Annotated in this window: 43 protein-coding genes and 1 riboswitch (1 of these 44 cut by a window edge); of the genes, 40 read left to right on the top strand and 3 right to left on the bottom strand. The window is 48.8% G+C overall.

Translation table 11 applies throughout. From position 1 onward, the window contains the following. From MKX40_RS01080 to MKX40_RS01210, 27 genes are all read left to right on the top strand, one after another. Window positions 1-466 carry the 3' portion of a PspA/IM30 family protein gene (locus MKX40_RS01080; RefSeq protein WP_339239054.1) on the top strand. It extends 239 nt beyond the left edge of the window, so only the last 466 of its 705 coding nucleotides appear in the window; the start codon falls outside the window, past its left edge; it ends in the stop codon at window positions 464-466. A 36-nt stretch (window positions 467-502) separates the two neighbouring features. Further along, a complete protein-coding gene (locus MKX40_RS01085; protein ID WP_339239055.1) occupies window positions 503-1534 on the top strand; it encodes a TFIIB-type zinc ribbon-containing protein in 1032 nt (343 codons plus the stop codon). Beyond that, complete coding sequence (locus MKX40_RS01090; RefSeq protein WP_339239056.1) at window positions 1531-2334, top strand: TPM domain-containing protein; 804 nt, start codon at window positions 1531-1533, stop codon at window positions 2332-2334. The genes MKX40_RS01085 and MKX40_RS01090 overlap by 4 nt, the downstream gene beginning before the upstream one ends. Before the next feature lie 47 nt (window positions 2335-2381). Continuing rightward, window positions 2382-3416: an SPFH domain-containing protein gene (locus MKX40_RS01095; RefSeq protein WP_339239057.1), complete on the top strand. Its 1035-nt coding sequence runs from the start codon at window positions 2382-2384 to the stop codon at window positions 3414-3416. A 252-nt stretch (window positions 3417-3668) separates the two neighbouring features. Continuing rightward, the gene (locus MKX40_RS01100) at window positions 3669-3896 is read left to right on the top strand and encodes a DUF896 domain-containing protein (protein WP_339242865.1); all 228 of its coding nucleotides are present in this window, start codon (window positions 3669-3671) and stop codon (window positions 3894-3896) included. Between the two features lie 148 nt (window positions 3897-4044). Next, window positions 4045-5001, top strand: coding sequence for a ring-cleaving dioxygenase (locus tag MKX40_RS01105; RefSeq protein ID WP_339239059.1), 957 nt, complete (start codon window positions 4045-4047; stop codon window positions 4999-5001). A gap of 40 nt (window positions 5002-5041) precedes the next feature. Then, entirely contained in the window at window positions 5042-6130 is a 1089-nt protein-coding gene (locus MKX40_RS01110; RefSeq protein ID WP_339239061.1) for a low temperature requirement protein A, read from the top strand. A gap of 227 nt (window positions 6131-6357) precedes the next feature. Next, window positions 6358-9141, top strand: a complete 2784-nt coding sequence (locus tag MKX40_RS01115) for a glycoside hydrolase family 3 C-terminal domain-containing protein (protein WP_339239063.1) — start codon at window positions 6358-6360, stop codon at window positions 9139-9141. A gap of 188 nt (window positions 9142-9329) precedes the next feature. Further along, window positions 9330-9521: a hypothetical protein gene (locus tag MKX40_RS01120; RefSeq protein ID WP_339239064.1), complete on the top strand. Its 192-nt coding sequence runs from the start codon at window positions 9330-9332 to the stop codon at window positions 9519-9521. Between the two features lie 225 nt (window positions 9522-9746). Next, a complete protein-coding gene (locus tag MKX40_RS01125; protein ID WP_339239066.1) occupies window positions 9747-10787 on the top strand; it encodes a sialidase family protein in 1041 nt (346 codons plus the stop codon). A gap of 173 nt (window positions 10788-10960) precedes the next feature. Further along, window positions 10961-11695, top strand: a complete 735-nt coding sequence (locus tag MKX40_RS01130; protein WP_339239068.1) for a copper homeostasis protein CutC — start codon at window positions 10961-10963, stop codon at window positions 11693-11695. Window positions 11696-11757: 62 nt separating this feature from the next. Beyond that, window positions 11758-13239: an alpha-L-fucosidase gene (locus MKX40_RS01135; RefSeq protein ID WP_339239069.1), complete on the top strand. Its 1482-nt coding sequence runs from the start codon at window positions 11758-11760 to the stop codon at window positions 13237-13239. Continuing rightward, entirely contained in the window at window positions 13220-15001 is a 1782-nt protein-coding gene (locus tag MKX40_RS01140; RefSeq protein ID WP_339239070.1) for a glycoside hydrolase family 35 protein, read from the top strand. The genes MKX40_RS01135 and MKX40_RS01140 overlap by 20 nt, the downstream gene beginning before the upstream one ends. Window positions 15002-15106: 105 nt before the next feature. Then, window positions 15107-15973 carry a sugar phosphate isomerase/epimerase gene (locus MKX40_RS01145; protein WP_339239071.1) on the top strand — a complete coding sequence of 289 codons (867 nt, stop codon included), beginning with the start codon at window positions 15107-15109 and terminating at the stop codon, window positions 15971-15973. Window positions 15974-16226: 253 nt separating this feature from the next. Then, window positions 16227-17285, top strand: a complete 1059-nt coding sequence (locus MKX40_RS01150; protein ID WP_339239072.1) for a Gfo/Idh/MocA family oxidoreductase — start codon at window positions 16227-16229, stop codon at window positions 17283-17285. 840 nt (window positions 17286-18125) lie between these two features. Then, a complete protein-coding gene (locus MKX40_RS01155) occupies window positions 18126-19538 on the top strand; it encodes an alpha-L-fucosidase (RefSeq protein ID WP_339239073.1) in 1413 nt (470 codons plus the stop codon). Between the two features lie 379 nt (window positions 19539-19917). Beyond that, window positions 19918-20895: an ABC transporter permease subunit gene (locus tag MKX40_RS01160; protein ID WP_339239074.1), complete on the top strand. Its 978-nt coding sequence runs from the start codon at window positions 19918-19920 to the stop codon at window positions 20893-20895. 15 nt (window positions 20896-20910) lie between these two features. Further along, window positions 20911-21819 carry a carbohydrate ABC transporter permease gene (locus MKX40_RS01165; protein WP_339239075.1) on the top strand — a complete coding sequence of 303 codons (909 nt, stop codon included), beginning with the start codon at window positions 20911-20913 and terminating at the stop codon, window positions 21817-21819. A 128-nt stretch (window positions 21820-21947) separates the two neighbouring features. Further along, window positions 21948-23585, top strand: a complete 1638-nt coding sequence (locus MKX40_RS01170) for an ABC transporter substrate-binding protein (protein WP_339239076.1) — start codon at window positions 21948-21950, stop codon at window positions 23583-23585. 178 nt (window positions 23586-23763) lie between these two features. Then, complete coding sequence (locus tag MKX40_RS01175) at window positions 23764-25983, top strand: helix-turn-helix domain-containing protein (RefSeq protein WP_339239077.1); 2220 nt, start codon at window positions 23764-23766, stop codon at window positions 25981-25983. 50 nt (window positions 25984-26033) lie between these two features. Beyond that, complete coding sequence (locus MKX40_RS01180) at window positions 26034-28346, top strand: glycoside hydrolase family 3 N-terminal domain-containing protein (RefSeq protein ID WP_339239078.1); 2313 nt, start codon at window positions 26034-26036, stop codon at window positions 28344-28346. Next, window positions 28343-31450: an alpha-mannosidase gene (locus tag MKX40_RS01185; protein WP_339239079.1), complete on the top strand. Its 3108-nt coding sequence runs from the start codon at window positions 28343-28345 to the stop codon at window positions 31448-31450. The genes MKX40_RS01180 and MKX40_RS01185 overlap by 4 nt, the downstream gene beginning before the upstream one ends. A gap of 17 nt (window positions 31451-31467) precedes the next feature. Continuing rightward, window positions 31468-32343 carry a sugar phosphate isomerase/epimerase family protein gene (locus MKX40_RS01190; protein ID WP_339239080.1) on the top strand — a complete coding sequence of 292 codons (876 nt, stop codon included), beginning with the start codon at window positions 31468-31470 and terminating at the stop codon, window positions 32341-32343. A 12-nt stretch (window positions 32344-32355) separates the two neighbouring features. After that, window positions 32356-33228: a sugar phosphate isomerase/epimerase gene (locus tag MKX40_RS01195; RefSeq protein ID WP_339239081.1), complete on the top strand. Its 873-nt coding sequence runs from the start codon at window positions 32356-32358 to the stop codon at window positions 33226-33228. Window positions 33229-33415: 187 nt separating this feature from the next. After that, on the top strand, window positions 33416-33643 hold the full coding sequence (locus MKX40_RS01200; RefSeq protein WP_062837704.1) for a hypothetical protein: 228 nt from the start codon (window positions 33416-33418) through the stop codon (window positions 33641-33643). Between the two features lie 79 nt (window positions 33644-33722). Next, window positions 33723-34283 carry a hypothetical protein gene (locus MKX40_RS01205; protein ID WP_339239083.1) on the top strand — a complete coding sequence of 187 codons (561 nt, stop codon included), beginning with the start codon at window positions 33723-33725 and terminating at the stop codon, window positions 34281-34283. Window positions 34284-34450: 167 nt separating this feature from the next. After that, entirely contained in the window at window positions 34451-34879 is a 429-nt protein-coding gene (locus tag MKX40_RS01210; protein WP_339239084.1) for a VOC family protein, read from the top strand. Window positions 34880-34979: 100 nt separating this feature from the next. Here the strand turns inward: MKX40_RS01210 and MKX40_RS01215 are convergent, their stop codons facing one another. Continuing rightward, window positions 34980-35837, bottom strand: a complete 858-nt coding sequence (locus tag MKX40_RS01215; RefSeq protein ID WP_339239085.1) for a hypothetical protein — start codon at window positions 35835-35837, stop codon at window positions 34980-34982. Window positions 35838-36060: 223 nt separating this feature from the next. Here MKX40_RS01215 and ytxJ point away from each other — a divergent pair, with 223 nt between their 5' ends. The 7 genes from ytxJ to MKX40_RS01250 all read left to right on the top strand — a co-directional run bounded on the left by ytxJ (window position 36061) and on the right by MKX40_RS01250 (window position 46306). After that, window positions 36061-36600 (top strand): bacillithiol system redox-active protein YtxJ, encoded by a 540-nt coding sequence (gene ytxJ / locus MKX40_RS01220; RefSeq protein ID WP_339239087.1) that lies wholly within the window; start codon window positions 36061-36063, stop codon window positions 36598-36600. Between the two features lie 418 nt (window positions 36601-37018). Beyond that, entirely contained in the window at window positions 37019-38698 is a 1680-nt protein-coding gene (gene kdpA, locus MKX40_RS01225; protein WP_339239088.1) for a potassium-transporting ATPase subunit KdpA, read from the top strand. Between the two features lie 208 nt (window positions 38699-38906). Beyond that, entirely contained in the window at window positions 38907-40907 is a 2001-nt protein-coding gene (gene kdpB, locus MKX40_RS01230) for a potassium-transporting ATPase subunit KdpB (protein ID WP_339242867.1), read from the top strand. 103 nt (window positions 40908-41010) lie between these two features. Further along, window positions 41011-41571: a potassium-transporting ATPase subunit KdpC gene (kdpC, locus tag MKX40_RS01235; protein ID WP_339239089.1), complete on the top strand. Its 561-nt coding sequence runs from the start codon at window positions 41011-41013 to the stop codon at window positions 41569-41571. Window positions 41572-41663: 92 nt separating this feature from the next. Next, window positions 41664-44003 carry a histidine kinase gene (locus MKX40_RS01240; protein WP_339239090.1) on the top strand — a complete coding sequence of 780 codons (2340 nt, stop codon included), beginning with the start codon at window positions 41664-41666 and terminating at the stop codon, window positions 44001-44003. 4 nt (window positions 44004-44007) lie between these two features. After that, window positions 44008-45603, top strand: a complete 1596-nt coding sequence (locus MKX40_RS01245) for an ATP-binding protein (protein WP_339239091.1) — start codon at window positions 44008-44010, stop codon at window positions 45601-45603. Window position 45604: 1 nt separating this feature from the next. Then, window positions 45605-46306 (top strand): response regulator, encoded by a 702-nt coding sequence (locus tag MKX40_RS01250; protein ID WP_339239092.1) that lies wholly within the window; start codon window positions 45605-45607, stop codon window positions 46304-46306. 115 nt (window positions 46307-46421) lie between these two features. Here the strand turns inward: MKX40_RS01250 and MKX40_RS01255 are convergent, their stop codons facing one another. Further along, window positions 46422-47723 (bottom strand): alpha-glucosidase/alpha-galactosidase, encoded by a 1302-nt coding sequence (locus tag MKX40_RS01255; RefSeq protein ID WP_339239093.1) that lies wholly within the window; start codon window positions 47721-47723, stop codon window positions 46422-46424. A 204-nt stretch (window positions 47724-47927) separates the two neighbouring features. Between MKX40_RS01255 and MKX40_RS01260 the strand changes: the two genes are divergently transcribed. The 6 genes from MKX40_RS01260 (at window position 47928) to MKX40_RS01285 (ending at window position 54234) form a co-directional block, all read left to right on the top strand. After that, the gene (locus MKX40_RS01260; RefSeq protein ID WP_339239094.1) at window positions 47928-48755 is read left to right on the top strand and encodes an AraC family ligand binding domain-containing protein; all 828 of its coding nucleotides are present in this window, start codon (window positions 47928-47930) and stop codon (window positions 48753-48755) included. Window positions 48756-48832: 77 nt separating this feature from the next. After that, a riboswitch (cobalamin riboswitch) is annotated at window positions 48833-49026 on the top strand. A gap of 166 nt (window positions 49027-49192) precedes the next feature. Then, window positions 49193-50131: a nickel ABC transporter permease gene (gene nikB, locus MKX40_RS01265; RefSeq protein WP_339239095.1), complete on the top strand. Its 939-nt coding sequence runs from the start codon at window positions 49193-49195 to the stop codon at window positions 50129-50131. After that, window positions 50132-50965 carry a nickel transporter permease gene (gene nikC / locus MKX40_RS01270; protein WP_339239096.1) on the top strand — a complete coding sequence of 278 codons (834 nt, stop codon included), beginning with the start codon at window positions 50132-50134 and terminating at the stop codon, window positions 50963-50965. It begins immediately after the preceding gene. A 14-nt stretch (window positions 50966-50979) separates the two neighbouring features. Further along, entirely contained in the window at window positions 50980-52572 is a 1593-nt protein-coding gene (locus tag MKX40_RS01275) for an ABC transporter substrate-binding protein (protein WP_339239098.1), read from the top strand. Further along, the gene (locus MKX40_RS01280) at window positions 52572-53369 is read left to right on the top strand and encodes an ABC transporter ATP-binding protein (RefSeq protein WP_339239099.1); all 798 of its coding nucleotides are present in this window, start codon (window positions 52572-52574) and stop codon (window positions 53367-53369) included. Before MKX40_RS01275 ends, MKX40_RS01280 begins: the two co-directional genes overlap by 1 nt. After that, window positions 53359-54234, top strand: a complete 876-nt coding sequence (locus tag MKX40_RS01285; protein WP_339239100.1) for a dipeptide/oligopeptide/nickel ABC transporter ATP-binding protein — start codon at window positions 53359-53361, stop codon at window positions 54232-54234. Before MKX40_RS01280 ends, MKX40_RS01285 begins: the two co-directional genes overlap by 11 nt. A gap of 168 nt (window positions 54235-54402) precedes the next feature. On the opposite strand, the gene MKX40_RS01290 is transcribed toward MKX40_RS01285, so the two are convergent. Further along, window positions 54403-57348, bottom strand: coding sequence for a DUF5704 domain-containing protein (locus tag MKX40_RS01290; RefSeq protein ID WP_339239101.1), 2946 nt, complete (start codon window positions 57346-57348; stop codon window positions 54403-54405). Window positions 57349-57671 lie beyond the last annotated feature (323 nt).

Consider the following 57671-nt stretch of genomic DNA (forward strand, 5'->3'; position numbering starts at 1 on the left):
GTCCGGAGACGAAGACAAGGCACGTAATTTTCTGGAGAAGAAAGTGAAGCTGGCTGACAAATTAAACGAATTACAGGCTGCCTATGAACGTGCTTCCGCCAAAGCCAAGATGATGAAGCATATGAACGATAAGCTGGTTGCCGATCTGGGGCAACTGGAAGCGCGGCATGCCGAACTGAAAGGACGCATGACAGATGCGAAGGCGCAGCAACAGACCAATGAACGGAATGCATCTGCGGGCAAGGCTGATGCCGCATTGAAGGCCATGGAAGACAAGGCCAACCAGGCATTGAACGAAGCAGAAGCGTTGGCAGAACTGCGTGCTGGAGCACAGGAAGATGATCTGGACGAATTAATCGCCCAGCTTGAGAGGGACATGAACGCAGATGCGGGTAATAATGAACATGCTTCGCCAAGTGCGGATGAAGAACTCGCAGCGATTCAGGAGAAGCTGAAGAATAAATAATACGTTACACCATTTCGTTAACATTGAGGTGAGCAGATGCCGGTTATTGAATATAAATGTCCCAACTGCGGCAGTGGTATGATCTTTGACAGTGTGTCAGGTGCACTATCCTGTCCCAGCTGCGGCCGCCAGGACAACATAGAGCAGATCCCCGATCCATTGAAGAGACAGGTATTCACCGAAGATGAGGTCAAGGAATACCACTGTAACAGCTGCGGAGCTGACATTGTGACAGAGCCGGAGACGAGTGCGACGACATGCAGTTTCTGCGGTGCAGCGGTTGTACTCAGTGATCGGCTGACGGGCAATCTTGCCCCTGCGATGGTGATTCCCTTTTCGATCAACAAGGATCAAGCCAAACAGGCTTTCAAAAAGTGGTGCAAAAACGGCTTGTTAACGCCAACTGGCTTCATGTCCGCCGATCGAATTCAGAGCATTACCGGCATGTACGTACCGTTCTGGTTGTATGAGTTACATAACAAGATCGAAGTGCATGGCCGTGGCACCAAGGTCAGATCCTACACCCAGGGCGACTACCATTACACGGAAACACAGCATTTCGATATATATCGCAGAATTCGGCTGAATTACGTGAATCTGCCCATCGATGCATCGGAGAAAATGAAGGATGAACTGATGGATAAGCTGGAGCCTTTTCCATATAATCAGCTGAAATCGTTCAAGACCCCGTATCTAGCGGGGTATATTGCGGAAAAGTATAGCTATACGGACGAGGAACTTTTTCCACGGGCCAAGGATAAGACGAGATCTTACATTGATTCTTATATTGCCTCAACCGTATCTGGTTATAGCAGCGTGAGCTATACAGATAAACAGATTGATACCACGCTCAAACATGCGGACTATGTGCTGCTCCCGGTGTGGATGGTCAACTATGACTACAATCGGGCACAGTATACCTTTGCCATGAATGGACAGACAGGTAAAGTGGTCGGTAAACCGCCGATCAGCAAAGCCAAAGTGGCCGGATGGTTCGCAGGAGTATCTGCCGTCTCGTTGCTGTCACTGAAGCTGGTTTCCTGGATGATGGGAGGTGGATTCTTATGAGAAAAAGAACCCCTCTGGTTGTCGTGATGGCTACACTCATTTTACTAATGGTAACGCTTGTTGCTCCGTTGATTCCCATGTCATCGGCATCCGCAGCGGAGAGCAAAAATCTCATCTACGATGAGGCCAACCTGCTAAGTGAACAGGATAAGGTTGAGCTGAATGCACTTGCGAATCAGTATGGCGCGGAACGGCAGACGGACTTTGTTATTTTGACAACAAATAATATAGAGAATCAGGATGTTGTGCTTTTAACAGAAGATTTTTATGATAAGCAGGGGCTAGGGTACGATAAGAAATTTGGTAATGCTGTCATATTGACGATGGATATGAATAATCGCGAAGTGTACCTGGCTGGATTTTATAAGGCAAAAGAATATCTGAGTGATCAGCGGCTGGATTCTATCCGTAACCGGATTACCTCTGAATTGTCCAGTGGGGATTATAAACTTGCATTTGAGAAATATATTGAGCTCTCATACAAATATATGGGGTATGAACCTGGTGTGAATCCGAACAATATTTTGTTTAACGGATGGTTTCAGTTAGGAGTCTCGGTCGTTCTTGGGGGGATTGTTGTTGGTATTATGACCTATCGTTCCGGCGGACGTGTCACAGTCAATCGTGCGACTTATGAGGATTCAAGCAATTCCAGTGTAATAGATCGTCAGGATCGTTATATCCGTACAACCGTAACCAAGCGCAAAATCGAGAAGAACAATAACAACGGTGGCGGAGGCGGCGGAGGAGGTACATCGCGAGGTGGCCACTCACATAGTGGAAGTAGAGGATCATTTTAATAACTACTTAGTATACGGATTTTCTAATAGAAGGGATGGGGACAAGTATGGGATTTTTCAGAAATCAGTTTTCGAATGTGGTGGAATGGGAAGAGTTTAGAGATGACATGATATTTTGGAAGTGGAGCAACCGGGAGATCAAGAAGGGGAGTAAACTTATCATCCGTTCTGGTCAGGACGCCATTTTCCTGAATAACGGTAAAGTGGAAGGGATTTTTGAGGACGAAGGATCATTTAATATCGATTCCGAGATCATTCCGTTTCTTTCTACCTTAAAAGGGTTCAAGTTCGGATTCAACAGCGGTATGCGGGTGGAGGTATTGTTTGTAAATACCAAAGAGTTTACCGTGCGCTGGGGCACGCAAAGTCCGGTATTAATTCCGACACCACAACTCCCGGGTGGAATGCCGATTCGGGCCAACGGTACGTTTAACTTCAAAGTGAGTGACTACGTGACCCTGATCGATAAGATTGCAGGCATCAAGCAGAGTTATCTGGTGGAGGATGTCAAAATCCGAATCACTTCCGTGCTGGATCAGCTTCTAATGAAGTGGATTAGCCGTGAAGGAAAGGATATGTTCAACCTGCAGGCCAATGCATCGGATATTGCCAAAGGGATTCAGGAAGATCTGGATATGCAGATGATGGACATCGGCATTGGGATTACCGGTTTCCAGGTAATGAGCTTCAATTATCCAAAAGAGATTCAGGATATGATTACGAAGACCGCTTCGCATGAGATGATTGGTAATCTGCAAAAGTATCAGCAGGTCAGCATGACAGACGGTATCTCATCCGGTAAAGTACAGGGCGGCGGCGCGGCCTCGGATATGGCAGGCATGATGATGGGCATGAACATGGCCAATGAAATGATGAAGAACATGAACCAGAACCAGAACAACAATAATGCCAATTCGTCTCAGAATCAGAACGCGGACCAGAAGCCAGCGGGCAATAGCAACGGTGATGCAGGTAACTCTCCATCTACAGAGGGCAACAAGAAGCCTAACTTCTGTCCGAACTGTGGAGCTAAAAATGAAGGAGCCAACTTCTGTCCAAACTGTGGTCAGAAGCTGGGCTAATAAAATAAACACAGGTAGGGGTTAGGTTCGCAGGAAGTGAAATTACTGCGGAGCTAGCCCTTTTTTTTGTTGGGATGCATAGTTATTACAACAGGGTGATGAGCGGCAAGCCAATTCATTTATTGTAGTTTAGATAAAACAGTTGACAACTAATAACAAATCATTTATCTTTAAATTAAGATATTTAATTTGAGTATAAAACCCAACACAAACAAATATCTTTAATCCATTACATGAGGAGAGATCAAGATGATGATCCCAACATTGACCAGAATTAATGAACTTGCAAGAAAAGCCAAAGAGGGCGGATTGACGGAGATGGAGAAAGAGGAACAGGTTAATCTTCGCCAGGAATATCTGCAAACTTTTCGCGGTTCGGTCAACGACATTCTCTTGAATGCAACCATCTATGATCCGAACGGCGATGACGTGACTCCTGATAAATTGAAACAAGAACAGGCCAATCAAAATAACAAATAGAAATCATTCACCAGACCATATATCTTAATTTAAAGATAATACAAACTTACTATAAATGAATCAACGATCTAAACTATCTCATTTATCAAATGATCTCTAACACCTAGCAGATTCCAAACATGCTTACCAAACCAAGGAGGAATTAATCATGACTATTCAAACAGCAGGTATCCACCATATTACAGCTTTCGCAGGAGATCCACAGGCCAACGTTGACTTTTATGCCGGAGTTCTGGGACTGCGTCTCGTGAAAAAAACAATCAATTTCGATGCACCTGATGTATACCACCTGTATTTTGGAGACGAACATGGAAGCCCAGGTACCATCATTACCTTCTTCCCATCCGCTGGATCACCACGGGGCAAAATTGGCGGAGGACAGGTCGGTATCACTTCCTATGTCATTCCTCCTGGGTCGATTGGCTTCTGGCAGAACCGGCTGGAACAGTATAACATTGAGGTAACTCAGACAACTCGCTTCAATGAAGAGCTGCTTCAATTCGAAGATAGTGAAGGCCTGCGGCTTGAGCTTGTTGAACGGGAAGAGGGAGCAACCAGCACTTGGGCACACGAAGGAATTCCAACAGATAAAGCCATCAAAGGCTTTGGCGGTGCTGTTCTGTTCAGTGTAAACCCGCAGAGAACGATGGATGCGCTTGAGAAAATTTTGGGATTTGTCAAAGTGGGTGAAAATGAAGAGTATGCCCGTTTCCGGTCGAGTGGAGACATCGGTAATGTTGTGGATGTTCCGGTGACCCGTATACCTCTGGGCATGGGTGGAGCTGGAACGGTGCATCATATTGCATGGCGCGCCACTGATGACGTGGAGCATGCACAGTGGAGTGAAGCTGTACGTGATTACGGGTATCAACCGACTCCAGTTCGGGATCGTCAGTACTTTAACGCGATCTACTTCAGAGAAGCTGGCGGTATCCTGTTCGAGATTGCTACCGATCCTCCGGGCTTTGCCAAAGATGAACCTGCAGATTCGCTCGGACAAAAATTGATGCTGCCAGAGTGGTTCGAGAAATACCGCGCTCAAATCGAGGACAATCTGCAACCAATCGTGGTAAGAACACTCGAACCTGCTACAACTGCGAAATAAGAAGAGTTCTATTACTATAAAATCTAAGGAGCAACGAAGGATGATGGAGAAAAAGGTTACATGGCTGGAGCTGTTTTACGATCTGCTCTTCGTAGCTGCGGTCTCCAAGGCGGGTCATGTCTTGTTACATGCCGAACACGGAGTAATTACGTTTGAATACTTAATGAAGTTTGTGCTTATTTTCATCCCTGTTTGGTGGGCATGGGTTGGTCAGACCTTGTTTATTAACCGCTATGGTCAAGACATCCTGATTCATAGAATATTTCTCATCCTTCAACTCCTGTCCGTGATGGTCATGACGGCGAGCCTGTCTACCCATTTTGACCAATACTACCTGTCCTTCTTCGTGGGTTATATCGGTTCACGGGCGTTTACGGCGATACAGTATCTGACGGTTCACAAGTCGAAAAGTGAGCATCAACAGCAAGCCGCCCGGTACTTGGGCACATGTTTCCTCATTGGTATATTGATCTCATCAGGTTCACTATTCTTCGATTCCTGGCTGCGCTACTTGATTTTGTATGCAGGAATTGCAGTGGACATTGTGCTTCCGTTGATCGGACGTAAAAATCTGGTGAAAGTACCTGTTCAGACTCATCATTTGTTGGAACGTTTTGCGTTATTTACACTCATCCTGCTGGGTGAATCGGTAGTTAGTATTATCGCTGTGCTGCAAGCCGATCATTGGGATATGAAATCTATCCTGTTTGCCGCATTTACGTCCATCTTTGTCATTGCGATATGGTGGCAGTACTTTGACAACGTGGAGAAAAAGGTCAGCAAAGAGATTCAGACTGCCGGACAAGCGATCATATACGGCCATCTGTTCATCTACATCTCCATGAGTATGATCGCTGCTTCAATTCAGCTGTTATATCAGAACCAGTTAAACTATGTGTTCATGCTAGGGTTTGTGTTTGGATCGGCGCTACTGTATTTCTTGTCGACCTCACTTGTGTTCCATCGTTATAGACACGCACATCTGCGACTGGGTCCGCGTCATCTGGCGTTCATGGTAGGGTTACTGGTGGCATTTGTCCTTGTGGATCTGGTCTACCGGGTTCCGGGTTATGTCATCATGGGCGAAGACATGTTATTCTTCCTGGTGTATGCGAAACTTACGACTTGATACGAGTCATCTCAACTGAAGAAAAGTCACGGACAACAGGCGTCCGTGGCTTTTTGTTATGCAGCAAATTCCGGGCAAGACTTAATAATATAAATAAAGCACAAATCTAATTTAATTTCTTCTATGGAATCTGTTAATATGAGACTATGTACAAGTGAATCTACCAGATCATATGGAATGGTCTTATTCGTTCGTAGATATGGGGATGACAATCAGGAGGGAAATCATTGAGCACACATCAAATCGGAGTTCCATTGGAAGGGTTTGCAGAGTTTAGTCGTACGGTTGCCGCTGAAGGAGCCGTTTTACTCAAAAATGAAGGGCAAGTGCTTCCACTTCGTGAAAACGAAAACGTTTCAGTTTTTGGACGAATTCAAGTGAATTATTATCGCAGCGGCACGGGTTCAGGCGGTAGTGTACATGTAGCCTACACAACCAATCTGCTCGATGGTCTGCGCAGCAAAAAGAATATAACGGTGAACGAAGAGCTGGCAGCTGTCTATGAGAAGTGGATTGAAGAGAATCCATTTGATGATGGCGGAAAAGTATGGGCGGCCGAGCCATGGAATCAGAAAGAAATGCCTTTGACGGATGAACTGGTTGCACAGGCAAGAAGCAAATCCAGCAAAGCCATTATCGTAATTGGACGTACAGCAGGAGAAGATCAGGATAATGCGGATGCGCCAGGAAGTTACCAACTGACCGAAGATGAGAAAGCGATGCTGAAGCAAGTCACTGCGCAGTTTGAACATACAATCGTAGTGCTGAATGTCTCGAATATCATCGACATGAGCTGGTTAAACGAAACGTATCTACATCCAATCCAAGGCGTAATTTACTCCTGGCATGGCGGTATGGAGGGTGGGAACGCGATTGCTGATGTGCTGGCGGGCGACGTTACACCAAGCGGTAAACTGACAGATACGATTGCATATTCCATCGAAGATTATCCTTCGACAAGCAACTACGGCAATGAGTTCAAGAACCTGTATCAGGAAGATATCTATGTAGGTTATCGTTATTTCGAAACGTTTCGACCTGAGCGTGTTCAGTTTGAATTCGGTTACGGCCTGTCTTATACGACGTTTTTGGCCCAGCATGAAGAAGCGAAATCTGTGTCCAAAGACGGCGAAACCTACATTGAAGTTCGTGTCAATGTGACCAACTCAGGTACAACATATGCGGGCAAAGAGGTTGTACAAGTCTATTATGAAGCACCACAAGGCAAACTGGGACAACCGGTGAAGGCTTTGGTTGCTTTTGGCAAGACAGGATTGTTACAGCCGGGTGAGTCAGAAATTCTGACGATCAGCTTCCCGATCCATGACATGGCATCCTACGATGATGCGGGTGTTACAGGTCATGCTTCCGCATACGTTCTGGAAGAAGGCACATATCGACTGCATGTAGGAACCAGTGTGAAACAAGTGCAGCACGTTAGCATCGATGGTCAGGATGGATATGTGATTGAATCCCTTCAATTGGTGGAGCAGCTGCAAGAAGCGATGGCCCCAACGGAAGATTTTACACGGATGAAACCAGGTGCGCGCAAGGGAGATGGATCATATGAACTGACTTATGCAGAAGTACCGAAACGTAAGATATCCATGGCGAACCGGATCGAGCAGAATCTCCCGCAAACGCTGGAGCAGACGGGGAACCAGGGCCACAAGCTGAGTGACGTTAAAGCTGGCAAAGTGAGTCTGGAAGCCTTCATCGCTCAATTGAGTGATCAGGATCTGGCAGCGATTATCCGTGGCGAAGGCATGAGCAGTCCACTCGTTACTTCGGGAACGGCATCTGCATTTGGGGGTGTCAGCGACAGCCTGTTCAACTACGGTATTCCGGTAGCATGTACGGCAGATGGCCCGTCCGGTATTCGTATGGATAGTGGCGAGAAGGCAACACAGGTATCCATTGGTACGTTGCTTGCGGCGACATGGAACAAGGAGCTTGTTGAAGAGTTGTATGTGATGGAAGGACAGGAACTGCTCAGAAATCAGGTGGATACCCTGCTCGGACCTGGCCTGAATATCCGCCGGAGCCCGCTTAATGGCCGGAACTTTGAGTACTTCTCTGAAGATCCTCTGATCTCGGGTGTATTTGCCGCAGCGTGTACGAAAGGCATTATGAAGGGTGGTTCCAATGCCACACTGAAACACTTTGCCTGCAACAACCAGGAGAAACACCGCAGTAAAGTGGATGCTGTTGTCTCCGAACGTGCACTGCGTGAAATTTACCTGAAAGGGTTCGAAATCGCTGTAAAAGAAGGCGGAGCGAACTCCATCATGACCTCCTACAACCCGATTAACGGACACTGGGCGGCATCGAACTACGACCTGAATACCACAATTTTGCGCGGCGAGTGGAATTTTGAGGGTATCGTCATGACCGACTGGTGGGCCATTATGAACGATGTGACCGAAGGTGGAGAGGCGGATCGCAAATACACGAACTGGATGATTCGTGCGCAGAATGATCTCTACATGGTTGTACCGAACTACGGCGCAGAGATCAACGGCTGGGACGATAACACGATTGAATCCTTGGAAAATGGAACATTGACGCGTGGAGAGTTGCAACGCTCGGCAATCAACATCTGCAAATTCATCATGAATGCACCGGTGTCCGATCGAAAACACGAGATCGTGGAGAACGTAGCTTCGTTCCAAGCGAATGCTTCCCTATCGGCTGAACAGGCCCAGGTTCTGGTTGAGAACGCACAGGTGAAACCTGCGGTAGCTGAACCGGTCTACATGAAAGTGGATGAGGCTGGCCATTATCGAATTATTGTACAGATCATGTCCCCTGAGCCGGAACTGGCTCAAAGTGCATGTAACCTGCTCCTGAATGACCAGTTGGTAACCACCATTCAAACGAATGGTACGGAAGGCAAATGGATCAGACAGAAGCTTGTCAAAGTAGACCTTGAAGCAGGTCTGTATGAATTGAAACTGGACTTCACCAAACCAGGTCTCCAGATTGATTGGATCGAATTCAAGCAGGTATAGAGGTAATCAGAAATATCTTGTGATAGCAGCAATTATAAGATTGTTCTTCATCCAAAGCAGAATACGTGGGTACATGACAAAGGACACTGTTTGCGGGTGTCTTTTGTTGTAACACGGAATAGCTGCTGTTATGATAGTGTTATGGGATTTTGAAGTTCTGAACAATGGGGTCAGGGGTGTTGCGAAGAATGAGAAATTATAATTTTATGAGTCCGATCCTGTTAGTTGTGGTGGCGCTGATTGTAAGAGGTCTGGTGACTAACTTGGGTGTTCTTTTTGGCTTATCACAAGAAGTGGCAAGTAATATTGCCATGATTGCCATGATCATTGCGGCACTGATTATGTTTAATCGAATGACGAAGGCTCGGCGTAAAAAATAGAAAAGCTCGGATAATCTTAAGTTTATCCGAGACATGAAGACACCCTAAGGGTGTCTTTTTTTGTATTGACGTTCTGAACCTAACGTTTTAGACTATTGCTAATTGATAATAACGTTGTAAATAACAAAAATAACAAAAATAACAAAACGATTCGACAAAGCACATAAAATACGTTGCACTCTCTATTTGCTAACCCATTCCGGTCCCCCAAAGGAGAATCCATTCATGAAGATCATTGGCGACAAACAATTTATCTTTCAGGAAGGTCAGCCTTTTCAGAGCAGTCATGCGTCCACGGTTGCTGTGTTACCAGATGGTGATCTGCTGGCTGCTTGGTTTGCAGGTCAGCATGAGAAGGCGAGTGATGTAGCGATTTGGCTCGCAAGGCAGAGTGATAACGGAGCGTGGTCTGTTCCATGCAAAGTTGCAGATGAGGAAGGTATAGCTCACTGGAACCCGGTGCTATATGCACAGAATGATTCACTGATGCTCTTTTATAAAGTAGGGCATGAAATTACGGACTGGCATACCCGCTTCATTCAATCAGTAGACGGTGGGTACACGTGGACAGCTTCTCGGGAGCTGGTGTCCGGAGATATTGGTGGCCGTGGGCCGGTTCGGAACAAACCTATTCAGTTGGCGGATGGAACAATACTGGCTCCTGCATCGATTGAACGATTGGACCCTGAGGTATCAGGCAAGCAGATCTGGGAGTCATTTGTCGATATCTCTACAGATCACGGGGGAACATGGACGAAGAGTGCGCATGTGCCGATGGATCTGTCCACCTATGTTGGGTCTGAGCATTGGTTTGCCAAGGGGCTGATCCAGCCTGCATTATGGTCTTCTGGTGGAGAGCGCGTTCACATGCTTCTGCGCAGTACGGAAGGGGTTATTTATCGCAGTGATTCGCTAGATGGTGGACGCACATGGTGCGAAGCTTACGCTACAGAACTACCCAATAACAATAGTGGGATTGATGCCATACGCATGGAGTATGGCTTGCTTGCGCTTGTCTACAATCCAATCCGTGGATACACAACGGAGAGTCCTCGAACCCCGCTGGTGATTACTTTTTCAAGGGACAATGGTCAGACCTGGAGTGATGAATATGTGCTGGAGAATGAACCGGGGGAATACTCGTATCCGGCAATCGTATCCAAGGGGAAGGTTCTATATGTCACCTATACATGGAAAAGGGATCGGATTGCATGTTGGAAGCTGACCGTCACTCATAACGATGAAGAAGGGCCGCAGGAGCGCTGATGATGCACTTTGTCGGTCCTATATGTCATAGAGAGATGCAATGTACCCGTACAATAATGTTCATGAATGGTGGAACGGTCAGATGAGAAAGAGGGCTAACCATTTCCAATGTGCGAATGTCCTACGAATAATTATCATCCCTACATTTTATATGAAAGAAGGGAGTGAACTTTATGAGCAGACAGCCTGTATTGGAAGTCATTGCTGTGGATGTGGAAGATGCCAAGGCAGCTGAGGAGGGAGGCGCCGATCGGATTGAGCTGGTGTCTGCGATGTCTGAAGGGGGACTTACCCCCAGTTATGGCGTTATGGCGCATGTGTTGTCCCAGGTATCCATTCCGGTGTATGTGATGATTCGTCCCCATAGCCGCTCGTTCCGCTATAGTGCAGATGACATGCACGCCATGACCCGCGATGTTCGGGTGGCGAAGGAACTGGGAGCCGCTGGCATCGTGATTGGTGCTCTTACAGAAGAAGGTGAGGTGGACCTTCTATCCGTGCAATCCTGCATGGCCGAAGCTGAAGGGTTGGGCGTTACATTTCATCGGGCGATTGATGTGAGTGCAAGCCTGACTGAGGCGCTCAAGGTCATCAACACATGGGGCAACGTGGAACGTGTGCTTACATCGGGAGGGAGACGGACGGCGCCTGAAGCCATACTGGAACTAAAACGGCTTCAGGAACTGGGGCAAACCTTGAACATCGCTGTCATGGCAGGGTCGGGGATAACCGTAGATGGCATTCAGGCCCTCGTCCAAAAAACAAATATCACAGAGATACATATGGGATCAGGCGTGCGGTATGAAGGCAGCTTTAATTGTCCCATCGATCCACATTTGGTTGAAGAAGCCAAGCAACAGTTATGGCTTGCATCAACAGCAATTCACGGACAGGAGTGTAATGAGTAGCGGTCCAAGCGATGGTGGTCCAGTGACATAGAAACGCAACGAAATAAAAGGAGTGATATGCCATGAATCATGGACTGGAGCCAGCCGAATGGATCAAATCCGCAGCAGAGGTTAGCCCATCCGAACGCCAGTTGAGATGGCAGGAGATGGAGTTTTACGCGTTTATTCATTTTACGGTAAATACATTCACGGATCGGGAATGGGGCACTGGGCAGGAAGACCCGTTGATCTTCAATCCTTCTGAACTGAGCGCAGCGCAATGGGTGCAGGCATGCAAGGCTGCCGGGATGAAGGGGCTGATTTTGACGTGTAAGCATCATGATGGATTTTGTTTGTGGCCGAGTGAGTTTACAGCGCACACGGTCGCAGCCAGTCCGTGGAGGAATGGAGCGGGGGATTTGGTTCAGGAAGTCGCGGATGCCTGCCGTGAGGGTGGATTAAAGTTTGGCGTGTACCTGTCTCCTTGGGATCGGCATGAAGAATCCTACGGGGATTCCGAGAGGTATAACCAGTTTTTCCTCCATCAGTTACGAGAGCTGCTCACGAATTACGGGGACATCTTCTGTGTGTGGTTTGACGGCGCGTGTGGTGAGGGTCCGAATGGCAAAAGACAGATCTATGACTGGGACGCCTATTATGCGCTCATTCGTGAACTCCAGCCCGAAGCTGTCATCTCGGTATGTGGACCGGATGTTCGTTGGTGCGGCAATGAGGCGGGGCATACGCGGGAATCGGAATGGAGCGTTGTGCCTGCGCATATGCAGGATAATGAGAAGATTCAGGAGCAATCGCAGCAGGTGGATGATGGCGAGTTTGCCACAAGGATCGATACACAGGACCGTGATTTGGGAAGCCGAGAGGTCATTCGTTCCCAAGGTGAGCAATTGATCTGGTACCCTGCTGAGGTGAATACTTCGATTCGTCCGGGATGGTTCTATCATGCCAGTGAAGATGATCAGGTCAAAACATTGGAAGAACTGCTCGCCGTCTATTACGGCGCAGTGGGAGGCAATGCCACCTTTTTGCTCAATCTGCCACCGGATACGCGTGGTCTCATTCATGAACGGGATGTAGAGCGACTACAGGAATTGGGAGATTCACTACGTGCCATTTTTCAGGAAAATTTGGCCTTGCAGGCGCTGGTAAAAGCATCGGAGACGATGGATGAACAACATGCCGCATCAGAGGTGCTGACGGAACGACGGGATACGTATTGGTGTCCTCATGAAGGAACGGAGCAGGCTTGGATCGAGCTGGATTTGCAGGAGGAAACGACGTTTGACCGGGTGGTGCTGATGGAACATATCGAGACAGGCCAACGGATTGAGCGTTTTACACTGGAGTCACAGAGGGCAGATGGGGGTTGGGAGGCGTTCTACACGGGGACTGTGGTGGGGTATAAACGAATTTGCTGTTTCCCCCAGGTCACATTGAGAAGCATGCGATTAACCATTCATGAATCCAGATGGTATCCTACGTTGTCCGGGTTAGGCATATATCTGAGCGAGCAGGGAGGGATGCGAAATGCCGCTGCTAACGTATAAAGGTTCACAATTCATGTATGATGGCGAGCCCATTCGGATTTTGTCGGGTGCCATTCATTATTTTAGAGTGGTCCCTGAGTATTGGGAGGATCGGCTACTCAAGTTGAAAGCCTGCGGCTTCAACACAGTAGAAACGTATGTGCCGTGGAATGTTCATGAGCCGCAGCCGGGGCAGTACTGTTTTGAAGGCATGGCTGATCTGGAACGTTTTATTCGTATTGCGGGAGATGTGGGTCTGCATGTGATTGTACGCCCAAGTCCTTATATATGTGCGGAGTGGGAGTTTGGCGGATTGCCTTCCTGGCTGCTTGCAGCTGATGATGTCCGTCTTCGGTGTAATGATGTAACATTTCTGGCGAATGTGGATCGTTATTATGATGTGCTTTTGCCCAAATTGAAACCCCTTCTTAGCACGCATGGTGGGCCGATCATCGCGATGCAAATTGAAAATGAGTACGGCAGTTTCGGCAATGACGCGAGTTATCTGCAATATTTACGGGATGGCATGGTAGAGCGGGGGATGGATGTGTTGTTATTTACCTCCGACGGACCGACAGACCCTATGTTGCAAGCAGGATCGGTGTCAGGGCATCTGGCTACAGTCAACTTTGGATCAGGGACGCAAGGAGCGTTCGCCAAGCTGCGTGAATATCAGGCAGAAGAACCTTTGATGTGCATGGAGTATTGGAACGGCTGGTTCGATCATTGGGGTGAGTCGCATCATACCCGGGAAGCCGCAGATGTAGCAGATGTATTTGAAGAGATGCTTCGGGCAGGTGCTTCGGTTAATTTTTATATGTTCCACGGGGGAACGAACTTTGGATTTTATAACGGAGCGAACTGTCAGCAGAAAGATCAATATGAACCCACCATTACAAGTTACGATTACGATTCACTGCTCAGTGAATCTGGGGAGCCAACAGCAAAATTCCATGCCGTACGTGATCTTATTGCTCGGTATAACGATGAAGATCTGGGTGAGCTCGTGTTGCCAGAATCGAAGGGGACATTCGCCTATGGGCGCGTGGAGTTGAACCAGCAGGCGTTATTACTGCCACAGTTGGACCGGTTATCAGCCCCGGTGCAACGCACGAATCCGGAACCGATGGAGAAACTGGGTCAGGATTATGGATTTATTTGTTATCAAACCCGAATATCCGGGCCTAGGGAGCGACAGGAATTGGCGGTTCAGGAGGTGCGTGACCGTGCGCTTGTGTTTGTTGATGGGCAATTTCAGGGCGTGCTGGAACGGGGGAATACAGCAGTATCGATTTCGTTTGAAGTGCCGCCAGAGGGCGCAGATCTATTGATCCTTGTTGAAAATATGGGGCGAATCAACTATGGCCCGTATTTGAGAGATCCAAAGGGGATTACGGAGGGAGTGCGACATGGCTTTCAATTTTTATTCGATTGGACGATTCATTGTCTGCCATTAACCGATCTGTCGGGTTTGCAATTTAGTAAGAAATTTTCGGCAGGGGATGAAGAAGGAGAGAGAGTGGGGGGAGGGCCAGCCTTTTACCGGGGAAGTTTTCAAGTAACGGGTGCAAGAGATACTTTTCTGCGTCTGGATAACTGGACCAAAGGTGTTGTCTTTGTAAACGGATTCAATCTGGGTCGCTACTGGAATATAGGACCGCAAAAAACATTGTACGTACCTGCCCCACTCCTTCGCGAAGGTGAGAATGAAATTACTGTATTTGAACTCCACGAGACGGCTGATCTGGCCGTTACGTTCGTGGATACACCGGATTTGGGCTAGGAAAAGGAAAATAGGTGAGCCATACGATTATTGGCAATTGTCGTGTCTGCCGGAAAAAGGTATACGTTGGGTATGGACAGCAACTACAGGAGAGGATGAGGAAAAATGAAAGTTGGACTCAGCACCTACAGTCTGCAACAAGCACTGGATCGTAAAGAATTAACCGTACCGGATGCCATTCGCTGGATCGCCGATCAGGGCGGGGAACATGTGGAGATTGTTCCGATGGGATTCAGTCTGATCGAACATCCGGAGTTGATTGATGAGATTAAAGCTGTCGCAAAAGAGGTAGGAATCGATATTTCCAATTATGCTATCGGCGCTAACTTTGCTGTACAGGAGGACGCCGAAGCATTAGAGCAAGAGATCCAGAATGTGATGCGACATGTGGATGTGGCTGCTGCATTGGGTGTAAAACTGATGCGGCATGACGTGGCTTTCCGTCCCTCACCGGAAGGAACCGTAGCACAGTTCGAGATCGACCTGCCTGTACTGGTGAAGGCTTGTCAGCGGATAGCCGATTATGCAGCGGATTTTGGGATTACAACAAGTGTGGAGAACCATGGGTACTATGTGCAGTCGAGTGAGCGAATTCAACGTTTGCTCCACGAAACGGCGCGGAATAACTTCAAAACCACCCTGGATGTCGGGAATTTCCTCTGTGTGGATGAAGATCCGGTGAGTGCGGTGAAAAATAATATTCCGTACGCGTCGATTGTGCATGCCAAAGACTTCTATTGGAGACCTTCCTACCGGAACCCCGGTGAAGGCTGGTTCCAAACCTCGCATGGCAATTACCTGCGTGGTGCCATTGTGGGCCATGGCGATATCAACATGCCTGAAGTTATGCGTGTGTTAAAACAATCCGGGTATGACGGATATATCTCGGTCGAATTTGAAGGCATGGAGGATTGCAAAACTGCCTCACGCATTGCCATGGATAACGTCCGCCGCCTATGGGAAGAGGCATAGGGCTGAGTACTTGTTTTAAATGAAATATGACTTGTTATGTATGGCTCAAAAAGAAAGTTAATTCATTCAGAAAAAGTAGTGGAGGGGGCGAAATCGATTCTGAAGAAGCGAAGCGTGCGCCTTTATCCCCGGATTTCCCCTTTGCAAAAAGGTGAGTGAAGAAATCTGGGGATAAGAGTGATCGGAAGAACGATTCGCAACCGGAACGTCTACTCTGCAGAACTTTAATTTTATTTATGGAGGAATCAACACTATGTCCAAATTGAAAGTCGCCGTGATCGGTGCCGGATCCATATCCGATTGCCACTTGCAAGCCTATGCCAGTAATCCTGACGTTGAGATATACGCTATCTGCGACCTGAATGCAGAACGTGCCGCAGAAGTGGCGAAGCAATATAATGCACCTCATGTGTTTACCGACTACAAGGAACTGCTCGCAATGCCCGAGATTCATTCCGTTAGCATCTGTACATGGAACGACTCCCATGCCGAGATTAGCATTGCTGCGCTGGACGCAGGCAAAAACGTGTTATGTGAGAAACCACTCTGCCAAACGGTGGAGGATGCCCTTGAGGTAGAGAAGGCCGTTCATCGCAGCGGAAAACTGCTGCAAGTTGGTTTTGTTCGCCGCTATAGTGACAATGCACAGATTCTGAAGAGGTTCATCGACGAGGGTGAACTGGGCGAGATCTATTATGCCAAAGCCTCAAGTCTGCGCCGTCTGGGTAATCCGGGTGGCTGGTTCTCCGATATCAACCGCTCCGGCGGTGGACCCCTGATCGATATCGGGGTGCATGTGATCGATATTTGCTGGTATCTGATGGGCAGACCGAAGGTGAAATCCGTCTCCGCTAACGTGTCCAATCGATTGGGGAACCGCTCGAACATTAACAATCTGTCGTTCTACAAAGCGGCGGACTATGACGCGCAGCAGAATACTGTTGAGGATATGGCAAATGCCCTGATTCGTTTCGAGAATGGTGCGAGCCTGCTCGTGGATGTCAGCTTCACGCTCCATGCCAAAGCAGATGAGACCTCAGTCAAGCTATATGGTGACAAAGGCGGTGCCGAGCTGGAGCCGGAAATTTCGATTATTGGCGAGAAATTTAACACCATTTTGAACATGACTCCACAGGTGGATTTCAAATCATTCGACTTTATGGGCTCGTTCCGCAATGAAATCAACCATTTTATCGATAGTACACAGGGCCGCAAAGAAACACTTAGCCCAGTTGAAGATGGCGTCGAAGTAATGAAAATGCTCTGTGCCATCTACGAATCAGCCCGTCAGGGACGTGAAATTACGTTGTAGGTGCTAGCATTGTATCGCGTGGATGTGGGTGCTCCATGTAGCTACTTCACGTTGATACTTAATTACTCCCATGGCATTAAAGGTTATGAGCATTTCGCTCCCTTCTCAATGAAAAGCTCCACTCCGGGCGAGATTCGGAGTCGTCCTATCCGCTTGCATTTGGAGGAGAGCAGAGTAGGGAGCGAGTACTAACGAATCTGATCCGTCTTATTTAAGGATATGGAGCGCGAGCAGAAATTTAAAGAACCTGAGACACGCTATATGAGAATAAACAGCAGTTTACAGCATTATTATCAGCTAATTTCGGGAAATAACGTGTCTAAAGTTCCTTACGATTTAAAAAGAGGATCAAAAGGCTGAATAAGGCGCCCTGAGTTCCTTAGAAAATTTCCTGCTGATTCGCGAAGGTCAGCCAGTTTATATTCCTCTGGAGGCAAGCGGAGAATGTGGGATTCATAGGAATTGAAGATGGCACCGCAATCGAAATAACAAAGTTACTACGCCCCATAATAGTTAAACATACCGTTTAAGCCATAACGAAGAGTGCAGAACCAATCTGAAGAAGCGAAAACAAAAGCTTCGGAAAATCCTACCACACTAAAAATGACAGGATTTAATATGTCCTTTTTAGTTGAACTAAACGTTTACACGATAACGGAGAGGGCAGAAAAAATCTGAAGAAGCGGAGCGCTCGCCTTTATCCCCGGATTTTCCCTCTAGGAAAATAATCAAAGAAATCTGGGGATAACAGCGATCGGAAGATTATTCTGACCGCGTAGTGGCCGAGTGTAAACCTATGTGTTCAGCGTTTGACATGAAATCCAAAGGAGATGAATCAGGATGAGCGAAACCAAAGAAACCGTAATGGAGCAGGAAGAGCAGATTGTTGAAGCCGGGGTGCACAATTTTAGCAAAGAGGAAGAGTGGATCAGACCGGAGGACCCGCTGCTGAATGAACGGCTGGAGTGGTTCAAGGACCAGAAGCTGGGGCTGATGATGCATTGGGGACCGTATTCCCAGCTTGGTCTCGTCGAGTCCTGGGCGCTGAGTGATGAGGATGGCGATTGGTCGCGTGATGACATTGACTGGACGGATGACATGGAAGACTTCAAACGGGAATACTTCGATCTCAACAAAACCTTCAATCCGATTCGTTTCCAGCCTGAGGAATGGGCACAGATGGCGGCAGATAACGGGTTCAAATATTTCCTGTTCACCACCAAGCACCATGACGGCTTCTGCATGTGGGATACCAAAACGACGGATTATCGGATTACGGGCAAGGATACCCCTTTTCATACCCATAAGTATGCGGACATCTGTCGAGCATTATTTGACGCTTTTCGGGCTAAAGGGCTGGGCATCTCAGCGTATTTCTCCAAAGCGGACTGGCATACCCCGTATTACTGGGCACCCGGTATGGAGCGTGGGCGCCATATGTGGCGCGGTCCCTCGTATGATCCCCATAAGTATCCATGGCTGTGGGAGGAATTCGTAGAGTTCACACATGAGCAGATCATGGAGCTGCTGACGAATTACGGACGGATCGAGTGTCTGTGGCTGGATGCCGGCTGGGTGCGCGAAGGTCGCCATGGGCAGGATATTAGGCTTGGAGAAGTTGTGGAGCGGGCACGTCAGACCACACAACCGTGGCTCCTGTCCGCAGATCGCACCGTGGGTGGGCCGTATGAGAATATCGTTACCCCCGAGCAGACCATACCGGAACATCCGATGAACATTCCATGGGAGAGCTGTATTACCGTGGGCAACTCTTTTGCCTTCGGATTCGATGATCAGTATAAAACGGGAAGACAGCTGGCACATATTCTACTTGAAGTCGTGTCCAAGGGTGGTAACCTGGCGCTGAATATAGGACCACAACCCGATGGGCGTTTGCCCAAAGGGGCAATTCGAGGCATCAAGGGCCTCGGTGAATGGCTGGGTACTCATGGAGAAGGGGTCTATGGAACCCGGATCTGCGGGCCATATTTTACGAAAGATTGGGCCTTCACACAGAAGGAAGAGATCAACACCGTATATGCCTTCCGTTTATACCGAAACGAACATGAGAGCGTACAACCACAGCTAGTCATTCCTTATCTGGAAAAGGTAGAGCGGGTCGAACTCATCGGTAGCGATGACGTACTTACGTATCAGCATACGGAAGACGGACTTCTCGTGGAACTTCCACAATCGGTTACAACCAGTGCATTACCCATCACACATACGTTCAGATTGATCACAAGCGCATAGAGATTGTTCCCGTGTGTTCCCCTTCTCGGTGCTGAATCGGTAACTTTTTGAACATGCATGTACAGAACGCCATGTCAATTCCGGGGGAGATCTAACCACCTCCGGGATTTTTTTATTCATACATAAGGAACATAATTTCCACCCAAAACAGCTCGTAATCGCTTGCTATACAAGGGTTTATGGAATAAAGAGAAGTCGGAGAAAATTGCAAATTGATAAAAGTTTACCGTGCGATGTACTATCAAATCAAGAAAGCGCTACCTGATATGAATGTTTACATCAATTATGTTTTACAAGGAAATAAGATCAGGAAAAAGGATGTTTAAGGGATGTAAATGTAATGTATTATTACACTTGAGGTGTAGAAGGAGTGACGCAAATGAGTCGAGTTACGGAAAGCATACCCGCTAAGTTGGAACTCCAGCAGAGGAAACATGTGGAGCCCAAGCGGCAGCATCCATTCATCAAAAGCCTCAAGAAGCACTGGGAGCTCTACCTGCTCGTGCTGCCTCCCGTGTTGTATCTGTTGATCTTCAAGTACATCCCTATGGTGGGTGTCCAGATCGCCTTCAAGGACTTCAGTGTAGTCAAAGGAATCTGGGGAAGCCCCTGGGTTGGCTTCAAACACTTCGAAGCCTTCTTCCAGTCTCCAAACTTCTGGCTGTTGATCAAGAACACGATAGGCATCAGTTTCTATTCCTTAATCGCGGGTTTCCCCATTCCAATCCTGCTGGCGCTGGCGCTGAATGAGATTCGTACGGGTTACTTCAAGAAGACCGTGCAGATGGTCACTTACGCTCCGCATTTTATCTCCACCGTTGTCATGGTATCCATTATCATTCTGATGCTCTCCCCACATGTGGGCGTGGTAGACAAGCTGTTCACGCTGCTCGGCTTCCCAATGACCAACTTCATGGGCATTCCGGAATACTTCAAATCGATCTACGTCTGGTCAGGTGTGTGGCAGGGCATGGGGTATTCATCCATCATATATATCGCAGCTCTTGCTGGTGTTGACCCATCCCTGTATGAAGCAGCGAAGATGGACGGCGCATCAAGACTTCGGAAAATCTGGCACATTGACCTTCCGACACTTGTTCCAGTCACCGTCATCATGCTGATTCTGAGTCTGGGCAGCATTATGGGCGTGGGCTTCGAGAAAATATACCTGATGCAGAATCCGCTCAACACAAGCGCTTCAGAGGTCATCTCCACGTATGTGTACAAGGTGGGTCTGATTGGTGCGAATTTCAGTTTCTCCTCGGCAGTAGGGTTATTCAACTCCATTATCAACCTGATTCTGCTGGTTATCGTCAACGGCATATCGCGCAAAGTATCCCAGAACAGCTTGTGGTAAAGGAGGAGCTTATTCATGTTCAACCTGATTAATCGGAACCGGATCAAGGACCCGCTCGGTGACCGCATTTTTATGACACTTAACTATATCTTTCTGTTTGCCATACTGCTTACGGTGTTTTATCCGCTCTTGTATATCATCAGTTCTTCGTTCAGCTCTTCACGGGCCGTCACATCCGGTCAGGTGTGGCTGTTCCCGGTCGATTTTAACATCAAGGCTTATATTTCCATATTCAAAAGCCAACAGCTGATGCTCGGTTTCTACAACACAATCATCTACACCGTGGTGGGCACGTTCATTAACGTGGCACTGACCGTCATGCTGGCGTATCCCTTGTCACGCAAGTCATTCTATGGACGAGGTGCCATTATCATTTTCATGATGATCACGATGTTCTTTGATGGCGGTCTGATTCCCACCTACCTTCTGATGAAGGACTTGCACCTGCTGGATACACGTTGGGCGATGTGGCTGCCCGGGGCGCTCGCGGTGTTCCAAGTCATTGTAGCAAGGACGTTCTTCCAATCTTCCATCCCGGAAGAGCTTGGAGAGGCCGCAGAGATGGATGGTTGCCGGGATATCCGGTATCTGATCAGCGTGGTTCTTCCTTTATCAAAGCCTATTCTGGCGGTCATGACACTCATGTATGCCGTAGGTCACTGGAATGCGTACTTTGATGCACTGATCTACCTGCGTTCTGAGAAATTGTTCCCTCTCCAGTACGTGCTGCGCAATCTGCTTATCCTGAACGCGGCTGATCCGGCGATGCTTGCCAATACCAGCCAACAGTTGCGGGATCAAGGGTTTGAGCAGGTGTTGAAATATGCACTGATCGTTGTCGCGAGTATCCCCATTCTGATCATGTATCCATTTGTACAGAAGCATTTTGTTAAAGGAGTCATGGTTGGTTCCCTCAAAGGTTAATCCTTGTGAGTTAAGCCCGGTTGCCTCTTGAAAGGAGGTGGAAGGAACACGCCGGCTTCCGGGAGTGATTGGATACGTGTGCACTACAACCAATGGTTTGCCGTTATGAACAAAAAGGAGGAGTCAGATTGAGAAAATCTTGGATTTCGATGTTGTTTCTGGTCTTTGCTTCGATGGCTTTGTTGTCCGCATGTAGTTCATCCGAGGAATCGGGTGGAAGTAGCGACGGTAGCGGGGAGAGCGGCGGTCCTGTAACCATGACCTTCTTTGCTCCGCAAGGCAAAGCGTCCATGGAAGAGAATGAATTTACTCAATTTATCGAAGACAAGTTCGACGTTACCCTAAAATGGGATCTGGCCCCTACAGACGCCTTGCAGGATCGCAGACAATTGCTGCTGGCCAGTGGTGATTATCCGGAAGTGTTTCTTCACGGCAAGTTCACCACTTCAGACCTTCAAACCTATGGAAAACAGGGCGTGTTCCTTCCGCTACAAGATCTGATTAAGGAGTATGGTCCGAACCTGACCAAGATTATGGAAGAGAAGCCATATTTCAAAGAAGCCATTACAGCACCGGATGGCAACATCTATGCACTGCCGATCTTCAATGAATGTTACCACTGTACGTATGCACAGAAATACTGGATCAACACAGAGTGGCTCGATAATCTGGGTCTGAAAATGCCAACAACAACCGATGAACTGTATACCGTTCTGAAGGCGTTTAAGACACAGGATCCCAACGGTAACGGGAAAGCGGACGAGATTCCACTTACGGGTGCACCGAACAAGTATGTATGGAATGGCAACATTGATGCCTATCTGATGAATAGTTTCATATACAATGACAACGACAAATACCTGATCGTGAACGATGGCAAGGTGAGTTTTGCCGCCAATCAGGAAGGGTGGAAGAAAGGGCTGGAGTACATGAACAAGCTGTATGCAGATGGCCTGATTGATCCAGCTTCCTTCACGCAGAACGATCAGGCGATTGGACAACTGGGCAACAAAGAAGGCGATGAGGTAGTCGGCTCCATTACAACGGCGCTGGTCAGCTATCTCGTAAATACCTATGACAAAGACATCACTCGTCACCAGCACTGGGATATTGTCCCTCCATTGAAAGGGCCGGATGGCGTGCAGACAACAGGCGCCACGCAGAGCGTCGGTGAGTTTGAGTTTGCCATTACCAACAAAGCGACAGAAGCACAGCAGATTGCCGCTATCAAAATTGTGGACTACATGTTCAGTGAAGAAGGTGCACTATACGCGGAGTATGGACCAACCGAAGGCAAGGGCTGGAAAAAGGCAGATGCCGATGAGAAAAACATCAATGGCGAGCCTGCCAAATATAGTTACTACAACCTGCCTGAGCGTGATCCAAACGTTGTTGTGAATGAGAGCTGGTCACAGATCGGAGCGCATGACTTGTCCAACACATTCCGTAATCTGTTTGCCGAAGGGCAGAACCCTTTGGAAGCAGAGGGTTATGGTACACGTCTGGCTCAAGCTACCAATGTGTATGAACCCTATGCACCAAAAGAAGTATATCCTGCGAACGTGTTTATCCGTCCAGAGGATACGGAATCAGCTGCACAATTGACTACGGCCATCAAGGATTATGTGCAGACGAATATGGCACAGTTCATTATCGGTAGCAAGAGCATTGATAAGGAATGGGATGCATATGTCAAAGGCTTCGATGGTCTTGGGCTGAGTAATTACCTTGAGATCTACCAGCGCGCCATTGAGAAGAATCAATAATTGTTGAAGGATTCCATATAGAGGCTGTCCCGTCTGTCACCCGTGACCGGGACAGTCTTCTCCTATGACAACCCCACGTCATCCGATATAATGTACTGAATATTTATGGGAAATTAGCGATCAGCACAAATGATTGTCGTCATTCAGCATGAACAGTAATGGTGGGGGGATCTCGGAGATGAACAACAATTGGTTTAGACGTTTGCTGTTATCGTATCTGCCTGTTTTCTTTATTGTGACGACCATTCTATTCTTTATTTTTTTCCAGGTCTTCAATGAACAGAACCGTAGAGAAGCGCTTAAGGCCAATGAATTCCTGGCCTCACAGGTCACACAATATCTGGACAACTCTTTGCGCTCCATTGATTTTAAGGTACTGCGTGAGATTTTGACCAACCCTAACTTGAAGAATTATTTCTCGGTATCTGGCAGCGATGATGTGTATGCCGGCATTCAGGCGGTCCAGGTGGTTGATGAATTGAAAATAGAGTATCCGCTGATTGATTCGATATATCTCGTTCGATATGGAGATGGCACGGTCTTCAGTAACGGGAAGGCTGTTCCGATTGAAGAGTTCCCGGATGCAGACTTTATTGCAGATAGCCGGACGAGGGATGAACAAAAGTGGGCAGGGGCACGAGCATTCCGGGCTTTCCCTTCACAAGCAACGGAGCAGGTAATTACAATTGTGCGAAGTGTAGGGAACGGCAAAGGACTTGTAGTCACCAACGTAGATCTGAGTACCCTGAGGAAGTCCATCATGCAGATGTATGATCCGGAATTTACGTTTGTGAACATCTTCAACCGTTCGGGCGGCAATCTTTGGGATAGCAGCAGACCAGAAGGGATTACAGCTTCCACTAAAACCACGTCGGGAGAAGTCTTTTCTGAATTTACGTCGAGTTATAGCGGCTGGAAGGTGCAGACGGGACTCAATAACGGCAAAATCGTCAAATGGGCTCTGCAATTTTATAATATCTGGTTTGCCTTTGCTGTAGTGGTTGTGTTGATTGGCGTGGTGTGGGTGATCTATGTGACCCGCAGAAACTACAAGCCGATTCAGCAGATTGTCACGTTAATTCAGACCGTCTCTTCGCAGAAGCAATCCGGACTGAACTATGGCAAAGAGAATGAGTTCCGCTTCATCCATACCACGCTGGAACGCATGATTGATCAGACGAGACAATATCAGGAGGAGCATGAAGAGAATCTGATTTTGCAGAAAAGGATGTTCTTTCAGGAGTTGCTGGAAGGCACACGAGACTTTACGAGCACGGAACTGACAGCAGAGATGAAGAAGTTCAAACTGCCTGAGCTGGAGCATCGTTGGGCCGTCATGGTAATTGAAATGGATCGGTATGATGCATTTGCGACGGAGTATCATCATCAGGACCAATCCCTCCTGAAATTTGTGTTGTCCAGTATTCTGCAAGAGAGTGCACGCCATGAAGGAACGGAAGTATGGGCTGAATGGATCTCCGATCAGCGTCTGTACGCCATCCTCTGGATGCCGGATATGGAACAGGCCGAGGAGATGGAGCATCGATTGCTGGCTGGTTATCTGGATAGAATCGATCAGTATCTCAACTTCACCGTAACCATTGGGGTGGGTCGAGTTGCTGTCGATATTCGGGGATTGAGAGCTTCATTGAAAGAAGCGGTGCACGCGCTGGAGTACAAGGCTGTACTGGGGATAAATCGCATCATTCCGTGTAGCGATGTGCCGAATTCGACCAATGATGTGTATGAGTTCCTGAAAACCATCTCACTGCTGGTACAGGCAATGCGTTTATCGGACGATGTCTGGGAAAAGCATTTTGAAAGACTGTTTGAACAAATCAGTGAGTCCGTCTTGTCCCGCCAGGAGATTATGAATACGATCCAATTGTTATTTCAACATTACAATCGGGAGTTCGCCGAACTTCCACGGGAGTACCAGGATTCGTGGGCCGCTATATTCACCCCGCTTCTCCCAAGGCTTGAGGGCTGGGAGACGTTAGACGATTTGCGTGAGCTGTGCTGGGAAGGGTTCCGGGAACTGGCCCTACAGATGAAGACGTTGCAATGTTCGCGTAAACACAGATCTCATATTCTAGAGATTCGCAAATACATCGAAGAGCATTACAATAATCCCGATCTGTCGCTGAACTACCTTAGTGATCGATTCGATATTAATCCGAAGTATCTGAGCAAGCTTTTCAAGGATGAGATTGGGGAGAAGTTCGTGGATCTGCTCATTAGTCATCGCATCGAAAAAGCCAAATTGCTCATGCAGGAGACCGATAAGGCCATTCAGGAAATCAGTGAAGAAGTGGGATATACCAACTATAATTCCTTCAATCGGGCTTTCAAAAACGTGGTGGGTGTAGCGCCAAGTGACTACCGTAAGGCCATGTGATGTAAGCGCACGAGCCTAACTAATTCCGAACGCATAAGGAGAATGTGCATATGGACTACAAAGATGCTTCGCTTCCCATTCAGGAGCGGATTCAGGATCTGATCGGACGGATGACAACGGCAGAGAAGATTGGACAACTCATACAGCCGATGGGCTGGAAGACGTATGTGAAGGCAGCAGATGGCACAGTACAGGTCACGGAAGAGTTCGAAGCGGACATGGAACAGGGCGGAGTCGGTTCTCTGTATGGTGTGCTTCGGGCCGATCCATGGACTGAAGTAACGCTGGAGACAGGTCTGACACCACGACAAGGAGCCGTTGCCACGAATGTCATCCAGCAGTATGCCTTGGAGCATTCCCGACTGGGCATTCCCATTCTGTTCGGGGAAGAGTGCTCCCACGGTCATATGGCGATTGGGGCGACTGTATTTCCGGTACCTTTAACCGTGGGCAGCACGTGGAATATGGAATTATACCGCAAGATGTGTGAAGCCATCGCTGTGGAGACCCGGAGCCAGGGGGGAGCGGCAACGTATTCCCCGGTGCTTGATGTCGTGCGTGACCCGAGATGGGGGCGGACGGAGGAATGTTTTGCCGAAGATCCATACCTGATTGGTGAATTCGCAGTAGAAGCCATGAAGGGACTACAGGGTGACCGCCTCGATTCCAACCAGACGATTGTAGCTACACTCAAGCATTTTGCGGCTTATGGCAGTTCAGAGGGTGGGCGCAATGCCGCACCAGTGCATATGGGATTACGTGAATTGCATGAAATAGATCTATTGCCGTTCAAAAAGGCAGTGGAAGCCGGGGCTTGCTCCGTGATGACCGCTTATAACGAGATTGATGGCGTACCGTGTACGTCCAGTACGTATCTACTGAATGACCTGCTGCGCGAGGAGTGGGGTTTTGATGGATTCGTCATTACTGATTTTGGCGCCATTCAGATGCTGGTCCATGGACATAACACAGCCGAGAACGGGGAGCAGGCCGTAGCGCAGTCCCTTCAGGCAGGTGTGGACATGGAGATGTCCGGTTACATGTACCGCAAACATCTCGGTCAGGCGCTGGAGCAGGGACTGATCGAAGAGAAAGATCTGGACTTGGCTGTGTGGCGGGTGCTGGAGATGAAATTCAGACTCGGGTTATTCGAACAGCCTTTTGTAGATCCTGACTTTGCAGAACGGGTCATCGGATGTGAAGATCATGTGCGGCTGGCGAGGGAAGTTGCGCAAGAGGGGATTATTTTACTGAAAAATGAAGGGGCGACATTGCCACTCTCCAAAACTGGCACGAAGCTGGCTGTCATTGGTCCGAATGCGAACCATATCTATAACCAGCTTGGGGACTACACCTCGCCACAGCCGAGAGAACAGATCGTCACCGTACTGGATGGCATTACGCGCAAGCTTGGCGCGGAATCGGGTCAGGTGCTGTACGCACCGGGTTGCCGGATTAAAGGCGATTCCAGAGAGGGCTTTGCACAAGCGCTCGCCTGTGCGGAACAGGCCGATGTCATCGTGATGGTGATGGGTGGTTCCAGCGCCCGCGATTTTGGTGAAGGCACGATCGACTTGCGGACAGGAGCGTCTGTGGTAACGGATGACCCATGGAATGATATGGAGTGCGGCGAGGGCATTGACCGGGCTTCCCTGAATCTCATGGGTGTTCAATTGGAGCTGGTGCAGGAGGTACATAAGCTGGGTAAACCGGTTATCGTAGTGTATATCAACGGTCGTCCCATTGCTGAACCTTGGATTGATGAGCATGTTCATGCCATTGTGGAGGCTTGGTACCCAGGACAGGAAGGTGGTAACGCGATCGCAGATATTCTGTTTGGCGATGTGAATCCATCTGGCCGTCTTACGGTTTCCATTCCCAAGCATGTTGGGCAACTTCCGGTCTATTATCATGCCAAACGCACGCGTGGCAAGCGGTATCTGGAGATGGATCTTGCGCCACAGTATCCGTTCGGATATGGACTGAGCTACACCGAATTCACATATGAGCATGTACGGGTAGTGCCGGAAGTGATTGGTCCGGAAGATGAAGCACAAGTGATGGTTGAAGTCACAAATACCGGAGCGGCTGCGGGAAGTGAGGTTGTACAGTTGTATATCACGGATGTGTCGGCTTCAGTCACTCGGGCTGAAATGTCGTTGAAGGGTTTTCGTAAAATCCATCTGGAGCCAGGACAGACCCAGACCGTGACATTCCCTGTGCAAAAAGAACACCTCGCACTGATCGACTCCCGTCTCCAGTCTGTTGTGGAACCAGGTGAATTCAGACTCATGGTTGGCCGCAATTCTGCTGACTGGACCGCTTGCAGTCTGCACATTCAGAAGGTGGGGGTGGAGGTATGATTCGAATTCAACGATTCATTGAGGATATGAACCGGTCGCAGTGGCTGGATACGATCGAGCTTCCAACGTGGGAGATGCAGAAGGCCAGATACATTCGGCCAGGGGAATACGAGTATGAGCAGGCGGACAAGGCAATGCAGAGCTTGAATCCGCTGAACAGCGTACACGGAACGACGTATTTTCTGAGTAAATGTGTGGAGATTCCAGACAGTTGGCAGAATCAAGCCATTGGGTTGATTTTTGAGACTGGAGGAGAAGGGCTGCTGAAGGTGAATGGCTTGCCTTATCACGGACTGGATCGGAATCACGGATTCGTACCTCTTCCGAGAAGTCGAGTAGGCAGTGCGCCGCAGTTGGAGATTGAACTCTACGACCCGATCCCGGAGCCACATGATCCACTCAATCGACAAGCTGTGATTCAGCCGCCTATTCAGGGCATCCGTACAGCCCTGGTTCATATCAATCAGCCATTGCAGAGCCTGATGTACAGCGTGACTGTACTCGCCGAGTCACTCCGGGCATATAACGAGAAGGAGCCCAAGCGGATGGCACTTGTTCAGGCCATTCACCAGGTGATGGATGAGATGTACAATAATCCGGACCGCTGGACGGATGCGGCATGGATACAGAATTTTGAACATGGACTGGTACAGTCAGTGCAGCAGGAAGACCCGGAGGAGTATCGAAGTGGCTTCATGCATCTGGTTGGACAATCCCACATTGATATTGCCTGGCTGTGGCCTGTGCGAGAGACGGTTCGCAAGTCCAGTCGTACGTTCTCGACCATGTGTACCTTGATGGACACGTATCCGGATTTTGTGTATTCCCAGAGCCAGCCGCAGCTGTATGCCTTCGTCAAGGAGCATTACCCGGAGCTGTACGAGCGAGTTAAAGCACGCATTGCTGAAGGTCGCTGGGAGTTGGTCGGGGGCATGTGGGTGGAGCCGGATCTGAACATTCCGAGTGGGGAGTCGTTGGTTCGGCAGATTCTGTATGGACAGAACTTCTACCAGGCGGAGTTTGGCAGACGCTCCAACATCGAGTGGCTGCCCGATACCTTTGGCTACTGTGCTTCCTTGCCGCAGATGTTAAAGCTTGCGAATATTCCTTATTTTATGACGACCAAGCTGAATTGGAATGACACCAACGCGTTTCCTTATGACCTCTTCGACTGGGTAGGCATTGATGGAACTTCAGTGCTGGCCTATCTGAATCATGGTGTGAATGAGCATACGCGGCCCAAAGATGTGGATGAACATTGGCAATCGTACAAGCAGAAGGATGTGCATCCTGAGCAGATGTTGCTCTACGGACATGGCGATGGTGGCGGCGGTGTGACGAATGAGATGGTGGAGTTTGCGGAGCGATCCCATTTGATGGTCGGGCAGCCAATCAGCAAATTCAGCACGGCAGGTGCTTTTTTTGAAGACATATCGTCCAATAATCCAACGTTGCCGAAGTGGCACGGGGACTTGTACCTGGAGTTACACCGGGGAACCTATACGACCCATGCGAGGAACAAACGTAGCAATCGAAAGGCAGAGGTATTGTACCGGGAAGCGGAGATCTGGGGGCAATTTGCCGGAGCTTGCGCTGCACACACGAAGAATGATCTGGATGAAGGCTGGAAGCTGATCATGCTTAACCAGTTTCATGATATTATTCCGGGAACATCGATTCCTGAAGTATATGTAACGTCCACCGAGGAGTACACGAAGGTATTTTCACTCGGTACATCCGCACTGCGAGAAACGCTGGATATCCTTGCGGAGAACATTGTAACCGATGAAGTTGATGGTCTTCCATACATTATATTTAACAGCCTCGGCTGGGAACGTGGAGAAAATATCACCATTACAGGCGATGCATACCTCGCCGGGATGGCTGCATTCGATCGTCAAGGAAACCGTCTGGCCAGTGATCTGGAGCAAAAAGAAGACAAGTATACGCTGCTTGTGCATGTTCCATCGATTCCTGCTTTTGGGTATACAACCATATGGCTGCGCGAGGCACCGGATGTTATCCTTCCAGGAAGGGAAGAAGAACCCTTCCCTTCAACATGGGAAACTGAATTTTACACACTTGAGTTCAATGGCTTGGGAGAGATCACCAAGTGGTATGACAAAACGGTAGGACGCGACTGGCTGAAGCCCGGTGATCGGGCGAATGAGTGGCAGTTTTTCCACGATAAGCCGACGTACTGGGATGCCTGGGATATCGATCCACGGTTTGAATCCCAGCGGGCAGGTGCGGTGCAGTTGGTCTCCAGAGAGGTTGTACAGCGCGGAGCTACGCGAGATGTGCTGCGTTATGTGTGGAAGCTGAATCAATCGGAGATCAGCCAGGATATCATTTTGCATCACCACCAGCGGCGTGTTGATTTCCATACGAAAGTGAACTGGAATGAGAGTCATAAGCTGCTCAAGGTGGCATTTCCGGTGGATCTGGTGGCAGCGAAAGCAGCCTATGAGATTCCGTTTGGAGCATTGGAGCGTCCAACCCATAACAACACCAGTTGGGAGAAGGCGCAGTTCGAGGTCTGCGGACATCGTTGGGCGAATATCGCAGAGGGTAACAGTGGTGTCAGTTTGTTGAATGATTGTAAATACGGATACGACATCAAGGATCGGACGATCCGCCTGTCCCTGCTTCGTGCCCCGAAATGGCCGGATGAACATGCTGATCAGGGCAACCATGAATTCACATATTCGTTCCTGCCACATCAGGGGGATTGGCGACAAGCTGCTGTCGTTCACCGCGCAATGGAGCTTAATCATCCGGTGGAAGTTGTTGCAGTGAGTCCGTCTTCGGGTCACTTGCCGTCTGAACACGCTTGGGTTCAGTTCCATAGTGAGCATGTCATTCTGGATGCAATCAAGCCCGCTGAAGATGGCTCGGGAACGGTGCTGCGTTTCTACGAATCTTCAGGAGGTCGGGAAACGGTACATGTCGAATGGGTTAAAAGGGAAATTAAGGCGTCTGTCATTAATCTGCTGGAGGATGAGATCCATCCGTTGGCTTGTCCGAACGGTACATTCGAACTGACATTTAAACCGTATGAAATTAAGTCAGTGAAACTTGTTCCAGTGAATCCAAATACGTAATCTTCAGGAGGTATGACATGAAATTAACGAATAGGATCGGTGTCATCGTGGATAGCTTTGGCGTAGGTGTACGGGAAGGGTTGAACAAGGCGAAGGATGTAGGTGCAGAAGGTGTGCAGATATACGCCGTCAAGGGAGAGATGGATCCTGAAAATTTGTCACCTGCGGCGCGCAAGGAGCTGAAGAGTTACATCGATTCGTTGGGCCTCGAAATTTCAGCACTGGTTGGTGACCTAGGCGGACATGGTTTTCAGGTCAAGGAAGATAATCCGTGGAAAGTGGAGAAATCGAAGCGGATCGTGGATCTGGCCCTCGATCTGGGTACCAACATCGTCACGACACATATCGGCATTGTTCCACATGACCCTTCATCGGAAGTCTACGCTACGCTGCATGCTTCTTGTGAGGAACTGGGCCAGTACGCCAAAAGTGTTGGCGCATATTTTGCCATTGAGACAGGTCCGGAAACGGCAGCTGACTTGAAAGGATTCCTGGATACACTGTCGACCAACGGGGTATCGGTGAATTTTGACCCGGCAAATATGGTGATGGTGACTGGAGATGATCCGGCGCAGGGCGTTCGTCTGCTTAAGGATTACATCGTACATACCCATGTGAAGGATGGTGTGCGGTTGAAGGAAGTCGACCCACGAGACGTATACGGAGCGGTCGGTTATGCGCCTATGGATCACGAAAAAATTGCCGAGATGGTCTCATCCGGGACGTTCTTCCGTGAAGTGCCACTGGGCGAAGGTGGTGTTGATTTTGACGGATACTTTGCAGCGCTTCAGGAGATTGGTTACACCGGTTATCTGACGATTGAGCGCGAGGTAGGCAATCAGCCGGAGGAGGATATTCGCAAGGCGGTTCGATTCATTCAACAATATCGATAGGGAGCTGAGCAGATGAAAGTGGGCCTGAGCACGTACAGTTTGTTGAACGATTTGAATTCCGGTGAGATGACGGTGCTGGATGTGATTGACTGGATTGCGGCAAACGGCGGAGAGCATATGGAGATGGTACCTTACGGTTACACCGTGGAGGACAATCACGATCTGGCGGATGCGATTCGGGAACGGGCAGCGTCCGCAGGTATTGAACTGTCCAACTATTCGATGCCAGCCAATTTCGTGCAGGAGACGGAAAAGGCGTTTGAAGAAGAGATGGCTCGGGTCAAAAGGCATGTGGATGTCGTACACCGGATGGGTGTACAACATATGCGTCATGACGTCACGGCGTTTACTCTGCCAAAGGAGAAAATGACCATCGCCTGGTTCGAGGAGCATCTGCCTCTGATGGTACGGGGAAGCCAGATCATTGCGGACTATGCAGCGCAGTTTGGTATCACCACAACCATTGAGAACCATGGCTTCAGTGTACAGGCGAGTGACCGGGTGCAGCGTGTACTGCATGCGGTGGATCGTCCCAACTTCAAGACAACACTCGATATTGGTAACTTCATGTGTGTGGATGAGAACCCGATCATTGGCGTCATGAAAAATCTGCCGTACGCTTCTCTGGTTCATTTCAAAGATTTCTACTTCCGTCCTTATGATGAGCATCCGGGTGAGGGGGAATGGTTCACGACAGCTTACGGCAACTTCCTGCGTGGGGCCATCGTTGGGCAAGGGGATATTCCGATCCGCAAAATTGTAAAGCTGATCAAAGACTCCGGTTATGATGGCCACATTACAGTGGAATTCGAGGGCATGGAGGAATGCAAATCTGCATCCAAAATTGCCATGGACAACCTGCGTCGCTTCTGGGAAGAGGCGTAACGAACATCATGGAGAGCAATCAAGGGCCGCGTCCAGACGTGGCTCTTTTTTTCATACTACAGCAAGTGAAAAAGCCTATCAGAATATGGTTCTGCGCAAGGATTAAGTTACGAGCATCCCAAGTGTGGTATACTGGATATATTCAGCCTGATAATAACTGGCTATGGATAGGAGAGGTCACTGATCTATGCAGGTATTCGAGGACTGGAATCAGAAGGTAAAGAAGACGTTTAATGCTACGAACCCAGAGGTAGTATTGACGGTATCGGAAGCTGGAAGTTTGCTTGGATTGACCAAAGACCAGATGAAACTGTACGTGGACAAGAACAAACTTACGAAGGTCCCGATCATGAGAAGTGTTCACCGATACCTCTTATTGAAAAGTGAAATAGATAACATCGTTCAAGCACGATAACTTCATAGGATTGAACACAACCATTTGACCGACAGGCTTCGGGAGAGTGGTCTTTTTTTTATCGGAAAGGGGACAGAACGTGCTCAAGAAAGTGTCAGACTGGTTCTATCAAAGGGTAAACTGGTTTTGGGTTGTAGCTGCGGTTGTTGTATTTGCCTGCTTTATTGCATTTATACTGCCTTGGCAGGCGGCAAAGTCGGAGGAAGCCACAGGTGGCGGGCAGTCCCCGGATTCCTCTTTTTTGTACACTGCGGATGATCTATATCAGATGGCTGAGCAGTATGGTGAAGCAGGGCGGAGCGCCTATATCCATGCACGGTTCACATTTGACCTCATATGGCCGTTGGCCTATCTGTTGTTATTGGTTGTTCTCTTATCCGTACTCTATCGGGTGCTTCCGGTAAAGAGTCGCTGGCGCTGGGTGAATCTCATTCCAGTCTTGGGTTGGGCTATGGACATGTTTGAAAATGTAGGTGCATCCCTGATCATGTATCGTTATCCTGAACGTACGCCTGTGCTTGCTGAACTCACTCCGATATTTACCTTGTTGAAATGGTGTCTGATCTATGCCAGTTTTGCAGCACTGGTTCCGGGTGTTCTGATCCGTGTTCTCTACTATATACGCAAGCGAAAGAACTAGTGGAGAGAGGGATGGATTAAGAATATGTTGGTAACCCTAATCGTGTAAAAGTCGCCAGAGATGAGTGCAGAAATATACGCTTGTCAAAGGACAACCTGTTCATATATACTCATGTCGCAAGTGGCGTGAATTGTATAATTACATGAGCCCAAGGAGATGAAGAACGCATGTCGATCAGCTTGAATGTGTATGTGATAACAGACGGTAATGGACGTGAAGCGGTAGATTTTTATCAAAAGGCATTTGGAGCGGAAGTGCTCGCACTTCAAACATTTGGTGACGGTCCATCTGACCCGAATCATCCCATCCCGCCAGAAGCGAAAGACCGTATTATGCATGCTTCTTTGCAGATTGGCAGCTCGGTATTAATGTTGTCCGACACATTTCCAGGCATGCCGTACACTATAGGCAATCATGTTAGTATTACTGTGAACACGGATACTGTGGATGAAGCCAAAACTATTTTCAGCCAACTGGAAGATGGCGGCGTAGTGGAAATGGCGATACAAGAGACGTTCTGGAGTCCAGCCTACGGCACGGTTGTCGACAAATTCGGCGTACATTTTCAAGTCAGTGCTAAACCGGGACAAGCTTAAGGGCGTACTCTTCGCTAATATAGCCAACAAACGGCAAAACCTCCGCGATCTGCTTTGAGCAGTTCTGGAGGTTTTTTGTTTTTCCCTATACGGCGTGGGATCAGCCTTCCTTCTGGATCTTGGAAGGGTTGTTGATTTTATAAGGAACCGGGTTACGAGTCAGCTTTTTCTTGATGATTTTGGCTTCAAACGTGATAACGTCTCCCACTTCGAGTTCTTGTTTCTTAACGGTGGCACTGTGGCTCGACCAGGCTTCCCCAACGTCAATGACGTCTGGCTCCGTGATGGTAACTGCTTCATAGATGATGACTTCATCGTCATTGTCAGAGAAGTGATTCGGCACAGTGGTGAATTCTTTGACAACGGCGCTCATCTTCACTTTGCCTTCTGGCAGATCAATCTTAACGGTCTTGGCCTTGCTCGCTGTTTTGGCTTTGGGTTTGGCTTCACCGGATGCCCCGGACTGAGGTCCAACATATGCTTCTACTAATCCATCCGGATCACCCTTCATCCCCGAGGAGAAATCATCGGTGTCCGTGTCGTCCGAATCATCCAGATTAGCCGGAATTTCATCCGGGTTATCCAGCGTATCTTCTGGAGTTGGCGTAACATCAGCAGAGACTGGTGCGATTGTATCCGAAGTTGACGATTCTGTGCTGCGATCTGACCCCGCATTACTTACGCTTCTGGCGCTGTAACTGGACGCTTGCATTTCCTTTAGATACGACGGGTGAATGCAATGTTTTTGTCCATTATCCAGTTGAATGACGGCTGCCATGTGATCGACATATCCAATGATGGTGCACGGCATATTTAATCCGTTTCCTTTATAATAGAACGTTTTGAGTTTGGTTGCTTTACCGGAAAGCAGGCCCCACTCCTGACATTTCTCAATCAGTTCATCTTCATTATCCAGCGTGATAAAATCCTGTGGTTCAATCATAAACGCGTATGTCATATGGAATTTCCGCCCTTCCAATCCATTCTTCATGTTCATCGTTTCCAAATTACAACCAGTGTATCACAAATGAGCATTTTGCTTAAATCCAATCACTGAAATCTGTACCTCGGAGACGAAGATTATCTACGCCTGCTCACAGAGGCCTATGCTATAATTTGATCAGAATGTAAGGTGGGAAGGTATAGCCTTGATATACATATTTCGTGAAGGGAAGATCTGTATGGATAAAAAGGTAAATCATCAAGCCGTATGGCTTGCTATAGGTGTTGCCCTGGGAGTCAGCATTGGTACGGCTACACAGCAACTTGGACTTGGGATTGCTTTTGGCTTGGCGCTTGGCATTGTCATTGGTTCGGTGGTTAGCAAACGTGCGGGTTCGGACCAGGAAGATATGCTCAGCGAACATGTTCGAGAATTGCACAAACCGGGTGATTGGCAAGAGGCCCTTCAACGCTCGCAGGATCATCCGGTGCTTATCCTGAAGCACAGCACAACGTGTCCGATAAGTGCGAGAGCGTACAGAGAATTTATCGCGTTTGTAGGCACCAATGCGTCAGATCCCAAACATCCCATGGATTACCGCATCGTCAAAGTGATTGAAAATCGCTCTTTGTCCCGCCATATTGCGGAAGAGACAGAGATTCACCATGAGTCACCACAGGTGCTTCTGCTCGATCAGGGGCAAGTTGTTAAACATACATCCCATGGCAAAATCACGAAAAAGAGATTATTGCAGTGGGCACAGCATCCGTTTGGATAAATAGATACCCTTCAAAGACCCGTTCTTTTCAGCCCATAGCTGAGAAGTGCGGGTCTTTTTTTACGCTTTTTTTACACCTGTGAAGGCAATTCTTTACCCCTTTTTTACAGCGTTTCATATTACGATTTTACATGTAGCAGGTGCAGAGAACGGTAGAGAGAGGGAGGAAGGGCGCATGGTGAATGATGCCACGATGATTGGATTGGTTGTGCTGCTGTTTGCGGTGTTTTGGGGATTTGTGAAATTCTGCGAAAAGGCTTGAGGGTAGAGAGGGGGAGCAGAATGATTGCCATCGGCATGATTGTACTCGCACTGGTGATTTATCTCGGTTATGTGCTGGTGAAGCCAGAGAAATTCTGATGCTGACACTGTACGTAATGCGGAACAAGCGGACGTCGAATAGGGAGGAAATACGAATATGGGTATCGGTGTAGTGCAAGTAGCGGTAACGCTGCTGATCATCCTGCTGTTGGTGAAGCCGGTGGGAAAATATGTAGTAAACGTGTTCGATGGACAGCGAACGGGACTGGATCGGTTTTTTGGCCGGCCGGAGCGATTGCTCTATCGCGTGATGGGGGTACGGGAGAATGAGTCCATGGGGTGGAAAAAATATCTCACGGCCGTTCTCCTCTCCAACTTCGTAATGTTGATATTGATGTTTTTGGTACTGCGACTGCAAAAATATTTACCGCTCAATCCGGATGGGATTGACAATATGCCAGCGGCGCAGGCATTTAATACAGCCGTTTCGTTCATGACCAATACGAACTGGCAGTCTTATACGGGCGAGAACGCCATGTCGTACCTGTCACAGATGCTGGCCGTGACATTCCCGATGTTTACGTCGGCAGCGACGGGATTCGCGGTAGCCATTGCGTTCATTCGCGGGCTGGTAGGCCGCCGGGATGAACTGGGGAACTTTTACGTCGACCTTGTACGGTCGATTACACGTATTTTTTTACCGCTGAGCTTCATCGTGGCCTTGTTCCTCGTGTTCCAGGGTGTGCCTCAGACGCTCGCGGGAGCGGTGAACGCAACAACGCTTGAAGGCGCGCAGCAGACGATCACACGTGGACTGGTCGCCTCACTGGAGTCGATCAAACACATTGGCACCAACGGTGGTGGCTGGTTTGGAACCAATGCTGCACATCCATTCGAGAATCCAACGGCTCTGAGCAATCTGGTGCATATCGTCTGTATGATGCTGCTGCCAACGGCACTGGTATACGCCTTTGGCTTGATGGTCAATAACCGGAAGCAGGGTTGGGCCTTGTTCGCAGCGATGAGTTTTCTTTTCCTTGTGATGCTGACCACGGTATTTGTCTCGGAATATCGCGGTGTACCTGCGCTGGATGCAACGGGTCTGCAGGGCAATATGGAAGGCAAAGAGGTCAGGTTCGGCATACCCGAGTCTGCTTTATTTACGGCAGTAACGACAGCGGCTACTACAGGTTCAGTCAACAATATGCACGAATCGCTCACTCCACTTGGAGGCATGGTATCGCTGGCCCAGATGATGCTCAATAACGTGTTTGGCGGTAAAGGGGTAGGGCTAATCAACGGACTGTTGTATGTGATTCTGGCTGTGTTTATCTGTGGATTGATGGTGGGGCGTACACCGGAGTTCCTGGGCAAAAAAATCGAGGGCAAAGAAGTGAAGCTCGCATCCATCGCCTTGCTCATTCATCCTTTGATTATTCTTGCGCCAACGGCAATCGCGCTTATGCGGCCTGAAGCCATTGTGTCCATCTCGAACGGGGGCATGCATGGCCTGACCGAAGTTCTCTATGCTTTTGCCTCGGGTGCAGCCAATAATGGATCGGCCTTTGCCGGACTGAATGCCAATACAGACTTTTACAACATCGCGATTGGTATCGTTATGCTGCTGGGAAGGTACGTTTCCATGATCGCCATGCTCGCTATTGCCGGTTCGCTTGCCACCAAACGAGTTGTACCGGTAACCACAGGTACATTGCGGACACACACACCTCTCTTTGCGGGCATTCTGGTCATGATGATTGTTGTTGTCGGCGCACTCACGTTCTTTCCGTCGCTTGCCCTTGGACCGATTGCAGAGCATCTGGCGATGATTCAATGAGGGATATGACAGAGGGATTACAGCGGAATTGGTGTAAGGACGTAACGTATGGAGGTGGCAATGCACGATGAATGCAGTCGAACGAAAGAAGGAGCAGAAGATGCAACACATGGATACAGAAATGCTTAGATCGAAGGGCAATGAGCCGGATAACAATCGCGGTCATATTCAACGTGATCCCGGATCGAAACGGTCGCTAAGCAAGGATATGATACTTCAGGCTTCACGGGATGCGTTCAAGAAGCTTAATCCAGTGGTCATGATCAAAAATCCGGTCATGTTCATTGTGGAGGTTGGCACGTTCATCACGCTCTTATTGTGTATCAATCCGGATCTCTTCACCGCATCCGAGGCGGGGCGCGGGTACAACATCGCCGTGTTTTTCATTTTGCTGTTCACGCTGCTGTTTGCCAACTTCGCGGAGGCACTAGCTGAAGGTAGAGGTAAAGCCCAGGCGGATACGTTACGCAAGACGAAGTCGGACACCATGGCCAATCTGGTACAGAAGGATGGAGCCATCCGACACGTGTCTTCGACCCAATTGAAAAAAGGCGATATGGTACGTGTGGAATCTGGTGAACTAATCCCGACGGACGGTGAGATTATAGAGGGCTTGGCCTCCATTGATGAATCGGCTATTACGGGAGAATCTGCCCCGGTCATCAAGGAAGCGGGAGGCGATTTTTCATCGGTTACCGGAGGTACACGTGTCGTATCGGATTACATCGTCATGCGTGTTCAGACCGATCCGGGGGAGTCATTCCTTGACCGGATGATCTCTCTGGTTGAGGGTGCACAGCGCCAGAAAACACCTAATGAAATCGCGCTGACAACCCTGCTCGCCGTATTAACCCTGAACTTTCTGATCGTTATTCTGACAATGGTTCCGATGGCGAATTACTTGGGTATTCGACTGGATATGGCGACCCTGATCGCACTGCTCGTCTGCCTGATCCCAACCACCATTGGTGGGTTACTGTCTGCCATTGGTATTGCCGGGATGGACCGTGTGACGCAGTTCAATGTGCTCGCCATGTCGGGTAAAGCGGTGGAAGCGGCAGGGGATATCGACACGTTGATTCTGGACAAAACAGGAACGATCACCTACGGCAACCGCATGGCATCTGAGTTTATTCCCGTTCAGGGCATTACTTCGTCAGAGATGACGCAAGCTGCTTTACAGGCCTCTGTGCGAGATGAGACCCCGGAAGGGCGTTCTGTTGTAGAACTGGCAGGCAGACAAGGCCAGAGCTGGCCGGAGACGGAGTATGCACACGCGGAAAATGTGGAATTTACGGCAGAGACCCGGATGTCCGGTCTCAATCTGAGTAGCGGAATGAAGATACGCAAAGGCGCGGTAGATGCGATCAAAAGATATATCGCTTCCGAAGGAGGCCGTATACCGGGGGATCTGGATGAGATCGCAAATCGAATTGCAAAGGCCGGAGGTACGCCGCTTGCTGTAGCCATCGATGATCGCATCTATGGTGTGATCTATCTGAAAGACACTGTGAAGCCAGGGCTGAAAGAGAAGTTCGCTGAGATGCGCGCCATGGGCATCAAGACCATTATGTGTACAGGAGACAATCCGTTAACCGCAGCGACCATCGCCCTGGAAGCGGGTGTGGATGATTTTATTGCCGAAGCGAAGCCCGAGGATAAGATTGCGGCGATCAAAAAAGAGCAGCATGAGGGCAAACTCGTCGCCATGACCGGCGACGGTACGAACGATGCTCCTGCTCTGGCGCAGGCCGATGTGGGCCTGGCGATGAATTCGGGCACCATGGCGGCCAAGGAAGCGGCTAACATGATTGACCTGGATTCCGACCCGACCAAGCTATTGTCGGTCGTCTCCATTGGCAAGCAGCTGCTGATTACACGCGGTGCACTTACAACCTTTTCGATATCCAATGATATCGCGAAATATTTTGCCATCATCCCAGCCATGTTTATTCTCGCCATGCCGCAGCTTCAGGCGTTAAATATTATGAATCTGGCTTCACCGCAGTCCGCAATCCTGTCGGCGCTCATCTTCAACGCCATTATCATCCCGCTACTCATTCCTATCGCAATGAAAGGGGTCAAGTATCGGGCAATGTCAGCCGAACGGCTGCTTGGGCGCAATGTGTTCATCTATGGTGTAGGTGGTGTAATTGTCCCTTTTATCGGCATTAAGCTCATTGATATGGTTCTGTCGGGGATTCTTTGAGAAACGATGTGATCTCGCATTGAAACTTTGAACTAAAGCTTGATACACCGCAATGTTTAGCGAAATTGTCCTTTTATCCTAATGAATTCAGGAAGTGATCTGTATGAACATGTTCTTACATGCCTTACGGCTATCCGTCGTGCTGATGCTGATCTGCGGTCTAATCTACCCGCTTGTAACGACTGGCGTAGCCCAACTTCTCTTCCCTGCGCAGGCGAATGGCAGTCTGATTACGCAAAATGAGAAAATTATCGGCTCGTCACTGCTGGCGCAGGAAATCCAATCGCCGGGGCTGTTCCAGCCCCGGGCATCAAATGCCGGTTATGACCCAACGGCTTCAGCCGGTTCGAATCGTGCCGTAGCTTCGGATGAGTATATCAGTGAGATGAAGGAAAAGATGGCTCAGCTCCAGCAGGAGAACCCGGGATTGCAGCAAATCCCTGCTGATCTCGTGACAGGTTCAGGTTCGGGACTTGACCCGGATCTCTCTCCCGAAGCCGCTGAGGCACAGATCCCGCGTATTAGCGAAGCTACTGGGCTTAGTGAACAGCAGCTTGTGCAACTTGTACATGAGTATACGGAAGGTCGTCAGATGGGTATATTCGGGGAACCGCGTGTGAATGTAACAGCTCTGAATCTGGCACTGACAGCTGAACTGAACTAACGAGTTAACATATTAGCCTGCTCACGACATATCGTGAGGGGCTTTCTCCGTTTTTTTTAATCCTATTATAAAGGGAAGGGGAAGAGAGACGGATGGAAGACAGCTTCAAGCGCAAGTCACCGGAAGAGATGCTGAAGATGATTAAGAAGCTGCAGCAGGGTACGCTCAAAATCTACATCGGACCCGTCAGTGGATCGGGCAAAACGTATCACATGTTACGTGAAGGAAATGCGTTGCGCGAGCAGGGCATTGATGTGGTCATCTGTGCCGTATCAACGATGCGCAGACCGGAAACGGTAGAGCAGCTTGGCGCACTCGAACGAATTCCAAGCATTCACTGGTTGCGCCAGAGTGATGATGCAGAGATGAAGGATCTGAACCTGGATGCACTGTTGGTGCGTAATCCTGAGGTTGTGCTGGTAGATGGTTTGGCACATCACAACCGGGAAGGCGCCCGGCATGCTACCCGGCTGGAGGACATTCAGTTTTTGCTCCGACACAATATCAGTGTCATGACAACGGTGAATGTGTATGAGCTGGAAGGGTATACCGAGCTGGCACGGCAGCTCACAGGTATCGCAGCAGAACATACCGTACCCGCGGATACACTGGAACTTGCGGATGAGGTCAAGCTGATTGACGTCACGCCGGAAACCATACTGAGCCGTCTGGCAGAAGGTCATTTGAAGGGGCATGAGGGAGAAGCTGTATTTCGCCAAGGCAATCTGGGTATTCTGCGCGAACTGGCCCTGAGACTGGTTGCAGAAGGGGTGAATGAATCCCTGCGTGAGCATCGGGAGGAGATGGGAATTACCGTCACAACAGGCATTCTGGAACGGATTCTGGTGTCCACGCAATATCATTGGAACGGCTCCATCTATATCCGGCGTGGGCAACAGATTGCCAAACGGCTGAATGGTGATCTGTCCGCGGTGGTTTTTCGGAATATGAAGCAGCCATTAACCAAGGAGGCAATCGTATTTCGGCGCAATATGATCAAGCTGGTGGAGAAGTTTGGCGGCCATATGGAGGAGTTGTCTATATTACACCGTCGCAACATCCCATCTACGCTGGCGCGTTACGCAATGGAGCACCAGATTACCCGGATTGTGATGGGACATTCCCGGCATACGCGCTGGCAGGAATTGTGGCAAGGGTCCGTTGTTAACTCACTGCTACGCAGATTACGTGGTGTGGATCTGTTTCTGGTTGCTGATCGAGCGGCCCGGGAGGGTGAACGTGTGGTCCCGGCCAAAGTAAACGAAGTGGAGTCACTGACATATCGCAGACTAAGTGAGCAGGAAATGAAGGAACAGATTGGCCAGATTCAGCGCGGCACATTCAAAATATATATTGGAGCCGCACCAGGTGTAGGCAAAACCTACATGATGCTGCGGGAAGGCAATGATTTGCTCCGTAAGGGCATCGATGTGCAAATCGGTTTGCTGGAGACACATGGACGGGCAGAAACCGTGGAGCAGATAGGTCATTTATCTGTGATCCCCCGCGTGCAGCGAGTTTATCAGGAGGCTCGGCTGGAAGAGATGGACACGGAGAGAATTCTGCGTCTTTGTCCGGAAGTGGTGCTTGTGGATGAACTGGCGCATACGAATGTGCCCGGAAGTGTCCGGCAAAAGCGTTATGAAGATGTCCTTATCCTGCTGAATGCAGGCATCTCAGTGATTACCACAATGAATGTACAGCATCTCGAAAGTCTGAATGATGCCGTTGAACATATTACCGGTGTTCGTGTCCGCGAGACCGTACCCGATCGGATCATTCAGATGGCGGATGAGGTGCAGCTGATTGATGTGGCGCCCCAGGCCTTGCGGCAGCGCATGAGGGAGGGTAAAATCTATGCAACTGCCAAGGTCGAGCAAGCTCTTGCGAATTTCTTCAAAATCGGTAATCTGATTGCCTTGCGTGAACTTGCCCTGCGCGAACTGGCGGATGACGTGGATGAAAGGCTTGAAGCACAACAGGCCAAATTCACACTTCGAGGACCTTGGCGCAGACAGGAAGCGGTCTTTGTATGTGTAAGCAGTGATCGTCATGCCGAGCGGCTAATTCGGCGTGGATTCCGCATGGCTTATCGTCTAAAAGCCATCTGGCACGTACATCATATCCACATCGGTGAATCCATGAGTGCCGAAGTGAAGTGCCATCTGGACGCGTTGGAGCAACTGACGATTCGGCTTGGCGGTCAATTTCATATCCATCACAGTCCAAGGTTGCGCGAAGTACCTGAGATTTTGGCAAGAAAGGCATCGGAGGCGAGAGCAACCCAGTTGGTGGTCGGGCAGGCAAGACGGGTGTGGTGGCTGAATGGCTACCGCGGCTCAGGTTCGGTGGTCAACCGACTTGTACGGTTGTCGCGGCATCTGGATGTATTAATCGTTGCAGATTACGATGAGGAACGGAGCGGGATGTGAATAGATGATGTCTGAACGAATAAAAAAAGAAATGCAGGCATCCCATGGAAAACGGGTTCCGGCATATGTATGGGTGACCCTCGGGGTGACGCTGCTAACTTTGCTGCTTCATGCCATTGGCATGAGTGTTGATCTGGTTAACGTAGCGCTTGTATACCTGTTCCCCGTTCTGGTGAGTGCTGTGTATTGGGGAATGGGTCCCGCTGTATATGCCGCGAGTTTTAGTGTCATTATGTTTGACTTCTTTTTTGTACCGCCATATCTGAGCTTTACGGTCGAGGATTTGAGATATCTCATCTCTTTTGTCGTGTATCTTGCGGTGGCGATCCTGACAGCAAGTCTTGCAGGTCGGTTGCGACAACAACTGGAGATGGTAAAAGCACGTGAAGCCACAACTAACTCCCTGTACGCATTGAGTCGTCAGATGACAGCCATTACCGATCTGAATACGCTACAGGTGAATATAGCAACCCAGGTTTCGCTCACCTTGGGCAAACCAGCAGCGGTGTATCTTCCCGATGGTCAGGGGGACCTACTGGTTACAAGCTCTTCTTCACCCGTATCAGAAGGGGAGAAGGATAACTGGGGGGATGGAGAGTCGGAGATTGCCATTGCAAAATGGGTGTATCATCACGGACAGATCGCAGGTAAGGGATCATCCACTTTGCGGGAATCTCCCGGGCTATATGTACCTCTGCGCACAGAGGAGCAGATACATGGCGTGCTCGCCGTGAGCATGGAAGCTGGTGAGGTTCATGAGCAACAAGAACAGCTTCTTTTGTTGGAGGCATGCGGTGGACTGGCCGCAGGTGCCATTGCTCGAGTGAAGCTGGCGGAAGAGGCCCGGTTGGCGCAGATCACTGCCGAATCGGAGCGCATACGTACAGCGCTACTGGACTCTGTCTCTCATGAATTGCGTACGCCCTTAACTGCCATTATCGGCTCGGCTACGGGATTGTTGGAGAATGATACTCTTTTTACACCCGAGGATCGGAGAGAATTAACAGGCAACATTCGGGATGGGGCCTTGCGCATGAATCGTCTCGTCACGAATCTGCTGGGTATGGTTCGGCTGGAGAGCGGCATGTTGCAACTGAACCGGAAATGGTGTGACGTGGGAGACATAATTAGCGTTGTACTGACACAAGTTCGGGAATTCAGTCCGCATCACAACATTCAAGTTGAACTGCCTGATGATCCGGCCTTCATCTACGGAGATGAAGTCTTGCTGGAGCAGGTGCTGGTCAATATCGTCAGCAACGCCATCAAATATTCGCCTGATGAGAGCCAGATTATCATCACTGTGACGAGTAATAAGAGTCCAAGTCAATTGACGATCCAGGTAGATGATCAAGGTGTCGGTATACCGGAAGCGGAAAGAATACGTATATTTGATAAGTTCTATCGCTCAGAGTCTACTCGGCATGTGACAGGAACAGGGCTTGGTCTGGCGATCTGCAAAGGCATTGTGGAAGTCCACGGAGGTACCATTGTGGCAGAGCCGAATCCGGGCGGGGGAACGAGAATGCGCATAGAACTCCCCATGGAGGCCCACGGATCGCGGTTTCCCTATTCAGAACAAGGAGAGGTTGAAGAATAAGATGAATGCACCACTAGGGGCTCGCATACTGGTGATCGATGATGAGCCGCAGATTCGCAAATTGCTCAAGGTCACTCTTCAGGCACATCAATTCGAACTCCACGAGTGTGGGGAGGGCGCAGAGGGTGTTATTCAGGCGAGTATTGTACATCCGGATCTGATCATCCTTGATCTGGGTTTGCCAGGCATGTCTGGTATGGAGGTACTTCGCCGCATTCGCGAATGGTCACAAGTGCCCATTATCGTGCTGACAGCGAAGGATCAGGAGGGAGACAAAATTGCCGCGTTGGATGGTGGTGCAGATGATTATGTGACCAAACCATTCGGGATGGGTGAGTTGGTCGCCCGTATTCGGGTGGCGCTGCGTCATGTAGCCAAAACGACGGATGAGCCGATACTGCGCTTCGGATCACTCACAATTGATCTGGCCCAAAGGCAAGTCGAACTGGAGGGGACTTTGGTCAAATTAACACCAACGGAATATGAGATGCTGAAGGTGCTCGCCTCGAATGCGGGGAAGATCATCACCCAGCGTCAGCTTTTGCAGCAAGTATGGGGAGGGCATCATCATGAGTCCGACAGCCATTATCTTCGGGTATATGTGGGGCATCTGCGCAAGAAATTAAATGAAGATCCAACCAAGCCCCGATTTATTCAGACGGAGCCTGGCATTGGTTATCGCTTTTTGCTTCCTGCCGAATAAGGTTTAAGGGAGCGAGACATTTCATAATAGTGATGTGATGCACGCCTCAGCGAATGAGCGTTATTGAAGAGCAAAACACCGTCCCCTTTGGCTGCAAAGGAACGGTGCTTTTATATTATGACGTGTATTTTGGCAACCAATCGCCGTGAGCTTCAATCAGCTCATCACACATCGCTACGATGTCATCGATAGACAGCTCAGCAGCCGTGTGTGGATCAAGCATGGCCGCATGATAGATATGTTCCTTTTTGCTGGTGATTGCCGCTTCAATGGTCAGCAGTTGCGTGTTGATGTTTGTCCGGTTCAATGCCGCGAGTTGTGGAGGCAGATCCCCAATGTAGGTAGGACTGATTCCTGATCCATCGACCAGACAAGGTACTTCGACACATGCCTCACGCGGCAGGTTCGTAATCAGTCCGTTGTTCATGACGTTGCCGCCAATCTTGTACGGGTTATTCGTCTCCATGGCTTCAATAATATGCGATGCGTATTCACGGCTGCGGGTATGTTCAATATTTTCGCTGGCAAACAGCTTGGTACGCATTTCTTTCCAGCCTTCAATCTGGTTCACACAGCGGCGTGGATACTCATCCAGTGGAATGTTGAAGCGTTCAATCAGCTCCGGGTAATTCCGCTTGATGAAATAAGGGTGGTATTCGGCATTGTGTTCGGAGGATTCCGTTACATAATAGCCAAAACGCTGCATCAGTTCATAACGAACCATGTCATCATGCTGTTCTTGCTGTTTTTCCTTCGCCAGTCGTTTAATCTCAGGGTACAGGTCCTGCCCGTCTTTTGTAACTTCGAGCAACCACGCCATGTGGTTGATCCCTGCAATTTTAGCCACAACACCTGTCTGATCAATCCCCAGTGCATCAAACAGATGTGGTACACATACCTGCACACTATGACACAAACCTACGGTTTTGATCCCACCATGCACATTCATGACATTGGTAAGCACGGCCATCGGGTTGGTATAGTTCAGGAACCATGCATCCGGACACACTTCCTGCATATCCCGGGCAAAATCCAGCATGACCGGAATCGTCCGCAAATTACGGAAAATTCCACCGATACCTAGGGTATCTGCAATCGTTTGACGTAGTCCGTATTTTTTCGGAATCTCAAAGTCCGTAATGGTACATGGATCATATCCACCGACCTGGATGGCGTTGATGACATATTTGGCCCCGCGCAGCGCTTCTTTGCGGTCCTGATATACGTTCACGACGCAACGACTTCCGAGTGAACGGGCCAGACTGGTCAGCAAACGCTCTGAATCGCTCAGACGTTCAGCATCGATATCGAACAATGCCAGCTCAAAATCCTGAAGTGCTTCGGTCATCATGACATCACCCAATACATTTTTGACAAAGACGGTGCTTCCCGCACCGAGAAACGTAATTTTGTTCATCTTAAATTCAGCCTCCCTGAAAAATGTTGTACCCCAACTATAGGCCGATTCGGCACATATAACTATGGCTCAACCCCTCTCAAACATGGCATAATCCCATTTTTGTTTCCGTTTTCAACTAATATGTATGTCCTTTAGCTGTTATAATTTAATTAGACATACAGATGGTGAGCCTCGGAAGGAAACAAGGAGGGAGGGCATAAAATGAGAAAAATAGAGATGAATGTGGTAGCCACGGACTGGACACAGATGGAACTTGTCTTGTTGTTCTTCGGGTGGGAGGCGTGTGAACCCGCCCATTATTGGGGACCGGGTGTACGTGATTCCTATATTGTGCATTACATCCATGAAGGACGGGGCATCGTGTACATGGGGGACCAGGAATACAAGCTTAGCGAGGGACAGGGTTTTATCATTTTCCCGGATACGCTTATTCATTATGAGGCAGATCCCAAGGAGCCCTGGACGTATTCGTGGTTCGGCTTCAAAGGGGTACAAGCCAAAGCATTCATGCAACGTGCCCAACTGAGCCCGGAGCGCCCGATATATGATGTCCATGATACGATTACGATGGAACAGTTGTATACGGAGATGGTCCAAGCTTCCACGCGACCGGAAGGTGATGTGTTGAACCAGAGTCTCTTGTACCGCTTGATGGCAGAATTAATCTCTTCTTCACCTGTGAAGGAAGAGGTCGGGCAGCTCCTTTCAAACAAAGAAACATACATCCGGCAGGCGGTGCAATTTATGGAGAACAGGTACAGTCAGCGAACCTCCATACTGGATATTGCCCAAGCCGTGGGGCTGGATCGCACATATCTATCGGGATTATTCAAAGAGCGATATGGCATGTCGCTACAGTCATTTTTTCTGGAGTACCGTATGAATCGTGCTGCCGAACTTCTTCAGAATCCAGGGCTGTCGGTCAGTGAAGTGGCCCATTCTGTCGGTTATACGGACCCATTATTGTTTTCCAAGATGTTTAAGCGTGTGACGGGCGTATCTCCGAAGGGGTCGAGAATTCGCGATTAGACGCACCTAGTGTTTCAAATTTGAAAGAAAAGTTTTGATCATTAAACGTTGTCCCGCTATACTGATACAGAAGTGTAATTGAATATGTGGAACTTGGTGCTTTGCCCGTCAGGGTGAAAGCTTAATAGGGAAGTCCGGTGTAATACCGGCGCGGTCCCGCCACTGTAACAGAGGAGTTAGGTAGCGATAATCCACTGGTTTAGACCGGGAAGGAGCTGCAAGTGACGATGATTCTGGAGCCAGGAGACCTGCCAGGTTTAACAAACACAGTAGTACCCTACGGGAGATAGGAAGGTGTTTAGAGAGCATGATTTTTTCTGAAAATCTGTTTATTTAAGGCGTCCTCATCCAGTAACACGGAGAGGGACGCCTTTTTTGCTATGGACGGAGAACATCATGGCATATACATAAAGTTTTGGGGAAGGACGTTTGAACACGTGAGCAGATATATCATTAAACGATTAATGCAACTGGTAGTCGTATTGTTCGGCATCACGTTCCTGACGTTCCTGCTAACCTACCTGTCTCCTGGAGATCCAGCCAGACTTATGCTTATGTCTACAGGGGTAACGCCATCTGATGAGCTGGTCAGGCAGGTGAGGTCGGAGCTTGGATTGGACGAGCCCTTTCTCTATCGGTACGGGACTTGGTTGGGACAGGTGATGACTGGGGACTTCGGTACATCATATAAATACAATCGTCCAGTGCTGGACGTGCTGATGGCACGGCTCCCGGCAACGCTTTGGCTAACAGGAAGCGCCATGTTTCTGGTTATACTGGTTTCCTTTCCATTGGGGATGCTGTCGGCTGTCTATCGTAACCAATGGCTTGATCACGTCATTCGTCTGTTCTCTTTTGCCGGATTATCGATGCCCAGCTTCTGGTTGGGTATGTTGCTCATGTTGGTCTTCGGCGTACAGCTGAAGCTGCTGCCGGTGATGGGCAATTCCGGATGGTACAGCCTGATTCTACCTGCATGTACACTCGCGATTCCACTTGTTGCCCAGTACAGCAGACAGATTCGTGCGATCCTGCTTGAGGAGACAAGCCAGAACTATGTGATCGGAGCCAGATCCAGAGGTGTGAAGGAATCGATCATTATTTTTCGTCATATTCTTCCCAATGCCCTGCTGCCGATCGTTACCCTTATGGGTATGACAACAGGTGCTTTGTTAGGTGGTGCAGCGATTGTGGAAAGTTTATTTGTGTGGCCGGGTGTTGGACAGATGGCTGTAGATGCGATTTTCACAAGGGATTATCCGCTGATTCAGGGATATGTCATCTGGATGGCGATCATATATGTCGCCCTGAATCTGCTGGTTGATATATGGACTCATCTTCGTGATCCCCGAATCCGACTGGATGTGGATATATAGATGAGAGCCTTCAGACTGGTATTACTGCAGAATCGCTGGTTCACCTTCCTGCTGTCTCTGACCGCCTTCTGGATTATTCTTGCCATGGTTGCACCGCTGCTTGCACCACACGACCCACTTGCAACGAACTTTGCCAAAGTGTTGCAGCCATCCAGCGCCGAGTATCCTCTTGGAACCGATCAACTGGGCCGCTGTGTATTATCTCGTCTTCTGTACGGTGCACGTACCTCGCTGCTGCTCACCTTTATGATGATTGGCATCGTGTTTGTGTTAGGTGTAACGATTGGAGTCATCGCCGGTTTCGCTCGGGGGGTGACGGATATGGTGCTCATGCGCCTGTCTGATACATTAATGGCATTTCCGGGGCTTATTTTTGCGATCGCTGTGGTGGGGATGCTTGGGCCGGGATTGTTCAATACGGTTCTGGCACTGTCGGTTGTCTGGTGGGCGAAGTATGCAAGGATGGCCAGAAGCCTGGTGATTTCCCTTCAGCAAAAGGAGTATGTCGCTGCCGCTGCTTTCAGCGGAGCACGTAAAATACAGATCATCGGCAGGACGATCCTGCCCAATATGATGTCTCCAATCATCGTCATGGCGATGATGGATGTGGGAGGCATGATGCTGTCCATCTCGGGGTTGTCCTTTCTTGGGCTTGGCGCGCAGCCACCGAACCCCGAGTGGGGGGCCATGTTAAATGAAGGCAGAAGATATCTGCAGACTGCACCATGGCTGTTGGTTTATCCAGGTCTGGCGATATTCAGCACCGTCATTATTTTTAATTTACTGGGAGACAGTCTGCGAGATGTGCTTGATCCCAAGAAAAATACTGCTTAACTGGAGGAACCAGAATGAAGAGGAATTTTCAAAAATCAATGTTGCTCACCCTCATATCCATGTTGGTTGTGTTCTTGCTTGCAGCTTGTGGCACCGCCAATAATCCATCGACCTCGTCTGGTGCAATGGAGAAGTCGGCGGGTACGGACAAGGGTTCGACAAGTACACCAACTCATTTGAATGTGGCTCTGTTCTGGCTTGGCAGCAGTCTGGACCCGGCAGAAGAATGGAATGGCTGGACGCTGACGCGTGCAGCGATTGGGGAGACACTGATCCAGTTTGACGAGAATATGAAGCTGGTCCCTAAAATTGCAGATTCTTGGGAACGAGTGGATGACATGACTTGGCACTTTCATATTCGAGAAGGTGTAACTTTTCATAACGGAAATAAGGTAACTGCCGACGCGGTGAAAAAATCGATAGAACGTTCCATCGCGTTAAATGAAAGAGGACAAGCAACTGTGCCCGTAGCCTCAATGACTGCTGAAGGACAAGATCTGACGATTAGAACGAAAGAGCCTTATGCGTCCCTGCTTGGTAATATTGCCGAGCCACTGTTTGTCATTGTGGATACGAGTGCAGATACATCCAAATTCAAGATCAAGCCTATCGCCACGGGGCCATTTATGGTGACAGGTTATACGCCGGATCAGGAGATCCAGGTGAAAAAGTATGACGGGTACTGGGGCGGTGCGGCAGATGTAGACACATTGACGTTGAAATATATTAAGGATGATAGCACACGTGCCCTTGCCCTGCAGTCTGGAGAGATTGATGTAGCCAGTAACGTGGGACGTAGCAATTTGACGTTATTCCAGGACAAGAGTCAATACACCATTGATGAAATTCCTAGCCTGCGTACCCAGTTTGTATGGTTTAACACAACCAAACCGCTACTGAGTGATCCGGAGGTTCGCCGAGCGATTTCTTATGGTGTAGACCGGGAGATGTATGCCAATACGCTGGTGGGAGGTCAGGCGGCTAAAGGTCCATTTACCTCGGCGCTGCCTTTTGGATATGACAAGATCAAAGGGTATGGTTACGAACCGGAGAAAGCCAAACAGTTGCTGGATGGGGCTGGCTACAGGGATGCAGATGGCGATGGCATTCGTGAAAAAGATGGCAAGAAGCTGTCGCTACAGCTGATTCTGAACTCCGCTTACGAGTCTGATTCGATTGTGGCTGCTGCAATGCAGTCCCAGCTTAAAGAGATTGGCGTTCAAGTGGAGATGACCTCCTATGAGGATCTAACCGATCATCAGAAGAGCGGAAATTACGACCTCGCTTTGACCAGTATTAATACAGGCATCACGGGTGACCCGCAGTATATTCTGGATTTCTACTTCATGACGGGTGCGGAATGGAATGTGGGCGGATATAGCAATCCGAAGCTGGATGAGGTAATTACTCGTCTTCATTCCGAGTTTGACGTGGAGAAAAGGTATGCCCTTGCAGCAGAGGCACAGCAGATGATTCTGGATGATGCAGCCTATATGTTTTTGACCTATACCCCGATTAATATTGTAAGTAAAAGTACCGTGCAAGGCGCGACGATGTATCCCATCGACTTCTACCTGCTGGATCGTAATATTAAGGTTGGGCAGTAATGGAGCCCTTGCTTAGTGTCAATCATCTGTCCATAACCTACAAGGGGGATTCTCTGGCTCTACGGGACCTGTCCTTCTCCATGAATAAGGGAGAGATTATCGGGATTGTAGGTGAAAGTGGTAGCGGAAAGTCGACCCTTATTCGGGCTTTGCTTGGCTTGTTACCTGAAGGTGGTCAATACACCGGGGGAGTGATCTCTTTTCAGGATAAAGTGCTATTGCGTGATTCACAGTCTGATTGGGGCGGAGTACGCGGAAAGCGGATTGCTATGGTGTTTCAGGACAGTGGTTCCTATCTTAATCCCATTCGCAGCATCGGCAGTCAGTATATTGAAGCGATTCGAACTCATTTTACCTTGTCCAAAAAAGCAGCTTATACTCTGGCTGAGAGTATGCTCGCGGACATGGGACTGGATGATCCCGAACGGATTATGCGTTCCTACCCTTCGCAGCTTAGTGGAGGCATGAAACAGCGCACAGCGATTGCCATGGCGGTTACGATGGAACCAGAGCTTCTGCTTGCGGACGAGCCGACGAGTTCGCTGGATGTGACGACACAGAATGAAGTGATGAACCGATTGAGCGAACTTCGTTCCCGTCAAGGGACAGGCATGATTATCGTAACACATAACATTGCCGTTGCAGCGCATATGGCAGACCGAATTGGTGTGATGCAGGACGGTATATTGGTTGAGATGGGAGATACTTTCCGCGTCATATCCGATCCTCAGCATGAATACACTCGCAAGCTGCTGAGTGCTGTACCTGAATTGGAGGGAAATGTTCATGGCTCATAAGGGGTTACCGATTCTGGAACTGAGAAATCTGTGCAAAACCTATGAGTTAAAGGGACACAGGGCAGTGGATGCACTGAAATCTGTTCATTTGCAGCTGTATCCCGGGGAATGTCTGGGGATTGTCGGGGAGAGTGGTAGCGGGAAGAGCACACTGGCGAGATGTGTAACCCATTTGGAGCGAGTGACTTCAGGGCAGATTCAATATCGTCAACAGGATATTACTCGATTGAATGGGAATGTGTTACGCCAGCAACGAAAGCAGATTCAGATGGTCTTTCAGGAGCCTTCGGCTATCTTTAATCCGCGAATGAAGATTGGAGCTTTTATTCGGGAGCCACTCATTAATTATAAAGTAATGAAGGGCCAACAAGCGGATCGGGAAGTGTTCAGGCTGTTGGAACGGGTAGGATTATCTGCCGCTACGGCGGATAAATATCCGCATGAACTGAGCGGGGGAGAGCAGCAAAGAGCAGTCATTGCTCGTGCGATTGGAGTAGAGCCGGACATCATCCTGTTCGATGAAGCCACCTCGGCACTGGATGTTTCCATTCAGCAGCAGATCCTGGATTTGTTGGTGGAGTTGAGAAAGGAAACAGGAATCTCATCTATTTTCATATCGCATGATCTTGCAGTGGTCCAGCAAGTGAGCGACCGAATTGCCGTCATGTACCAGGGTGAGGTGGTCGAAGTTGTAGAGAGTTCACAGCTGGCTAGTTCAACGAATCATCCCTATACCCAGAGCCTGATGGCCTCGGTGTTGTCCGTGAGAGAAATGAAGTTTAAGATGCAGGAGCGGGACGAGGAACGGGAGCAAGAACAAGAGCAGGAGAAGGAGAAGGTTTTTCAGAAGGTTCTTTCAGGATAATACCAATGGCGGCTTTTCGTCATGGTCTGATTAGATTATATCAATAGAATGATGCGAAAAGGGTTACCCCAGAAGTTCACAGATGACTTTTAGGGTAACCCTTTTGTGGTATAACAGGAACGTTGTGTGTAGTTGGGACGTGATTGTTTTTTATTGGGTGATCCCGAACTAGTGTGGTACCTGGGATTGGAAATCATTCCGGCTGGACTGATCAGCATGGTAAAAGACAATATCACCATCCTTCAGAGGCCAGGTTCTGCCTTGGACGTCTGATGGCGTTTTGTTGAAACCTTCCATCTGCCACTGATTCATCAATGGTGCATGAATGTATTGCAGATGGGGTGTCTCTGTAGTTCCATTCCGCAAGCTCTCCATATTGAAGTTCACCACGATATAACCATTCTTCAGAAAAATATTCGATTTCTCATCCAGCTGATTCTGTCGGGCGAGGGGCTCCAGATCAATACCTTTTGGTACGGCATATACATCCGCAGGCAAGCTGTACTCCCCGTACCAGCGCTGGATTGCTGCATTAGCCCGGTCTACATTGACCCCGGAAGGAATGTCCGTTTTGGGTCCAATGAGTGTCCGAATTGGAGCAGACAGGATCATCCAGTCATAACGACCCACCCATGTTTTTTGATGGGAAGTCTGATCGACCAGGTGAACCATATGTTCCGCCAACGTACGCTGGTTGCGTTCTTCCGCTGACAGTTCATAAGTATACTGATAACGTGCGGTATCGCCTAACTCTGTGCCGGGAACATTCCGAAGACGTGAGTTCAGGACAACAAATCGTTTCTCCAGATCCTGTGCCGATCCAATGCGAATCAGGCGTTCCTGGCCTCGATGATAGTACAGATCTACTTCTTGCCGGGAAGAACCGTCTTTACTCACAAAAGCAAAAGTGGGTGTAATTCGAATACCATCCTGTTTGCCAAACATATTGCCCTTGGTCTTCAGATCGAACTTGAAATGGTACCCTGTCTTTACAGTTGCGTTAGCGAATCCCTGCACTGGATGGATTCCTGGTCGAATGGGTAATACAAATGGAGCCAGGTTACCCCGCGGATCACCATCGATGCTATTCATTCCAGCCCAGTAGCTAAGGCCCGTTGATTCGGGACTGCCCAGTCGCTTGCGAAATACATTTTCCCAGTTGTAATCAGAGATATCCGTGACGTGAAAATCATATAACCTTCCGATGACATCTACCGGCACGGTGTCTGCTGCAACATGATGCGCCAGATTAGTATTGGCATCCTGTTGCTCGGTAAAGTTTGCAGGCGCATTCTCTGCAATATTGCGGAATGTAATATGATATTTCCCTTCGTCTACCCACACAGGGAGATAGAATGTGGTATCCAGTTGATTGACCGGAATATCGACCCATGTCTTGGCGGGAATAAACTGACTCCGGTCTGCGTTGTAGACATCAAACGGGAATTGCACCTGTTTAATTCGAAAATATTTGGCATAGTCCCGATTCCCATAACCGGGATAACTTGCTGCATCCAAGTGCTGTCCTGATGTAGGGATTCGCACAATGAATGGACGTTCCAAAATGAGTGCGGCGCTGGTTGCGTCCGGTATCGTTTTCTGATTATGTGGCTGATCATCCGACACCCAGGCGTAGTTAACAACAGGGGTGTGAACTGTAACGGTGTTGATACCATTAATCGGCAATATTTTATTGGCACCACCGTTCACGTTACCGGGTAGCAAATCATAATAGATCTCGCCCGAACTCGTTGTGCTGGCTTTATTCAACAGGGAATTGCTGATCATGTTCCCCGGTTTGTACAAGACATCGCGACCAATCGTCGTTGGATTGGGAATGTTGGATGGCGTTGGTCCATCCTTGGTTGCTTCTACATCATTCATAATGGTTGTGTTGTTGAACTTCACCAAATCATTATTCACTTTACTTTGAGGTGTGTTTGTTTCAGCCATCCCTTTTAACCGTGATGTATCATCAGGTACACTGGGTGGAGAGTTCAAGCCTCCTGTAAGTTTGGGTGGAGCATATGAGATTGAAGTGGTTTGCCCTGGTCGTACATGGCTTTCTACGGATTCATCATTTTTAGACTCCAGTGTTGGTGGTGTGTAACCTGATGGATTCATCGTAACGGTCTCACCGGGCAAAGCGTAATTGTTCATGGTTGCTTTAGCGATCTTGTATACTTCCAAGTTATTAATTTTCCAGTAGGAGTAGTCTCTTGTGATTTGGAAGTTGTATGGCTTGGGTACCGTGTCGTTCGCAGGTACAGGTGTCCCTGGTCTACAACCATCATCATCACATTCCTCTGGTCCAGGTACTGTCCACTCTCTGTCGTACGAGATGGTGACATTACAGTTGTATGTAACTTTACCGCTCATTTTCGCCCAGGCATGTTTAAATAGATAATTGTCAGCAAAGGCATTTGTGTAGAGTGATTCGGAAGTAGGGATTCCTTTTAATACATTGAATGTCTCATTATCTCTGTTATCTGACTTAATAACTCCGTTGGCATTTGGATCGAGATCATTCATGCTCATGATGGTTCCACCTGAAGGTGGTCCAATCGTTGGTGTGCAACCTCCACCACCGCCCCCGTTACCGTCACCATCACCTCCAGGGCCCGGATCTTCTTCAACGCCAATGTTGGTTGTGGTAGTTAGCTCAAAATCATCCTTCTTCCACAATACGGTGATAGTTGTTGTTCCTCTGCTGACGGCTTGAACTAATCCGGAGTTACTAACCGTAGCGACACCAGGATTGGAAGATTCCCAAGTCGTTGTACCACCGCTGCCGGTATTCACATTGGTCTCTGCTCCAAAGTTTCCATCTCCATTTTTGGTTTTGACGGTTGCATTCAATTGTTTGGACTGGTTCAAGCTAAGTTGACCTCCAGCGGAGAGGTTGATCTCTTTGGTTATTTCAGCAACGGCCCGCCAATATAAATCTGTGTTGAATTGATAGTCAGCATTCCATTTGGAAGGGTAATATTCTTCCGTTTTGATAGGTGGAATAGCACCACCAATTTGAGTGGTGAATTTTGTGTTACGACCTGTAAATGATTCAACAGAAACCAAGATGGGCAGCCCTGGCTCATAGTAAGCTGTATTATCCATGTAGTGAGGTTCTTTAGATTTATCAGTTATTTCCGTAGAAGAATGTGCTTCACCTCCTTTATCAAAGTACTCAGTCGGAATATAAACATCTTTATTCAAATCAAGGTCAACACAGATTGTTGAAGATACCGGAAGATTTTTGGTGGGATCGTTTTCTAGCTCGATGTTATTGCACTGGCCATCAACCTTCCATTTTAGATTGTCAATTTGGTAAATATATACACCTATATTGGTTTTCTTTTTCCCTTCAACAGGGATCACCTTTTTTTGTGACTTCGCTGGTGTAGAAGGCTCCATATGGGATGTGTTTATTTCCGGTTTAA

The sequence above is a fragment of the Paenibacillus sp. FSL R5-0517 genome, from assembly GCF_037974355.1.
Lineage (GTDB): Bacteria > Bacillota > Bacilli > Paenibacillales > Paenibacillaceae > Paenibacillus.

Bases quoted from the DNA above. Each gene is read 5' to 3' on its own strand.
- MKX40_RS01085 (WP_339239055.1), top strand. From the start codon at position 503: ATGCCGGTTATTGAATATAAATGTCCCAACTGCGGCAGTGGTATGATC.
- MKX40_RS01090 (WP_339239056.1), top strand. From the start codon at position 1,531: ATGAGAAAAAGAACCCCTCTGGTTGTCGTGATGGCTACACTCATTTTA.
- MKX40_RS01095 (WP_339239057.1), top strand. From the start codon at position 2,382: ATGGGATTTTTCAGAAATCAGTTTTCGAATGTGGTGGAATGGGAAGAG.
- MKX40_RS01100 (WP_339242865.1), top strand. From the start codon at position 3,669: ATGATCCCAACATTGACCAGAATTAATGAACTTGCAAGAAAAGCCAAA.
- MKX40_RS01105 (WP_339239059.1), top strand. From the start codon at position 4,045: ATGACTATTCAAACAGCAGGTATCCACCATATTACAGCTTTCGCAGGA.
- MKX40_RS01110 (WP_339239061.1), top strand. From the start codon at position 5,042: ATGATGGAGAAAAAGGTTACATGGCTGGAGCTGTTTTACGATCTGCTC.
- MKX40_RS01120 (WP_339239064.1), top strand. From the start codon at position 9,330: ATGAGAAATTATAATTTTATGAGTCCGATCCTGTTAGTTGTGGTGGCG.
- MKX40_RS01125 (WP_339239066.1), top strand. From the start codon at position 9,747: ATGAAGATCATTGGCGACAAACAATTTATCTTTCAGGAAGGTCAGCCT.
- MKX40_RS01130 (WP_339239068.1), top strand. From the start codon at position 10,961: ATGAGCAGACAGCCTGTATTGGAAGTCATTGCTGTGGATGTGGAAGAT.
- MKX40_RS01135 (WP_339239069.1), top strand. From the start codon at position 11,758: ATGAATCATGGACTGGAGCCAGCCGAATGGATCAAATCCGCAGCAGAG.
- MKX40_RS01140 (WP_339239070.1), top strand. From the start codon at position 13,220: ATGCCGCTGCTAACGTATAAAGGTTCACAATTCATGTATGATGGCGAG.
- MKX40_RS01145 (WP_339239071.1), top strand. From the start codon at position 15,107: ATGAAAGTTGGACTCAGCACCTACAGTCTGCAACAAGCACTGGATCGT.
- MKX40_RS01150 (WP_339239072.1), top strand. From the start codon at position 16,227: ATGTCCAAATTGAAAGTCGCCGTGATCGGTGCCGGATCCATATCCGAT.
- MKX40_RS01155 (WP_339239073.1), top strand. From the start codon at position 18,126: ATGAGCGAAACCAAAGAAACCGTAATGGAGCAGGAAGAGCAGATTGTT.
- MKX40_RS01160 (WP_339239074.1), top strand. From the start codon at position 19,918: ATGAGTCGAGTTACGGAAAGCATACCCGCTAAGTTGGAACTCCAGCAG.
- MKX40_RS01165 (WP_339239075.1), top strand. From the start codon at position 20,911: ATGTTCAACCTGATTAATCGGAACCGGATCAAGGACCCGCTCGGTGAC.
- MKX40_RS01175 (WP_339239077.1), top strand. From the start codon at position 23,764: ATGAACAACAATTGGTTTAGACGTTTGCTGTTATCGTATCTGCCTGTT.
- MKX40_RS01180 (WP_339239078.1), top strand. From the start codon at position 26,034: ATGGACTACAAAGATGCTTCGCTTCCCATTCAGGAGCGGATTCAGGAT.
- MKX40_RS01185 (WP_339239079.1), top strand. From the start codon at position 28,343: ATGATTCGAATTCAACGATTCATTGAGGATATGAACCGGTCGCAGTGG.
- MKX40_RS01190 (WP_339239080.1), top strand. From the start codon at position 31,468: ATGAAATTAACGAATAGGATCGGTGTCATCGTGGATAGCTTTGGCGTA.
- MKX40_RS01195 (WP_339239081.1), top strand. From the start codon at position 32,356: ATGAAAGTGGGCCTGAGCACGTACAGTTTGTTGAACGATTTGAATTCC.
- MKX40_RS01200 (WP_062837704.1), top strand. From the start codon at position 33,416: ATGCAGGTATTCGAGGACTGGAATCAGAAGGTAAAGAAGACGTTTAAT.
- MKX40_RS01210 (WP_339239084.1), top strand. From the start codon at position 34,451: ATGTCGATCAGCTTGAATGTGTATGTGATAACAGACGGTAATGGACGT.
- MKX40_RS01215 (WP_339239085.1), bottom strand. From the start codon at position 35,837: ATGACATACGCGTTTATGATTGAACCACAGGATTTTATCACGCTGGAT.
- ytxJ (WP_339239087.1), top strand. From the start codon at position 36,061: ATGGATAAAAAGGTAAATCATCAAGCCGTATGGCTTGCTATAGGTGTT.
- kdpA (WP_339239088.1), top strand. From the start codon at position 37,019: ATGGGTATCGGTGTAGTGCAAGTAGCGGTAACGCTGCTGATCATCCTG.
- kdpB (WP_339242867.1), top strand. From the start codon at position 38,907: ATGATACTTCAGGCTTCACGGGATGCGTTCAAGAAGCTTAATCCAGTG.
- kdpC (WP_339239089.1), top strand. From the start codon at position 41,011: ATGAACATGTTCTTACATGCCTTACGGCTATCCGTCGTGCTGATGCTG.
- MKX40_RS01240 (WP_339239090.1), top strand. From the start codon at position 41,664: ATGGAAGACAGCTTCAAGCGCAAGTCACCGGAAGAGATGCTGAAGATG.
- MKX40_RS01245 (WP_339239091.1), top strand. From the start codon at position 44,008: ATGATGTCTGAACGAATAAAAAAAGAAATGCAGGCATCCCATGGAAAA.
- MKX40_RS01250 (WP_339239092.1), top strand. From the start codon at position 45,605: ATGAATGCACCACTAGGGGCTCGCATACTGGTGATCGATGATGAGCCG.
- MKX40_RS01255 (WP_339239093.1), bottom strand. From the start codon at position 47,723: ATGAACAAAATTACGTTTCTCGGTGCGGGAAGCACCGTCTTTGTCAAA.
- MKX40_RS01260 (WP_339239094.1), top strand. From the start codon at position 47,928: ATGAGAAAAATAGAGATGAATGTGGTAGCCACGGACTGGACACAGATG.
- nikC (WP_339239096.1), top strand. From the start codon at position 50,132: ATGAGAGCCTTCAGACTGGTATTACTGCAGAATCGCTGGTTCACCTTC.
- MKX40_RS01275 (WP_339239098.1), top strand. From the start codon at position 50,980: ATGAAGAGGAATTTTCAAAAATCAATGTTGCTCACCCTCATATCCATG.
- MKX40_RS01280 (WP_339239099.1), top strand. From the start codon at position 52,572: ATGGAGCCCTTGCTTAGTGTCAATCATCTGTCCATAACCTACAAGGGG.
- MKX40_RS01285 (WP_339239100.1), top strand. From the start codon at position 53,359: ATGGCTCATAAGGGGTTACCGATTCTGGAACTGAGAAATCTGTGCAAA.
- MKX40_RS01290 (WP_339239101.1), bottom strand. From the start codon at position 57,348: ATGGATAATACAGCTTACTATGAGCCAGGGCTGCCCATCTTGGTTTCT.